The sequence below is a fragment of the Lachnospira multipara LB2003 genome (assembly GCF_000702205.1).
GTDB classification, from domain to species: Bacteria; Bacillota; Clostridia; order Lachnospirales; family Lachnospiraceae; genus Lachnospira; species Lachnospira multipara_A.
Window position 1 is genome coordinate 57,672 of the sequence record NZ_JNKW01000006.1, and the last position, 57,671, is coordinate 115,342.

43 protein-coding genes and 2 tRNA genes (2 of these 45 cut by a window edge) are annotated in these 57,671 nt (G+C 32.4%); 5 read left to right on the plus strand and 40 right to left on the minus strand.

Going from position 1 to position 57,671, the window contains the following annotated elements:
• The 9 genes from T537_RS0104970 to T537_RS0105010 form a co-directional block, all read right to left on the minus strand.
• Positions 1–521 carry the 5' portion of a glycosyltransferase family 2 protein gene (locus tag T537_RS0104970; RefSeq protein ID WP_031556577.1) on the minus strand. Its footprint begins 226 nt before the window's first position, so 521 of the gene's 747 nt are visible here — the first part of the coding sequence; it begins with the start codon at positions 519–521; its stop codon lies off the left edge, out of view.
• 91 nt (positions 522–612) lie between these two features.
• Positions 613–1,680, minus strand: a complete 1,068-nt coding sequence (locus T537_RS0104975; protein ID WP_031556578.1) for a DUF3048 domain-containing protein — start codon at positions 1,678–1,680, stop codon at positions 613–615.
• Positions 1,681–1,899: 219 nt separating this feature from the next.
• A tRNA-Leu gene (locus T537_RS0104980) sits at positions 1,900–1,986 on the minus strand.
• 228 nt (positions 1,987–2,214) lie between these two features.
• A tRNA-Tyr gene (locus T537_RS0104985) sits at positions 2,215–2,296 on the minus strand.
• A 234-nt stretch (positions 2,297–2,530) separates the two neighbouring features.
• Positions 2,531–2,758, minus strand: coding sequence for an acyl carrier protein (locus tag T537_RS0104990; protein WP_027437173.1), 228 nt, complete (start codon positions 2,756–2,758; stop codon positions 2,531–2,533).
• 16 nt (positions 2,759–2,774) lie between these two features.
• Complete coding sequence (locus T537_RS0104995; RefSeq protein WP_031556579.1) at positions 2,775–3,980, minus strand: diaminopimelate decarboxylase family protein; 1,206 nt, start codon at positions 3,978–3,980, stop codon at positions 2,775–2,777.
• An 18-nt stretch (positions 3,981–3,998) separates the two neighbouring features.
• Positions 3,999–5,531: an amino acid adenylation domain-containing protein gene (locus T537_RS0105000; protein ID WP_031556580.1), complete on the minus strand. Its 1,533-nt coding sequence runs from the start codon at positions 5,529–5,531 to the stop codon at positions 3,999–4,001.
• A 114-nt stretch (positions 5,532–5,645) separates the two neighbouring features.
• Positions 5,646–7,022: an SGNH/GDSL hydrolase family protein gene (locus T537_RS0105005; protein ID WP_031556581.1), complete on the minus strand. Its 1,377-nt coding sequence runs from the start codon at positions 7,020–7,022 to the stop codon at positions 5,646–5,648.
• A gap of 27 nt (positions 7,023–7,049) precedes the next feature.
• Complete coding sequence (locus T537_RS0105010) at positions 7,050–8,741, minus strand: MBOAT family O-acyltransferase (RefSeq protein ID WP_031556582.1); 1,692 nt, start codon at positions 8,739–8,741, stop codon at positions 7,050–7,052.
• Positions 8,742–8,976: 235 nt separating this feature from the next.
• On the opposite strand from T537_RS0105010, the gene T537_RS13050 reads away from it, so the two are divergent.
• Positions 8,977–10,422 (plus strand): ubiquitin-like protein, encoded by a 1,446-nt coding sequence (locus T537_RS13050; RefSeq protein WP_242839163.1) that lies wholly within the window; start codon positions 8,977–8,979, stop codon positions 10,420–10,422.
• Positions 10,423–11,118: 696 nt separating this feature from the next.
• On the opposite strand, the gene T537_RS0105020 is transcribed toward T537_RS13050, so the two are convergent.
• The gene (locus T537_RS0105020) at positions 11,119–12,204 is read right to left on the minus strand and encodes a mannose-1-phosphate guanylyltransferase (RefSeq protein WP_027437178.1); all 1,086 of its coding nucleotides are present in this window, start codon (positions 12,202–12,204) and stop codon (positions 11,119–11,121) included.
• Between the two features lie 479 nt (positions 12,205–12,683).
• Here T537_RS0105020 and T537_RS0105025 point away from each other — a divergent pair, with 479 nt between their 5' ends.
• Positions 12,684–13,016, plus strand: coding sequence for a hypothetical protein (locus T537_RS0105025; protein ID WP_031556584.1), 333 nt, complete (start codon positions 12,684–12,686; stop codon positions 13,014–13,016).
• An 85-nt stretch (positions 13,017–13,101) separates the two neighbouring features.
• Here T537_RS0105025 and T537_RS0105030 read toward each other — a convergent pair whose 3' ends face one another.
• Together T537_RS0105030 and glf are read right to left on the minus strand one after the other, a co-directional pair.
• Entirely contained in the window at positions 13,102–14,565 is a 1,464-nt protein-coding gene (locus tag T537_RS0105030) for an RNA-binding domain-containing protein (RefSeq protein ID WP_031556585.1), read from the minus strand.
• Positions 14,566–14,893: 328 nt separating this feature from the next.
• Entirely contained in the window at positions 14,894–16,051 is a 1,158-nt protein-coding gene (gene glf, locus T537_RS0105035) for a UDP-galactopyranose mutase (protein WP_031556586.1), read from the minus strand.
• Between the two features lie 275 nt (positions 16,052–16,326).
• On the opposite strand from glf, the gene T537_RS0105040 reads away from it, so the two are divergent.
• Complete coding sequence (locus tag T537_RS0105040; RefSeq protein WP_031556587.1) at positions 16,327–16,695, plus strand: Fur family transcriptional regulator; 369 nt, start codon at positions 16,327–16,329, stop codon at positions 16,693–16,695.
• A gap of 9 nt (positions 16,696–16,704) precedes the next feature.
• Positions 16,705–17,247 carry a rubrerythrin gene (gene rbr, locus T537_RS0105045; protein ID WP_155895235.1) on the plus strand — a complete coding sequence of 181 codons (543 nt, stop codon included), beginning with the start codon at positions 16,705–16,707 and terminating at the stop codon, positions 17,245–17,247.
• 113 nt (positions 17,248–17,360) lie between these two features.
• Here the strand turns inward: rbr and T537_RS0105050 are convergent, their stop codons facing one another.
• From T537_RS0105050 to T537_RS0105080, 7 genes are all read right to left on the minus strand, one after another.
• Positions 17,361–19,139 carry a sensor domain-containing diguanylate cyclase gene (locus T537_RS0105050; protein ID WP_027437184.1) on the minus strand — a complete coding sequence of 593 codons (1,779 nt, stop codon included), beginning with the start codon at positions 19,137–19,139 and terminating at the stop codon, positions 17,361–17,363.
• A gap of 75 nt (positions 19,140–19,214) precedes the next feature.
• Entirely contained in the window at positions 19,215–19,595 is a 381-nt protein-coding gene (locus T537_RS0105055; protein WP_027437185.1) for a desulfoferrodoxin, read from the minus strand.
• Between the two features lie 155 nt (positions 19,596–19,750).
• Entirely contained in the window at positions 19,751–21,142 is a 1,392-nt protein-coding gene (locus T537_RS0105060) for an ATP-binding protein (protein ID WP_031556589.1), read from the minus strand.
• A gap of 380 nt (positions 21,143–21,522) precedes the next feature.
• A complete protein-coding gene (locus tag T537_RS0105065) occupies positions 21,523–23,619 on the minus strand; it encodes a DUF7657 domain-containing protein (protein ID WP_031556590.1) in 2,097 nt (698 codons plus the stop codon).
• Between the two features lie 2 nt (positions 23,620–23,621).
• Positions 23,622–24,566, minus strand: coding sequence for a glycosyltransferase family 2 protein (locus T537_RS0105070; RefSeq protein WP_031556591.1), 945 nt, complete (start codon positions 24,564–24,566; stop codon positions 23,622–23,624).
• An 83-nt stretch (positions 24,567–24,649) separates the two neighbouring features.
• Positions 24,650–27,010, minus strand: coding sequence for a type I phosphomannose isomerase catalytic subunit (locus tag T537_RS12365; RefSeq protein ID WP_031556592.1), 2,361 nt, complete (start codon positions 27,008–27,010; stop codon positions 24,650–24,652).
• Between the two features lie 89 nt (positions 27,011–27,099).
• The gene (locus tag T537_RS0105080) at positions 27,100–29,253 is read right to left on the minus strand and encodes a DUF7657 domain-containing protein (protein WP_155895236.1); all 2,154 of its coding nucleotides are present in this window, start codon (positions 29,251–29,253) and stop codon (positions 27,100–27,102) included.
• Positions 29,254–29,475: 222 nt separating this feature from the next.
• On the opposite strand from T537_RS0105080, the gene T537_RS12370 reads away from it, so the two are divergent.
• The gene (locus tag T537_RS12370) at positions 29,476–30,345 is read left to right on the plus strand and encodes a glycosyltransferase family 2 protein (protein WP_051637164.1); all 870 of its coding nucleotides are present in this window, start codon (positions 29,476–29,478) and stop codon (positions 30,343–30,345) included.
• A 44-nt stretch (positions 30,346–30,389) separates the two neighbouring features.
• Here T537_RS12370 and T537_RS0105090 read toward each other — a convergent pair whose 3' ends face one another.
• From T537_RS0105090 to T537_RS0105200, 21 genes are all read right to left on the minus strand, one after another.
• On the minus strand, positions 30,390–31,625 hold the full coding sequence (locus T537_RS0105090; RefSeq protein ID WP_031556595.1) for a lipopolysaccharide biosynthesis protein: 1,236 nt from the start codon (positions 31,623–31,625) through the stop codon (positions 30,390–30,392).
• Between the two features lie 3 nt (positions 31,626–31,628).
• Entirely contained in the window at positions 31,629–32,492 is an 864-nt protein-coding gene (locus tag T537_RS0105095) for a LicD family protein (RefSeq protein ID WP_031556596.1), read from the minus strand.
• An 87-nt stretch (positions 32,493–32,579) separates the two neighbouring features.
• Positions 32,580–34,163, minus strand: coding sequence for a BCCT family transporter (locus T537_RS0105100; protein ID WP_420323106.1), 1,584 nt, complete (start codon positions 34,161–34,163; stop codon positions 32,580–32,582).
• Between the two features lie 48 nt (positions 34,164–34,211).
• On the minus strand, positions 34,212–35,084 hold the full coding sequence (locus T537_RS0105105) for an NTP transferase domain-containing protein (RefSeq protein WP_031556598.1): 873 nt from the start codon (positions 35,082–35,084) through the stop codon (positions 34,212–34,214).
• Positions 35,085–35,089: 5 nt separating this feature from the next.
• Complete coding sequence (locus T537_RS0105110) at positions 35,090–36,847, minus strand: NTP transferase domain-containing protein (RefSeq protein ID WP_031556599.1); 1,758 nt, start codon at positions 36,845–36,847, stop codon at positions 35,090–35,092.
• A 62-nt stretch (positions 36,848–36,909) separates the two neighbouring features.
• Entirely contained in the window at positions 36,910–38,397 is a 1,488-nt protein-coding gene (locus T537_RS13125) for a GH25 family lysozyme (RefSeq protein ID WP_051637165.1), read from the minus strand.
• 134 nt (positions 38,398–38,531) lie between these two features.
• The gene (locus T537_RS0105120) at positions 38,532–39,512 is read right to left on the minus strand and encodes a glycosyltransferase family 8 protein (RefSeq protein ID WP_031556601.1); all 981 of its coding nucleotides are present in this window, start codon (positions 39,510–39,512) and stop codon (positions 38,532–38,534) included.
• Between the two features lie 16 nt (positions 39,513–39,528).
• On the minus strand, positions 39,529–40,314 hold the full coding sequence (locus tag T537_RS0105125; protein ID WP_031556602.1) for a DUF4422 domain-containing protein: 786 nt from the start codon (positions 40,312–40,314) through the stop codon (positions 39,529–39,531).
• Positions 40,315–40,317: 3 nt separating this feature from the next.
• Positions 40,318–40,656, minus strand: a complete 339-nt coding sequence (locus T537_RS0105130; RefSeq protein ID WP_081823256.1) for a DUF2304 domain-containing protein — start codon at positions 40,654–40,656, stop codon at positions 40,318–40,320.
• Positions 40,657–40,663: 7 nt separating this feature from the next.
• Positions 40,664–41,359, minus strand: coding sequence for a glycosyltransferase family 2 protein (locus tag T537_RS0105135; RefSeq protein WP_031556604.1), 696 nt, complete (start codon positions 41,357–41,359; stop codon positions 40,664–40,666).
• Positions 41,360–41,408: 49 nt separating this feature from the next.
• Positions 41,409–42,962: a DUF2142 domain-containing protein gene (locus tag T537_RS0105140; RefSeq protein WP_031556605.1), complete on the minus strand. Its 1,554-nt coding sequence runs from the start codon at positions 42,960–42,962 to the stop codon at positions 41,409–41,411.
• An 18-nt stretch (positions 42,963–42,980) separates the two neighbouring features.
• Positions 42,981–45,077 carry a glycosyltransferase family 2 protein gene (locus T537_RS0105145; RefSeq protein WP_051637166.1) on the minus strand — a complete coding sequence of 699 codons (2,097 nt, stop codon included), beginning with the start codon at positions 45,075–45,077 and terminating at the stop codon, positions 42,981–42,983.
• A 9-nt stretch (positions 45,078–45,086) separates the two neighbouring features.
• A complete protein-coding gene (locus tag T537_RS0105150; RefSeq protein ID WP_051637167.1) occupies positions 45,087–46,949 on the minus strand; it encodes a glycosyltransferase family 2 protein in 1,863 nt (620 codons plus the stop codon).
• Positions 46,950–46,969: 20 nt separating this feature from the next.
• Positions 46,970–48,202 carry an ABC transporter ATP-binding protein gene (locus T537_RS0105155; RefSeq protein WP_031556608.1) on the minus strand — a complete coding sequence of 411 codons (1,233 nt, stop codon included), beginning with the start codon at positions 48,200–48,202 and terminating at the stop codon, positions 46,970–46,972.
• Between the two features lie 30 nt (positions 48,203–48,232).
• Positions 48,233–49,033, minus strand: a complete 801-nt coding sequence (locus tag T537_RS0105160; protein ID WP_031556609.1) for an ABC transporter permease — start codon at positions 49,031–49,033, stop codon at positions 48,233–48,235.
• Between the two features lie 81 nt (positions 49,034–49,114).
• Positions 49,115–51,187: a glycosyltransferase family 2 protein gene (locus tag T537_RS12380; RefSeq protein ID WP_051637168.1), complete on the minus strand. Its 2,073-nt coding sequence runs from the start codon at positions 51,185–51,187 to the stop codon at positions 49,115–49,117.
• Positions 51,188–51,196: 9 nt separating this feature from the next.
• Positions 51,197–52,777, minus strand: a complete 1,581-nt coding sequence (locus T537_RS0105175; protein ID WP_031556611.1) for an MBOAT family O-acyltransferase — start codon at positions 52,775–52,777, stop codon at positions 51,197–51,199.
• A 2-nt stretch (positions 52,778–52,779) separates the two neighbouring features.
• On the minus strand, positions 52,780–53,883 hold the full coding sequence (locus T537_RS0105180) for a hypothetical protein (RefSeq protein ID WP_027437212.1): 1,104 nt from the start codon (positions 53,881–53,883) through the stop codon (positions 52,780–52,782).
• 57 nt (positions 53,884–53,940) lie between these two features.
• Positions 53,941–54,993, minus strand: coding sequence for a hypothetical protein (locus T537_RS0105185; protein WP_031556612.1), 1,053 nt, complete (start codon positions 54,991–54,993; stop codon positions 53,941–53,943).
• A gap of 31 nt (positions 54,994–55,024) precedes the next feature.
• Positions 55,025–56,443: a glycosyltransferase family 4 protein gene (locus tag T537_RS11985; RefSeq protein ID WP_034244277.1), complete on the minus strand. Its 1,419-nt coding sequence runs from the start codon at positions 56,441–56,443 to the stop codon at positions 55,025–55,027.
• Between the two features lie 297 nt (positions 56,444–56,740).
• Positions 56,741–57,671: the 3' portion of a glycosyltransferase family 4 protein gene (locus tag T537_RS0105200; protein WP_051554890.1), read on the minus strand. The gene runs 188 nt beyond the window's last position; the window shows 931 of its 1,119 coding nt (coding positions 189–1,119); the start codon falls outside the window, past its right edge; the stop codon is at positions 56,741–56,743.

Here is a 57,671-nt window from a genome sequence, read left to right on the forward strand (position 1 = left end):
TTTATAGCAGATGCTCTAAATACCTTTAAACCCGTCTGTGTATCCTTTACATTTAAATGAAACAAGCATAATAGCATTAAATAATAACCCATGCTAATTACCTTTCGTTTAAATGGATACTTTAATTTAGAATCTTTATGAAATTTACAGCCAATAACCACATCCTTATTGTCTGTTATCATCTTCTCTAAATAGCCTTCTAACTGACTCGGATTAAGTTCCAAATCTGCATCAACAAAAGCTATATATTCTCCATCTGATTGCATTACACCAGCCATAATCGCGTTCCCCTTACCACGATTCTTACCATACGAAACCGGTCTAATACGACCATCCTTTCTTGCTGCCCTTTTGATTTCTTCTAAGGTGTTATCCTTACTTCCATCATTAACCACAACTATTTCAAAGTCCTCTACGAAATTACTTACAATTTCTACTGTCTTAATTAAATTGCCATATATAAGAGTTTCTTCGTTATATGCTGGCATAACTACCGATAATTTTCCGTCTAAATCTAGCATCACCCAATATCCTTCTCCATAAAAAATGAGTACTGTAACAATACAGTACTCATTATAACAATTGCATTTTTAAATATCTACAGATTAACCATTATTCTACATCAAGACCAAATTCTGTAGAATGAAGTTCCACATATGTTCTACCATCTGATAGTTCTATTTCTTCCCCTGTTTGTGCATATGTATAAACTGTTTTTGAGTGTCTGTCTGCCTTGCTCCAATTAATTGGTACTGCATAACCATTAGTAATATAAAGACCTGTACCAGATCCTATTGTATCAATATCAAGGCAGTAATTATCTGGCATGTAACCATATGAAATATTCTGCACAATAACGTTTTTGGCACTAAACTGCTCACCTGTACCATAATCAACTGCATCTGTACCATTGTTAGCTCTTAAATACATCTTAGATTCTGCATCATATGTAAATGTTGTTGTCTGAGCTCCACCAAGAGTTACTGATACTGTATTAGCGCTTGTAACATCTGCCTTACTAGAAAGATCCACATCTGATGGATTATAATTAAAGACTAGTGTATCGCTTGCATTATCACTTTCCATCTCAAAGCCCTTAGAATCCTTAGCATAATCTAAAAGCTTAGCTGTTGATGTATAAGCTGTATGCTCTGTTGCAAGATTTCTAGGATTCTCTCTCCAGAATGGCGAATCATACATACCATTAATATCAGAAATGCCTGTGCTATCAATCTGTGAAATAGCCCAATCACTTCCACCAAAATGAACAAAAATAGCATCTGATTCAAAACAATAATCTAGCATATTATGTCTAGCACTTCTAACAGTACCTACCTGAATATCATCCGTAACATCTTTAAAGAAAGATAATAATCTTGTCTGTCCACCTTCAACTGGAATCTCATAAATAAGATAAGCACTATTTAACCCTCTTTGTACTGTTGTTGCTGGATATACATTGTTAATAGAAATCGCAAATGGTCTTGATTTTGAATCTGTATTTACAATATCAACCTTATCAGTCTTAGGCTGTGTTGTCTCCTCAGATTCTGCTGCCACTTCTCCACTAGTGTACTCAGCTATAGATGTCTTTTTCTTACTACATGCCCCCAAAGTTAAAATTGCACTTGTAGAAAAAAGACATATAAGCATAATCGAAAATAATCTCTTTACTTTCACGATGCCCCCTCCTCTCTATTAATAGTTTAATTTTACTATTAAAGAGGCATTTATTCAAGTATCTGTAATAAACATTCACTTACGATATAATTATATAGACGAATATGAATAATTTGGACATTTAAGAACAATAGACATTACTTATTGTAGAAAAAAGAAAAACACCTAAGAATATAAAATTCTTAGGTGCAATGTTTAAATATCACATTATTTATTAAATGCCGGCAACGGGAATCGAACCCGTATGGGAGTATAAGTCCCGCAGGATTTTAAGTCCTGTGCGTCTGCCAGTTCCGCCACACCGGCATAACTGCTATCTCTAGCAATTACACGTCTGATGAATCAGACCTTGAATATGGTATCACGAGAAAGGAATTAAGTCAATGCTTTTTTTCAAATTCTTGTGATTATTACATGCTAATCTGGCGTAGCCTAAGTTATCCTAACGATGCATCCTTTCCTTATTCTTGGGAATCGATCTTTCGATTAATAAGGTATCAGGATTGCTTTACTACCTGCAGAATATCATGCAAATGGGCGGAGAAGGATTCGAACCTTCGAAGGCAGTGCCAGCAGATTTACAGTCTGTCCCCTTTGGCCACTCGGGAATCCACCCATCTATAAAGGTTTAAAAGTGCCTAAATAAGGCATCTCTCAAACTTTTGCAAGTTTAACATAACATATTAGTATATGCAATAGATTTTTGTACTCATTAATAAACATTTTACTTTTTTCACAAATTTGTCACAAATCAGACAATTATTTTATGAGATATAAACAAATGCGTGCATTCAAAAGTCTACAAAAGACTCCAAATACACGCACTTTTTCACATATTATTGTTTAAATATTAGTCTTCCTGTAATCTGTTTACCATATCAAGTAATCCCTTAGCGCTATTAAAATTAGCTGGAATAATTTCACTTGCAGGAATAGAAATATCATATTCATCTGAAAGTGCTGATATAATCTGTAAGATATCAAATGAATCTAAGATATGATCATCAATAAGTGTTGTGCAATTCTCAAAATCAACGTCTTCTTTAACGTCCTGTAAAATTTCAATTAATTCTTCCATTTATAATTCCTCTTTTCTATTGTATTGAATTTATCTCGTAGCTTTCTACGAAATCTCTAGCCATTGTTATACCATTATCCCATAACACTACTCTTGGCATTGTACGACTTAAGAAGAGATAAATTCCCTCTGTAATAGAGTACGCTCCCATGTTAAAGAATGCAAGTACATCTCCCATTTTTAAATCTATTGGTAATTGGCTAACTATCACATCATTAGTTGTACATAAGCTACCATATAAACAATACTTCTTCTTTGTGTCCTTATCTTGTAGGTCCTGTGAAGAAAAAATGTATTCGTCACTGCTTAAATTATAGAGCTTAGGCACCTTCATTCCCATCATCTGACCATAGTAATTAATGTGGTTTAAACCTCCGTCAATAAAGGCAAAATCCACACCCTTATTAGACTTCATATCTACTATGCTAGTTAAATAATAACCGCAGAATGTTGCAAGAAATCTACCCATTTCAATTGTTACTTCATAACCCATATCTGAAACTTTATTTAATTCATCACTAATTTCCTTTAGTGGAAGAAGTGTGTCTGAGTAGTCATCTTCTGCAAAAATAGGGACTTTAGCCCCAGGACCATATTCAACTCTTTCCATTTTAAAGCCATGTTCTTTCTCTATTAATTCAAGAAAATCTGTAACTTTAGCCAATTCCTTCAACTGCTTAGAGCTATGTTTTTTCTGAGTTCCTGTAAAGAAGTGAATACCTTTTATGTTTAATTTGTCGAATTTATCCCTATTATCAATTACATAAAGGAAATCTTCCTTGCTCATACCAAACTGGTTGCCACCATTAAGTCTTAAGATTACATTAACCTTAGTCTTAGCATACTTCTGAATTAATTCCACATGACGAAGAGATTCAGCTGTAAATGTACCTACTCTACCGCCTTGGCCTACACCATATTCAATAGCTCTCTTAACATCTTTGTCTGATTTATGCACACCTGAATATATGATTTTATCAGGATTTATCTTATATTTAGCACAAATTTCTAATTCTCCTGGTGAGCATACTTCTAAACCATCTAGATCATCAACAATAGCAGATGTTAAAAATGGATTAGCCTTAATTGAAAAAACTAGACCTATCTTATCACCAATTATTTGTCTTATTTGTCCAATTCTTTCTTTAACTTCAGCTACATCAAATACATATGTTGGAGTGCCACATTCCTTGGCAACCTTTTTTAATTCTTCTATATTCATATTAGTCCCTTACCTTAATTATTCTAGTCCTACTACTTTCTTAAGAGCATTTCTATCAATTTTACCATTTTTAGTCATTGGCATTTCATCAAGTATGAATACCTTATTAGGAATCATAAATGGTGGCAAATCCTCTCTTAAGCCCTCAAGAAGTTCCTTCTTATCTACATCACCTGTGGCAACAAGTAATAACTTCTTCTTATTGTTATCATATAAACAACAACTTCTTTCTACATGTTCCTTAGAACTTGCAGCAACTTCGATTTCTCCAAGTTCAATACGCTGTCCCATATGTTTAACCTGGAAATCCTTACGAGAAACATAATATAGAAGACCATTCTCATCAAATCGACCTAAATCTCCTGTTCTATACATCATTTCAAGGAAGTTCTTATTAGCTGGGTTTGGCATAAATGCTCTACTTGTCTTATCTGGATCTTTATAGTATCCAAGGGCTAAACATGCTCCTGATACACAGATTTCGCCAACTTCACCTGGCTTTGTAATCTCTTCATCATCTTCATTTAATAAGAATACATGCTCATTCTCAAATGCCTTACCTGCAGGAATTACTTCCTTTAAGTCATATTCCCTATCTACAATATGATATGTACAATTACATGTTATTTCTGTTGGACCATATACATTGATATATGTGGCATTTGGAAGATATTTTTTCCAAACATTAAGCTGCTTTATTGGCATTACTTCACCTGAGAAGATTACCTTCTTAACTGTTTCTGGAACCTTATATCCAAAGCCATTCATTATTGAAACAAAACACATTGCACTAACTGCCCATACAAGCACTGTTGGCTTTCTATCTACCAAATAATCCATAAGCTGTGTTGGATTAGAAAAATATGCTCTTGGTATAATATTAACTGTACCACCAACTGAAATTGATGCGAAGATATCCTTTACTGATACATCAAAATCAAATGGTGCCTGATTTGCCCAAACGTCTGATTCTGTCAAATCAAATGTCTTATTAAATACTGTAATAAAATCTATAATAGAGCCATGTCCTACCACAACGCCCTTTGGTGTTCCTGTACTTCCACTTGTAAAGTTTACATATACAGGATCATTAGACATTGCACTACGTCTTACTTTTTCTAAAAGCTCTTTATCTATTTCTGTGTTGTCCTTTAGATGTTCCTCTAAATTAACGATTCTTGTACCTTCATATCCACCAAATAAAATCTCTGCATTAGAGAAATTCTCATTATCTGTAAAAATTACTCTTGGTGTAAGAGTTTCAATTACCTTTAACTGTCTAACTTCAGGACTTCTTAAATCTATAAATGAATAAAACGCTCTTGCCTTTAATGTTGCAAACATACCTGCTGTAGCATCTACGCATTTTTCAAGGTAGAAAGCTACTGCTTCTCTTGGCTTAATGCCAATTTCCTTTAAAAGAAAAGTTGCTAGTCTATCGCTCTTCTCTTCTAAATCTCCATAAGTTATTGTCTTTACTGTGTCAGCAAAAGCTACCTTTCCTGGTAATCTCTTAGCTGAATTTTCTAACCAATCTAATACATTATTCATTTCATTCCTTCTTCCCGCGAACTTACATTATCATACGTATTATTTTTATTCGCCATCTCTTATTGTACCCTTGTTTTTGTTTCTAATAAAGTGAAAAATTTTATTGTATAAAAACTAATATTTTATTGTCTGGATACATCTTTTTTCATATGCCACATCTGTTCCTACTTGTCTTGCATTAACTATTATCTTAATGCATCCATTGTCGTTACCATCGGAATTAAGTGGAATCACTGCGCTTGTATCAGTAGAGTAATCTTTTATTACATCCACCTGACATGTTGTTTCATTATATACGGTGTACTGATATTCCACCTCCACATTAGTTCCTTTATAACTAATAGGTGTTACACATATACTATCGCCCTCACACTTGGTTTTAAACCAAACCGTAGATATATAATCTATGGAATTTAGGTATTCTTCTGGTGTGTAGAATAAAGAATCCACGTCAGTTCCCGCGTCTTTTTTTAATAAAAAATTAGCTATTGATGTTGAGAAAGCCTCTGAGCCCTCTTTATTCATATGTTCATGGTCAAAATAGTACTTATCGCTATTAGTAAAAAGCTCATCCTTAGCTAAACTAAAATCATAATATGAAGCACCATATTCACTAAATAAACTCTGTAGTAGTAACATTTTTTCAAAATATTCATCACCATTAGTGCCATAGCTTAATATATCAAAAGCCGGTCTTGGTGTGGCAACTACCACAAGTTCCACTCCTGCATCCTTACACATACTTGCTATATCTCTTAATTCCTGTAGCGAATCCTCACTAAAGGTTTCAGAGTAATATCTATAAGTTGTGTCATTTCCTGTATCATCAAAATTAAGATATCCTGATAAATATCCATATCCCTTGCCTACATAATGTCTGTAAACGTTATCAATCATTTCCTGCTCTGTGGCAACTTTTCCTTCTAACTTGGCAGTTACATTGGATGGCACCTTTTGTAGAGATACTGAATTATACACCCAAGGGAATAAATAATTGATGGATTCAGGATTTCCTATTACATCATCATCAAAAGCATATTTTATATATGTCTGAAACTTCGTTAAAAAGGATGCGCTATTTACCTTAGCTCTAAGGAAAGCTACCTCAGCCTTAGTACTTCTCTCTCCTGTAAGAGAAAAATAGCCAAGGGCCATAACCACTCTCTTAATCTCATGGTCATTAATTGCTGTCTTTATTGCTAACTTGGTCTGTGCCAACTGCTGTGCCGAAGTTCCCATATTAAATGAATTAGTTCCCATAATATCATCTACAATATATGGATTAATACCCACATAACAAATTGAGCTTCCAACAAAAATCTGATCTAGATTTTCTTCCTTATGATAATCATTCCACATTATCTGACTAGCTGTTCCGTAAGGTTCAAAGCAAAATTTCAATAGCTCATTAAACACAATAATAACTGCAACAACTAGTAAAATTTTTACACACTTCTTAGCTTTGGAATTCTTTGTTATTTCATCTTTCACAATTTACTCCTTTATCTTATCTCATTGTTAATAATTAGCGTACATAAACGCTCCACTTGTTGCGCTGCTTAAACCAAAAGAAACAAGCATCAATAGTATTATTGTTGTATAAATCAAAGTCCTTACGATTACTGGACTTTTTATAAGTCTATCCATTACATCAATGTCTTTTTCTTTCATAAGACTTACTATAAAAATTACAACACAGCCAATGAATGCAATAAGTAAGCATGTATTCTGCTTATAAACTGCGCACTCAGCTATTTTTTTAAATAGCTTAGCTGGCTTAAAATAAATAAAGGTATTTTTTAAGCACAATAAGCTGTTTTTAGCATCTACTAACACATCAAAATACCAGCCAATATTAACCACAATAAATGTTCTTATTATAGTAAATATTTTATAGTATTTATTTTCCCTATTAATATGCAATAACTCTGTGATTTTTGTAAAAATCGGACTTAATAAATCGCTTAGAGCTATTACCATGCCATTATAAATTCCCCATAAAATAAAATGCATCTGCGCACCGTGCCACAAACCTACAATAAAGAATACAAGAAGGTTTGCAAGACAAGCCGGAAGTGTTCTTGAAAGGTGTGTTGCCAATTTCTTGTTCTTTATTTTTTTGCATTTTTTAGACAGTGACTGCATAGGCTTTGTTAGGGCTACTGGATAGAATATATAATCTCGCATCCAGGCACCAAGGGAAATATGCCATCTTCTCCAAAATTCCCCAAGGGATTTACTAAAGTATGGCTGACGAAAGTTCTCCATCATGTCTATTCCAAGCATCTTACTTACGCCCATTACCATATCGATTCCACCGGAAAAATCGCAGTATTGCTCAACGGAATAAAGTAAAACTCCAAATACAATTATGCATCCTGGTGTCTTTGAATCTATATTTCTAAAGGCCGCCATTATAATTGGCGATACCATATCAGCAACGGCGAATTTTTTAAAAAATCCATAAAAAAGTCTAATCAAACCTCTCTGGATATTATTTGCTTCTAATTTATGTCTTCCATTTAATTGATTTCCTAATTGATCGTATCTATTGATTGGTCCCTGAATTAATTGCGGGAAAAAAGATACAAAGTTTAGGTACTTAAAGAAGTTTGTTTCTGCGCTATATTTATCATTGTACATATCAATCAAATAACTTATAGACTGAAATGTATAAAATGATATTCCCAAAGGAATTGCTATAGAGCTTGCACTAAATATTGTGTTACCGCTTCCTGTAACATTTTCTTCAATTGATTCTGCCAAATCTCTTACGGCAAAATCATTGAAATAATCATAAATTACAGTCCAATATTTAAGATAAGCTAAGATTCCAACATTAATAAGCAAAGTAATCACTAATATTAATCGCTTATCAAACATATACTTTTTCTTTAAGCTTGCCTTTGCTTGTTGTCTAGCTTCTTTAGATTGTGTTTCATTGTTCTTTAGTGATTTTTTGTCTAAATTATACTTTGTCGTTCTACGACTCATGCCAAGTCCTGCGGCAAATGTTGTTACGGATGTAGTAAATATATAGACTAGGTTAGTAATTCCACATAAACTATAAAAACATATATTAGCTATAAGAAGAATTATCCATTGATATCCTTGTCCATATTTATCTTCTTTAAAAAAAGTTTCAACTCCATAATATGTAATAAGTAATACTCCTATGAATATCACAAACTCTAACGAATATAGTTCCATCTTGTACTCCCAAAGTATATTTTATCCTTTATCCTCTTAGTGCAAAACACCTAGAAAATAATATCACTCATTTTTATATCTTTCAATAAATACACAGAATGTTTGCCATTATTTCACATAATTTTCGCAATTTAACTAAATTTCACTAAAAAGCCACTAGAAAACAAATCAATAGTCTATATATCTTATTTATGATATTATTATTTATATAATATATAAGGAGGGGATAAATTTTATGAAAGGATTCAAAAAAAATAAAGCTTTAAAACACTCATTTGTTTTAATTCTATCTATTTTTTTATTTACACAATTTACTTTAACAAATGTTTTTGCTATGCAGATTTTTGTTAAAACCTCAAATGGCAAAACAATAACTCTTGATGTGGAACCGTCTGATACAGTAGAAAATGTTAAAGCTAAGATTCAAGATAAAGAAGGGTTTCCTCCTGATATACAGAAATTAATATTTGCAGGTAAACTCCTAGAAGATAATAGAACTTTAGCAGATTATAATATTCAAAAAGAATCAACTTTACATTTAATAATCGAGCATAAGCATAAGCATAATTATAAATTTGAAAGTAATGGAGCCACTATAACAGCGACTTGTACCGCCAATGGATGCAGTGATCCTGTAGATACAGCAACTATAACTATTGTTGCACCTACAAATCGCGTTTATGGCAGCGACATAACTGGTGCAAGTCTAGTGCAAACAGGCATTGATGAAGATTTTCTAGCTTTCCTAAAAGCATCAGCTTCAATAGATGATTTTATGGCAGAATTGAATAGCTCGATTAAATACTACAAAGGTGGTGTTCTTTTAGATAGCTTTCCTACTGAACCTGGCAAATACACAGCTGTTTTTAATGGTTATGGTTTAGCTGAAAACGCAATCGCTAGTGTTAGTTATAAAATAGTAGAAGCTAGTAGTTCCTCAGATAACAGTTCAACAGATAGCAGTTCAACAAAAAACACGGCATATAAGGAAGTGCCTCGAGTTGCTGGAGAAATAAAGGACATTACTAATTCAACAACAATAGATACTAAGCTTAACCCTTACAATTCAAGTATTGTTAACAATAATGGCCTTAAAAAGATTCTATCAATAACTGATTCAGAGGCACTTAAGGGCGTTAATATCTGGCTTGAGGTTAATGAAATAAACGAAGACAATGAAGATGAAACAATTATTGCTGATAAAAAGGAAATTCAAAATTCATTTCCTGAATATAATGTAGCCAATTTCTTTGATATCAACCTATTCAAAAAGGTTGGAGATTCTGAAGAAGACAAGATTAGCGAAACTGATGGGGATGTGGAAATCAGTTTTAAATTAGATGCTAACGATAAATGGGATATGAATTCTTTAGCTATTTTAAGAGTGCATGATGGCGTATCTACTCTTCTAGATTGTAAGTATGATAAAGACACTTCTACACTCACTTTTAAAACTGATAAGTTCTCAACATACGCCCTTGTCTATAAGAACTTGGACACAACTACAGTAAATAATGAACCAACAACCATTAAAGCTAGTGAAAATACAGAAACAACTTCTCCTAATAACACCAGTCCAGCAACAGGCGATAATTCTTTACTTGGACTAAACATTGCTATAATACTAGCTGCTTTAGTATTTGTAGGGTTTAAAACTAGATTTTCTAGATTTTCTAGATAGCACAAACGCCACCAAACTTAATATATGTTTGGTGGCTTATTTATTCATCTTATGAGGCAGCAGGGCTCTGGCCGCGGGGAATGGTTCTTGACGGTTTCTTTAGACTCACATGGGGGTGCTAAAGAATTCTTGCGGGCTGGCCGGAGGGGAATTGCCCAAATTATCAAAAAATATCCAATAAAGATTACTTTTTCCAAAATTAAATATTTCAATAAATTTAAAGCTAATCCGTACAAAAGAAAAATTGTCGATAAAGGCAATTATTTCTTCTTATTTTGCCTTAATTATTATCGCAAGTTATCTAAATTTCACTAAAAGTCCGCAAAAAGATGAAAACAAGCTTCTTATTTTCTGAATTTGTTGCCTTTATCACACAAAAATTTCTGATACAGATTAAAATTCCTTTGTAAGCCTAATTCCAGAATAAAAAAGCAAGCATTAATAACCAACATTCACTGTAAAACCCGAATCTAGAAATGAAACCTCCAGGCAGCACAGAAGAATTAAAAAAGCACCTATACTTACCTTCTAAGCTGTAGCTAAATCCTAAAGTTAGTTATGTGACTAACTTTGGGGCTACAACAAAGAATAATAAGTCTAGGTGCTAAATATCTGAGTAATCCAGTTTTTATCTAATTGTTATATAACAAGTAATCCATTGTTATCTAATTACTTATATGTTGTTTTATGACAATCTTATAAATACTGTGTCTTGCCAGATTCGCGAAGAGATGCGAGAACCTGCTTGATTTCGCCTGTATTTTCCTTAGTTGAGATAAGGATAGCATCATCTGTGTCTACCACTACCATATCTCTAAGACCTACAGTTGCGATAAGCTTGTCTTTACCTTCAATTACTGTGTTCTCAGTATTTACTGTTACAACGTTTCCTGTAACTACGTTACCCTTCTCGTCATTCTCTTTAATACGTCCAACTGCAAGCCATGATCCAACGTCATCCCAGCCAAAGTTACCTGGAAGTGTGAAGATTGAGCTTGCTTTTTCCATAATACCATAGTCAACTGACTGTGATTCAAGGTTAGGGAATTCTGCATTTAATACTTCATCTTCCCTTTCTGTTCCAATAGCTTCCTTAATCTTTAAAAGGCCTTCGTATGTGCTATTCATAAAGCTCTTGAAGCAATCCATGATTGTTGAAACTTTCCAAACGAACATTCCTGAATTCCAAAGGTAGTTACCTTCTGCTAAATACTTCTTAGCTGTTTCAAGGTCTGGTTTTTCAACAAATCTAGCTACGCTACGACCATTGCCGTCAGTCTTGCTTTCATCATACTGAATATATCCATATCCTGTTTCTGGATAGTTAGGTGTAATACCTACTGTTACTAAGTTCTCGCCCTTAGTTGCAATTTCTACTGCTTCTTTAAATGTGTCAGCAAAAACTTCGTTATTCTTAATTAGGTGATCTGAAGGAAGTACGATCATTACTGCATCATCTTCACCTTCTTTTTCTGCCTTATCAAGTACGTGAACTGCGCCAAGACCGATACATGGAGCTGTGTTACGTCCGATTGGTTCACAAAGGATGTTCTCCTCTGGAAGACCTGGTAACTGTTCCTTAACAAGTTCCTTATAATTCTTATTAGTTGCAATATATACATCTTCAAGCTTAACTAATGGGCTAATTCTTTCAACTGTAAGCTGAATCATTGTCTTTCCATCACCAGTTAGTGATAAAAACTGCTTAGGTAAATTAACTCGGCTTCTTGGCCAGAATCTTTCACCTTTACCACCTGCCATAATTAACGCTGTAGTCTTCATGTTTAATTCCTCCATTGATATGTGGGTTTGCCACAATTACATTCCTTGAGACCTAACATTTACTAAAGGCACCAATTCAGCTGAATTGATGCCCTCAGTTTATAAATAATTATAATCTCCGCAATAAGTAAACTTGAGAATCTGGCGCAGCCCAAGTCCCTGCTTCACTGCCTGCAAATAATCAAATTTATGGCTTGATTGTAACATCTGTGTCAAGAAAATGTCAACATGTTTCCTAAAAATCATAAGTTTATACCCAAAATATTTATTATATTAATACTCCTATTCTTGATTTTATTAATATTTTTAGGTCTAAGGGACTATGGGGTTGGATTTTTAAACCTAGGGAGGAAACTTCATTATGAACTGTGATATTAAAGTTTTCCACAATAATCAAGGAAAATAACTTTAATAAATTTGACAACTGCAATTTATTTACTTATATTAGTCATATAAATCAAGAAGGAGTTCCATTTAAAATGATAAAAAATGAATTTATAAACCTAACAGATTTCACATCACAATATACAGGAGAATGGAATCCATCTGAGGGGCATTGGTTTGGATTGGATTTTACTTATAAAAATATAACCTATAGACTTAATACAGGAAATATGTATACAAACGAAGAAGATTTTCTTTTTGGCCTATATATCAAAACTGAAGATAATGATATTGAAACAAATCAAGGTTATAAACTTTTATTTTCTTGTAATTCCATGGAAGATCTTTTAAATTCTACAGCAATTGATAATACTTGTTTTAGAGATATTATTATTAATAAAGACGTTGAACTATTAGGACAGGATTAATATAAAATACAAAGGAGAGTCGGATTTCTCCGACTCTCCAAAGTATACATCCGCAAATGTATCCCCCAATCATTTAAAAATTATCTTAAATCTTTAGTTTAACCTTTTCCTTATTAGCCATATACTGCTTATTATTTCCATCTCCTAGTTCTATCAGCATTCCTTTCTTTACTAGTCTTGCTATAACTTTACTTCTAAAGTATGTTGAGGCTGTTAGCCCTATTTCAGAAGCTATCTCTTTTACAGTGCGTTTATTGTTATAACAATATGATAGAATTTGCAAATCATTCTTTCCTTCTAAAACCTCTAATACATATACTTCTGGGGAATCAGCGTCACTATCTACAACTCCTCTTTCATATGTTAAGTCAGGTAATGTTAAGGTAAACGAACTCGAGTCTGTTGTAATAAATGGTGCAAACTCATCAGAAGCTTTTGAATAATCCTCTTCTATAAAATCAAATCCTGAGCCTTTTTTCTCCATATATTTACACATTTCAAGAAGATTACAAATAACTTCATTTCTTCTTCGCGGAATAATTGAAGCAATATTCTTCTCCTTATATAACTCCCTAACACCTAAAAGCGCTCCTGGCGAAGTAATCTCTAAGCGATCTGGGAAAATGTTAATCTCAACTTGAGTTCCTGACATATAGTAATTTCTATGGCCTATTGCGTTTACTACGCCTTCTGTTACTGCACGAACTGGATATGATACATAAGGAACAGTTTGTGTTGAAATTTTTCTAAATCCATTAGCTGAATGAACTCGTATAAAATCTATTGTTCGTTCTAGAACTGATAACAGATTTCCTGTATATTCTTCCGTTGCTGTAACTATTGACCCACCTTTAGTCAAACCTGGCCAAACTGTTGCAACAACCTTTGTTCTTAAACCTGAGTAATCATCTGCAAATAACTCCATTCCTTTTGTTACATACCTATCCTCAGTTATACAATTCTTAGAAATCAATTCCTTTTCGCTTATTTTAGTCTTTCTTTCCTGTGCAACTAAATGAAGTTTTTTAAATTCATTTTCATCATAAACAATTCCTGTTTTTGCAGTGTCAAAAGGAATATTATCACTTAAAAGAATTAAGTCCTTAATTTGCTCAGGTGTTGCAATATCAGTACGTCCATAATTTCTTACATATATTCCAAGCAAACCCTCTTCGTGTAATGTTACTGGTAAATTCTTACTTTTATTAACAGTAACTTCAATTATGTATCGCGTTTCATTAGAAGTATTCACCTCAATCGCATTAATTTCATAGGAGATATTAGGTTCTATCTTTTCCTTAACCTGTCTATGAATCATTAAGATTGTTTTGTCTGCTTCTTTTTTATCTAAAGCAACTATTGTATGATTATTATCTTCCACACCGATTATTAGTTTACCACCATCTGTATTAGCAAAAGCAACAATTGTTTTAAGCCAACCTATCTCTAGCTTTTTACCTTTGTCGCTCTTGCCTTCTTTTATAGTACCTTTATATTCAATATTCTTGCTCTCTAAACCAAAGTTTGGAAATAATTCTTCGATCTTCATATATTACCTCCTAGCCTTATATCATAATTAAATTATAAGAAATAAAAGTGAAGTTGTAAACAAAAACTTCACTTTAGTTCACTAAAAACTACACTTTACTTCACTAAAAACTTCACTGCACTTCACAAATCACTTCACTCACTTCACAAATAATAAAAAAGCCCCACATTACTACTTATTACAGTAATATGGGGTGTGAAGCGGACATTCTAGGCATTCTAAGTCCGCTTTATGACTTCTATGCTAGTTCTTTCTACGCTAGTTCTTTCTACACTAGTTCTCTCTATACTAGTTCCTTCTATGCTAATTCTTTCTTTGCTAGTTCTTTCTACGCTAGTTCTTTTTCTACTCTTTCAAGGGCTGATGCTACTACTGCATCCATGTCGTAATACTTGTATTCTCCAAGGCGTCCGCCAAAGATTACATTGGATTCCTTGTCTGCTAATTCTTTGTAGCTTTCGTAAAGTTTGCTATTCTTAGCGTCATTAACTGGGTAATATGGTTCGTCTCCTGGCTTCCATTCTGAACTGTATTCCTTAGAGATAATTGTCCTAGGAATGTCATCACCGTTCTCATCTTTACCAAATTCAAACCACTTGTGTTCAATAATTCTTGTCCAAGGTGTTTCACTATCTGTATAGTTAACAGCTGCATTTCCCTGGAAATTTGGAATATCAAGGGTTTCATTTTCGAAGCGAACTGATCTATATTCAAGTGTTCCAAGCTTATAATCAAAGTAGGCATCAATAGGGCCTGTATAGACAATCTTGCCATTTGGAGCTAATTCTTTTTCAAGTTTTTCTCTTGTTTCTGGATTTAAAAAATCAGTATTTAAGCACACTTCAATGCCCTCAAGCATATTAGCTACCATCTTGGTATAACCACCCATTGGAATTCCCTGATAAAGGGCGTTAAAGTAGTTATTATCAAATGTTAATCTAACAGGTAATCTCTTAATGATAAATGCAGGTAAATCCTTACATTCACGTCCCCACTGCTTTTTAGTGTATCCCTTAATTAACTTCTCATAGATATCCTTACCTACAAGGCTTATTGCCTGCTCTTCTAGGTTTGATGGTGGATTAATTGAACCATCTGGATTTGTTCTTGCCTTTTCGCCCTCGGCTCTTTGCTCTTCGATCTTTGCCTTAGCTTCTGCTGGTGTAACTACACCCCACATCTTATTAAATGTGCACATGTTAAATGGCAATGAGTACAACTCTCCCTTATAATTTGCCACTGGTGAATTAGTGAATCTGTTAAAAGTTGTAAACTTATTGAGATAATCCCACACAGCCTTGTTATTAGTATGGAAAATGTGTGCTCCATAAACATGCACATTAATGCCCTCTTCCTTTCTAGTGTAGACATTACCTGCGATGTTACCCCTCTTATCAATAACAAGAACTTTCTTTCCTGCATCTGTTAATTCTCTTGCAAAAGTAGCGCCATAAAGGCCTGCGCCAACTATAACATAATCATACATATTTCTTTACCTTCCATCTTTATAAATTTACTTAATTATAAGGCTATTTTTTTTATAAAACAAGTTTATATATATAACTAACAATATAAAGTCAAATATATATCCTATTACTTGTTGATTTTAAACTAATAGTATATACTTAAACTAGTATTGTTAGTTGAGTTTTAATTGTATATGTATATTTGCAAAATTTCATGCGATTTTTTCTTGACAAAATTGTATTTTAGAATTATTCTAATTCTAAGTTAAGAAAAATTAATGGAAGGAGTAATCATATGACAAAATATGCTAAGGAAATTTTGGATATTATTAATGCTAGTAGCGATCACCTAACTGCTGAAGAGATTTTCTTAAAGCTTAAGAAGAAAAATAGTAAGGTGGTTCTTGCTACAATTTATAACAATCTCAACACCTTAGTTAAAAATGGGTCGGTACGTCAAATCGCCATTAGCGGCGGTTCAGATAGATATGATAAGACTGTACGACATGATCATATGATTTGTGCTAAGTGTGGCAAAATTTCCGATTTTACATTTAATGACTTAACTAGAAAAATTACAGAACAATCTGGGCATAAGATTCTATCCTATGATTTGAAGATATCTTATATATGCGACGATTGTAATAACATTGAAACAGATTAAGGAGGATTTATCATGGGTAACAAGTACGAAGGAACACAGACAGAGAAAAATTTACAGGCAGCTTTCGCTGGTGAGTCACAGGCACGTAATAAATATACATATTTTGCTTCAGTAGCCAAAAAAGAAGGCTATGAGCAGATTGCAGCTCTTTTCTTAAAGACTGCTGATAATGAAAAGGAACACGCTAAGTTGTGGTTTAAGGAATTAGACGGCATTGGTGATACTGCTGCTAACCTTGCTGCTGCAGCTGATGGTGAGAACTACGAATGGACAGATATGTACGAAGATTTTGCTAAGACAGCTGAAGCTGAAGGCTTTAAGGCTCTTGCTGCTAAATTTAGAATGGTTGGCGAAATCGAAAAGCACCACGAAGAAAGATATAGAGCTCTTCTTAAGAATGTAGAAACTGCTAAGGTTTTCGAGAAGAGTGAAGTTAAGGTATGGGAATGTAGAAACTGTGGCCATATCGTTGTTGGTACTAAGGCTCCTGAAACATGTCCAGTATGTGCTCATCCAAAGAGCTACTTTGAAGTACACGAAGAGAACTACTAATTAGTGTTACAGTAAAAAAATATAAAGTAAAGTGCTCAATACCATAATAAAGCTATAGTATTGAATTGCAAAAAGGGCGAAGCAATTGCTTCGCCCTTTTATTATCAGTACTTTTATAAATCATTAACCACTTTATTTCTACCGGTTTCTTTAGCTTTATAAAGCACAGTATCTACTTTTTTAAAGGCTTCTACGTTAGTTGTTTCCTTATCAACCATTGTTGCGCCTATACTTATGGTCAGACTTCTTACTGGGAAAAATGAAGAACGCTCTACCTTAATTCTAATTCGCTCTGCCAACTCTAATAAATATTCCTTGTTACAATGTGGTATCAGCATGATAAATTCTTCGCCTCCCCACCTTGTAACTATATCATTATCTCCAGCACACTCCTGAATTATATTTACCACTCGTTTTAATACGGCATCCCCTACATCATGTCCATATTCATCATTAACTTTTTTAAAAAAGTCTATATCAAACATTAAAATACCGATTTTTTCATCATTTCTCATATCGTTCTGGAACTTAGTATAGAAATGATCTAGGGCAGTTCTATTGTATACTCCAGTTAAACTATCATGGCTTGATATATTATGTAATTTCGAAAGTACTTGTCTTAGATCCTCTGTGGTATGTTCAAGGAAGCTTATAAGTCTATCTACCATAGGAAGCACACCAGATGCATCGGTAAGGTAAGTTTCTACAAGTGGCTCCTTAGGAGTAAGATTTTTCTTATCCCCTTCTCTTAATCCCACTGATACAAGTGCTGAGTTAAGAACTCCAACAGATTCCTTATTATAGAGCACCTCGCCATAACCACTACTCCATGTAGATGTTGGAAGTACGTATTCATAGTAACCTAATTCCCTATCAGCAAAAAAATCTCCAAGCAAGGCTCTTCTATTATTACATGCATATACAAGCAAGGCTTCCGGTTGGAATTCTAGCATTTTGTTAGCTTTTTCAAGAGCATCATATAAGAGATACTCTGGTCTTGCATAAGATAAGAAAAACTTATCCCCCTCCTTTAACTCCGAGCAAAAATACATGTAACCATCATCATTAGAACCTAGGGCTACTCTTGTATACTTCTTTCCATCCTTATCAAAAAATAGAGGGAATGGAGAAGTATTTTCAAAAAACTTGGTATTATCCTTAACACCTAAATTATTTCTATATACATCAAAGGCAAGCATATCATCAACTAACTTTAATGCTCCCTTATCATCGCTTTCTGCAACTGTAAACTCTCTACCAAAAGGTTTCCAACCTAAGGCATAAGTTGTTTCAACGTGAAGATTTTTACCATAAAGCACAATTGCTACTATGGCATAATCTGATACTTCATTATTTAAATACACTAAGGATTTATCAGTTAATAAGTCACTTGATCCTGCTAAGCCACCAAAAATAGGATAATCATCATATTGCTTAGCTACTTCGTCAATAAATTTTTGTGGATTTAAAAACAAACCTGATGACATCAAAATTATTCCCTTTACATCCTCTATATCTCTTATTTCATCACAAAAAAGGACTCCTGCTTCCTCTGGAGTCATCTTCTTACAATCATACATAAAAGGCTTAAATGAGCTTTCCTCAAATACCATTAAGGAACATACCGTATTCTTGGCAACATGTGTTCCTTCTCTTAATGAACTATGACTTGTCATGCCAAAAAGAGTTACATTAGTTGATTCATTCGTTACAAAATCCATCGAATTATTTAACCATTGTCTAATGTAATCCGTATCACCTGTTGGCTCAACTATCTGTATTAGAATCTGAGAATCCTTATAATTCTGAACAATTTTTTTAGCCCCTTCTATTCTCTCATCAAATTTTTCTTTACTCTCATTGTCATTTAAATCTAATCTGTACTGCTTCATATACTTCTACCCTTATTATAAAATGTGCGTCAAAATGTATAACATCTGACGCACTTAATTCTTAAAGTCTTTATACTACAAATCTTTCTTCCATAAGCCATGTAAATTGCAATATTCGTATGCTGCAACAATTTTCTTACCTGCCACATTAAATTTAGCTTCTGGCTTAGCACCTGGCTTTAAGTGTTCTACAAGCACGCCGTCTTCTAATAAAAGACAGACAAACTGAATATAATGCTCAGGAAGCATTGGATGATCAACTTCACCAACTTTAACAGTTACATCATCCCCATTAACCTCTACAACAGGCACATGTTTCTCCGTTGCAGCATCTGTTGTATTAGCTTTTAGAAGAACCATATCTTCTCCACAACAAATAGGCTTTCCACCACCATCGTTAACTACTAGAAAAATATTACCGCACACCTTACAGCGATAAATTTTTAATTCAGCCATAAAAACCTCCTTATTTAATTGTCGAATCTTAGTTACTTTTATTATAACTTATATTCTAGAGGTAAACAACCGATAATTTATTTATTTGATATTTTAACGGATATTTCTGCTTGTAAAATGAAATTACTATAACATATCTTGATTATAACTACATTTTATAAAGACAATTGCTTTAAAATAACATTATTATTCTTTGATGCAAAATCTATTAATTCATCAGTAAAACCTGATTTAGAATAAATGCAGTAATGCTCATTTCTTGATTGTGTCTTCCATTTAACACTTTTAGATTTCTCTTTTAGAGACATCAATACTTCCATTCCCTTTTTATTCTTAGAGTATTTACACTCCCCAAACACGATATCTTCGCCATTAGAATCATATGCTAGAATATCAATTTCAACATCTTTAGCTCCCCACCATCTTCCTAATCTATTAAAAGATATTCCATTTGCCAATAAATTCCATGCATCTTCTCTACATATGTCTTCATATACATATGAGACATGATTATCTATAAAATTCTTCTTTATCTTATCCTCTACATATTGTCCTTTTCCAGATTCCAATAATGCCCTATTAGGATATATAAACTTAAACCAGAAAGCTATAAAATTATCCTTAATCTTATACAATCCCATCTTGCTCTTACTTGGATTCTCCTCAGTTATAGGAACCTCTCTCTCGATTATATCTAGATCCACTAAGACCTTTAAATATGAGGTTAACTTTGACTGAGCAACTTCAAGATTAGTAGCTATTTTAGATAATTTATAATTACCTGCAGCAATAGTTTTTAATATTGAAAAATAACTTCCTACTTCAGATACTTCCTTTTGTAATAAAAACTCAGGTTCAGCGTATAAAAATGAATTAAGAGAAAGTACATTCTTTTTTATCGCTTTATAAATATCCTTGTCTTTACTAAATAACTCTATGTATTTTGGAACACCACCCGTTACCGCATATTGCATAATCTGCTGATCTAGACTTAAAGTTTCATCAAATAAATGATAGTATGAAAAATCAATCTGCTTTAATTTAATCTGTGCAGTTCTTCTTCCATAAAGTGGAGAATCATAATTTAGCACCTGTGAGGTCATCATATTAATCAAAGAACCGCATAATATAAGCATTACATTAGCCTTAGATAATATCTCATCCCAAGCCTTTTGCATAATAGAAGGAAATGCCTTATTTGACTTACCTAGATATTGAAATTCGTCAATTACTAATACTATTCTCTCTTTCTTTGATTCCTCTGCTATTCTTTTAAAAATAGGCATCCATGTATCAAGATTAGCACTAGCTAAAAGTTCATCTTCAAGTACAAATGAAACTAAATCTTTAAAGGCATTTCTATTCTCAAATTCATTTTCTTCTGTTGCCAAATAATATATAGATTTCTTATTCTCGCAAAAATGATTAATCAAAGTTGTTTTACCAACTCGTCTTCTTCCATAAACAACTACAAAAGCTGGTGAGCTGCTATTATACTCGTTTTCTAATGTTTCTAATTCTTCTTCTCTTCCAACAAATAATTCCATAGCAAACCTCCGTCACAATTTATATAATTTAGATTATTATAATCCAGATTATATAAATTGTAAATTATTCTATTCTATTACACATTATCTTATAATGCAAACCTTATAAAGCGGACATTCGGAATCCGCTTCGCTACTTCCTCATGAACGCAGTGGCACTTTGTGCCACCTGTCAGAAGGGGCTTTAACCCCTTCTGACACTAGTAAGCTTTATACCCCCGCCTAAAGCTTACGCTTTTGAAGCGGGGGATTGCTTACACTGCGTTCAATTAACAAACAACCCCACCAGCCCGCATCAATTAACAGCGCATAATCACTGTTATTAACACGACCCAGTAGGGTTGTTTATTAGTAGCATATTCTTTTGAAAATGTATAATTTTATTTAATCATATAAATTTTATAATTGTTAACACTATTAACTAACTCTAATTCATCCTGACTGTATTCTTTACTTGTAAATATATATTTGACGTCTAGTTTTTTCAAATCATCAATGCTTACATTAAGTTTAAATACATCGGCTTGCACGAGTTCAAATCTCTCAGTTTCATTACTATCTTCTATTATGTTAATTGTAATATGAGCATATCTATTATAAACATCTTCATACTTTCCTTCTTCATCAAACATCTTCCATCTATCTATACATGGATATACGTTAGTCGAATTAATAGTTCTAGCTCCAACCATAATAGGTGAATTAATTAATGGAAAGCCGCCTTCAACTGCCCATAAAGCATCCGAGTCATTTTCAACAACATTAGAAACAGCCTTTAATTCATCTATATCAGTCATAGGATTACTACCGACTCTCACAGGATTAACTAATCCTCCAGTTACAAACATAAACAATATTATATATATAATACAGATGTTACTATATTTCTTTTTTAGTGATAACAATGTCATCATTAATACAAAGAAAACTAAAGATATTATCAGCCAAACTTCTTTCTTAGGATAAGAATCAATGTATACAATATATGTCATACCAACTACAATAGCTGTAATTAATGCCGACATTAACACTATATATTTCTCTTTAATATCATATTCTTCTAATAAATGTATGCTTCTAATAAGTTGTATTAAGCTAATAAATTCAAATATAACAATAGTTCTAGATGCCTGAGATAAACTCATCATTGTAATCTTAGCAAGTATCTGTGGGAAACCTAGAGAGCACCACAAGAATAAGAATACAGAAAGAATAATCAATACAATAGATAATACATCCTTCTTCTTACTCTTTATTGTATATATGATATACATAATTATTCCCATTGGGAAAAAACTTATAAATCCAGCACATTCGCAAACGTTTGCCTCTGGTGAAAGCCCATAAATAGGATATAGAATATTAGTAACATATAGACCTAGACGCTTGAAATTAGCTCCACCTAGTTCTGTTCTTGCACCTGGATAAACTGTACCCATTATTGCCTTAATAGTATCAAATGAATTAACAAAAACATATCCCATACCTGCAACAAATATTACAAAAGCTATAGCAATAACAGGAATATCTTTCACTGTCATCTTGCATTCTTTATAATTATCAATTATTACCCATATTGCTAATAACACTATGGCATATGCTAGTGGAACCATCCACGATGGATACATGGTTAATACATATCCACCTGCACATACTGAAATAAATAATGCACATATAGTTCTTATAACATAATTATTAGCTGTCATATATTTCTTTAATAATACAATTGATAGCTGTGAGAAAATAAGCATTTCTATAAAGCCATTAATTGCAAACCACCACTGAATAGCAGGTGCTAGTACAACCATTACTGCATATGCTAGAGATAATCTTCTATTATCTTTAGTAATTAAACGACCAAACTCAAAGGATGTCATTAATAACGCAATAAATCTTCCACACCAAAAAAAGGCTAGACCGTTGGCAAATGGTAAGAATAAATATCCGATTTGGAATGGTCTAAATATCATAATTAGATTTCTAATAGGTGTACCATATTCTATAAATACATCTGTGCTTGTTCCTCTTACAATTTCACTATAGTACGAAAAACCATGTCCATAATACTGAGACATTGTAAGTGGTGTTAATACGGCCCATTCATCAGATCTTATAGGTCTTGAAACCCCTGCAACAACATTAGTATCAACGCTAGAACCAAAACACGCATACATGCACTCTATGGATGAACCATTAATACCTAGTATTACACATACAATAAAAGCAACGACAGCTATTACGAACCTATATTTAAAGACTAAGTCTCCATGATATGTACATACATATACAACTACTGCCATTACTACTATACTTAACATTCCAAGCAAGCCTAGGTCTAGTGTATTGTGTAATGCTATTCTATAATCTCCACTTGTCTTAACCATTACATTATAAGCCGATAATATAAAATATATTATTGCTCCTAGGACCAATGACAATAATATTTCTTTTGACAGCTTCCTCTTATCTATACTCATTCTTATCTATCCTTCTCTAATAATTTTTTTAAAGTATCTACCTTGATTAAATTCATCTCAAAATCCTGTCTATTCTTCCAATTAATTGTCTCTAAGATTAATCCAGAGAAGAAAGCAATTATTGATGTTAATACCACAAAACAACATACTATAAGCGTTGGGAATCTCTCTACTAAACCAGTCTTTACATATGTATTAATTACAGGTATTAAAAATCCAACACCAATAATCATTAATACTGCAGATATATAGCTAAAGAATCTCAATGGCTTATATGTTCTAAAGAGTTTAAGAATAGTAGCAATAACCTTAAAGCCATCTGAGAATGTATTAAGCTTTGACTCACTGCCCTCTGGTCTATCCTTATATTCAATAACATGGTTTCTTACAAGTAAATTCTTCTGAGCTGCATGAATACTCATCTCGGTTTCAATTTCAAAACCCTTTGAAATAACAGGGAAAGTCTTAACAAATTCGTAACTCATTGCTCTATAGCCAGTCATAATATCATTATTCTTAGTTTTAAATATATGATTGATTGAAAATCTAACTAAACTATTTCCAAAATTATGGAACGGTCTCTTATTCTCTGTAAAATAAGTAGAAGAAAGTCTATCACCAACCACCATATCGGCCTGTTCTTCTAATACAAGTTTAGCCATTTCCTTAGCTTCACTTGCTGGATATGTATCATCACCATCAGCCATAATATAGCAAAGAGCATCTATATCTCTAAACATTCTTCTAATTACGTTACCTTTACCCTGATGTCTTTCGTATCTAACTACAGCGCCTGCTGCTCTTGCAATTTCATCTGTTCCATCACTTGAATTGTTATCATAAACATAAATAACTGCTTCAGGTATTTCTCTTTTGAAATCTGTTACAACCTTCTCAATTGTTGCACTTTCGTTATAACATGGTATTAATACAGCTATTTTATCCATTTTTAATCTCCCTCTTCAAAACTGCTTTTTATTATTACATGACAATAGCGCTACTATAATTTTAAGTAGCGCTATTATTATATTTACACATGAGTAATTAGGCAAGTGCCTTTTCCTCTAATAATGATCTCTTTTTTACCTGCACTTACAAAGAAGCTATCTGCTGGCTTGAAATCCATAGTTGTTTCACCATTCTCGTCACTTACAGCAATACTTCCATTTCCTTCTATGAATAAAGCAGACATAAATGATGCTTCATCCACTGGAATTCTTACTTCGTCGTTTACCTCATATTTAGTAACTTCAAAGTACTTACACTGTACAAGTCTTTCCTCTAAGTAGTGTTCATTACGTGTGATAACAATTTCATTCTTATTATCCTTAACGTACTTTTCCGGAACGACAACGTCAAGGGATTTATCTATATGCAACTCTCTTAAATTGCCAAACTTATCTCTTCTGTCATAATCATACATTCTATAAGTACAATTAGAATTCTGCTGAATTTCTGCAATTAAGATACCTGCACCTATAGCATGAATTGTTCCTGCCTTTACCATAACCACATCGCCTGGCTTAACATCAATACGATTAAGAATTTCTGTAATTGTATTATTCTTGATGCGTTCCTTAATTTCTTCCTTAGTAGCATCCCTTTTAAGTCCACAATAAAGGAATGCACCTGGTTCTGCATCTATGACATACCACATTTCATTCTTACCATACTCATTCTCTTTCTCAAGAGCATATTCATCGTCTGGATGAATCTGAATTGATAAATCCTTCTTGGCATCAATAAACTTAATTAAGATTGGGAATCTGTCCTGTGCCTGACACTTCCAACCAAGAGCTTCCTTACCGATTATACTTAAATAATCATTGAATAATCTTCCCTTATATTTACCAGTAGCAATTCTACTTAAACCATCTGGGTGAGCAGATAATTCCCAGCTTTCAGCAATAATATCATAGTCACACTTCTTACCATATACATCACGAAGCTTAGTTCCACCCCATAAATTATCCTTAAAAGCAGGATCAAGCTTAACTATTGGCTCTACAGCTGCTACAACATTGTTGTTCTCTTCACAACTTTGGTATATCTTAACAAAATCATCATCTATTAAATTCTCGCCAATACCGATTTCAATAATAACAACATTCTTATCAGTTCTATTAGCCGCCTTATGCATTACACCTATTGGTACATCTACGCTTTCAAATCTATTATAATCTCTTGTGTCTTCACCAACAGTTATAGTTGCAACGCCTTCAACAACAGACCAATGCTCTGTTCTAAGTTCATGCTTATGAAGGTTCATCTGATATCCAGGATAAATAGTAACTTTACGCACTTTATAACCATCATTATAGCTTATAAGTTCATGAGTACCCCATTCCTTATAAGATATTCTGTTGTGATCAAAATACATCTCATATGTATCATTATTATCTTTAATAATATCCTTAATGCTATCAGCAGAACGCTTCGATGATATTAAAAGTGCATCATCTGTATTAACAACTACAACATCCTTAAGATCATTAGCTACAACTAGCTTTCTTTCTGCTGCATTAATTACAGTTACATTATTACAGTCTTTCTTAATAACAAATTCCTGATTATGTGTCTGAGCAATATTCTCAAGATCATTAGCAGAACCTACATCCTTCCATCGGAATGCAGCCTCTACAACCTTAATATTATCAGCTTGCTCAAATACAAGTGTTTCAATACTTCCTGTAGGAATATCTTTCATTACAGACTCATTGAACTTAATAGTTCTTCTAATAGCAGGAACTTTTCTCTTAGCCTGCTTACATTTCTTATATAATTCTGGACAAACCTTACTTACAAGGTTAACCATTGCACCAGCACTAAACACTAATATTCCAGTATTCCAAAGATAGCCTTCTTCATATGTAAAGTCTTTGCTTTGCATATTATCAAAATTAACCTTTGATATATACTGAGTAACCACATCCCCTTTTCTCTTAATATATCCAAGTGTTGATGTTCTATAAAGTGGCTTAGAACCCACTGTTACAATATTAGATGTCTTAGATAACTCCTTAGCCTTAATAATAGTGTCCTTATAATTATCACCATCAATAAGATTATCTGAATTAACTACAAGCACTGTCTCTGTCTGGTTGCAAAATAAAGTACCAAGCATAATCGCTGCTGCTGTACCATGTGCTTCGCCTTCAAGAAGAACGCGATATTTAAGGCTCTGGAAAGCCTTTAACTGACCATTAACTATATGTTTATAGTTCTCGTTGGTTATAATTAAAAATTCATCACAGAAAGGCATATTGCGAACAACTGTCTCCTGTAATATTGATCTACCTTCCTTAACATTCATAAACTGTTTAGGGAATTTTCTGCGAGATAGTGGCCATAACGCATCTCCACTACCACCCGCTAATATAATACATTTCATAAATAACTAATCCTCCAAAAAACGGATAAACAAATTTAAGCCTGTAATGGGTAGATTATAGCATATTGTGAGATAGATTTCATCCCAATTTACTTATAACAGATTTCATAAATATAGAAGGAATCTTCATCATATATCTTTTCAAATTTTACATAATCATTATCAAGCTCTTCTATATCATGCATTGATATTAGATATTTCACATCTAGTTTGGAAATATCTTTATATGATAAATCTAGTGTAAAGCAATCCGGTATAGCTTCTTCATAAGAGAAGGATGTATCCTCATCTGTAAAGGATACTGTTATATGTGCGAATCTATTATATGCATCTACATATTGTCCATCTTCATCAACTTTACTCCATAATTCTAAGTTAGGACTTGTATTAACCATATTAATTACATTAGCACCACAAAGTGTTGCATATGATGAAGCGTAATCTCCATCTAGAGCTATCCACTTTCCATCGTCCATTTTAGTAATATCTTTAATTGCATCTGCTGTAGGTCTTGAATAAACACACTGCAATCCCACTGTCATTGGTCTAATATAAATTCCAGTTAATAAACATATAAAGGCAATTAAGGCCGTAACAATGTTATATCTATACTTTACATGCTTAAAGCAAAGCAAGAAAAAGGTTAATCCAAATAAACATGCAAGTAACAAACATTCTGCTTTTGATAAATATCCTGACTGAATTCCTATGCACTTTCTAATAACCAATACAACAACTAATATAGCTATTATTAAATCCACTAACTTAGTCTTTAAACTAACCTTTTCATCTTCCTTCTCATAAGCAAAATAAATAGCAAGCATTAATATCTGTATATATGCAATATAATCCACAGCTCTAGCTACAGTTGAAAACTGGAGTAAAGTAACCACAGCAAGGATTTTAGGTAATCCTATAAAGCAATAAACAAATAACAAGGCTGAAACTAGTGTTAATAAAATTGCCAATAAATCCTTTTTCTTCTCTCTTATTAATTTGAGCCACATTATTATTGTAGGAACCGGGAAGAAGCTTATAAGTGTAGCCATTTCGCAGTTATTCAACACATTATAGTCTTTATAGGCAAAAAACGTATTAACAAAATATGCATACAATTTATCCATTGACTCTGGATCATTACCACCGCAATCTATTCTATGACCAGGATATGCCGAATTCATATTTGTATGTATATAATCTAATGAAATATAAACATATAAAGCTACTGCCACTATAGCTACTATAAACGCTCCAATCAATAAAGCGTATTCAAATTTTCCAAACTTTCTAATATAACTCCAATCAGTATATATTAGCCAAGCTAATAGGCATAATCCAACATATGCACATGGGACCTGCCATGCAGGATATAAATTTGCTGCAAAGTTAAATGCAAATATTCCAGTTAAATATAACCACAATACTCGTTTAGGCTTTGTATCACTTTTTATAAATCTATCTGCTGCAACAATTGCTGCCTGCATATTTAAAATCTGCGTTGGATAATTCCACCATAGATACATAGATGATAAAAATATCATCATAGTACATACAATAGAAATTTTCCTTTTTCCTTTAGTTAGTAACATAAAGAAATCTATTGAGAATAACACGCCAAAAACCGTTAAATAATTCCAGATAAATGAATAAGTATATTCCATTCCAAATATATTAACAATTCTTGCCACAATCATACAAGGATCTTTTAAATAGCCAATTATTCCCAATGATGAAAAATAACTTCCATTAACCATCTTATATAGTATTAGTGGATCAGATACTAAATATTCATCAGTACGAATGGGTCTAGTTACTCCAAATATAGGGTTTACAAATTGGGCAACATTACTATCGCTATCGTATCCTGCTGTACCAATTATAGCTAGGGAATCACCATTTATTTTATTTAAAACCAGAAATAAAAGAAAAGCCATTCCCACAATCCATCTATACTTAAACAGAATCTCTGAATATTTCTTAGGTCCTATAACAAAGGCATAACCAATAAATATAAATAATACTGTAGTCATCTCTACTTTAACAAAACGTACAGCATTAAAAGTATGTAATTCATACATCCAATCATGTCTAATCAACCATATCTGCTCTCTATTAAATGCTATCAACGCTTTTAAATCCTCTAAATAATTTCGACCAATTAATGGAGAGAATATATAAGCCAAGCCTATACTAATAAGGACTAAGATTAGACTTCTTACCATGATTTTTTTATTGTCTTGCAAGCTAATTTACCTCCGCCTCATTTAATTTTAAGTAAAACAACATTTCTATAATAATTGTTTTCAATCATAAAATCCATAACAATTATAAAAAATAGTTGTTTACAGTTAAAAACTATATATTTGAATTTATATTTTCTTTCTGTTATTATTAATCCGTTATGCTTCTTTTAAGCATTTACAATTATTTATAATTAATGGAGGAGGGTAAAACCCGATATAATTATGGAAAAGCCTTTAGTATCAATATGTATTCCAGCATATAACAATGCTGATTACATCACAGAAACAATGGATTCAATTATGGAACAGACATATCCTAATATTGAATTAATAATAGTTGATGACGGTTCTAAGGATGAGACTTGGAATGTTATTAATGAATATAAAATGAACTACGAAAAAAATCATATTGATTCAGATAAGAAAAGAACAATTCGACTTTATAAAAACGAAAAAAATCTTGGTATGAGTGGTAACTGGAACCATTCTCTTGAATTATGTACAGGTAAGTATTTAAAGCTTGTATGCGCCGATGATTTAATGGATCCTGATTTAACAGAAACAGAAGTTTCAATTATGGAACAAGATGAAGAAGTCTTATGTGTTTCTTCAGATACTCGTTTTGTTGACTTAAATGGAGATTTAAAAGGCTATTACAGAAGATATCATAAAAGCAAAAAAATAGATGGTAAAAAGGCTGTTAAATACTCAGCATTTACAAGAAATTATCTTGGAGCACCAGCTGCTAATCTATTTAGAAAAGAAATCTATGATAAAATTGGTGGCTTTGATCCAAGCTTTGTATTTATTGTAGACTATGACTTTTATATGAGAATTTACTGTTCTGGTAAGGTATATATTCTACATGACAAGCCACTTAACTACTTTAGAATAAGAAATGATTCTAATACAGGACAAGTTCTTGGTGGCGGTAAAACTAAAACATATGTTGCTGAACATAGACACTTAATGGAAAAAGCAGCCCCAGTTATTGGACTATCTAAATTCCAGATTACTATTAGCGTATTTATACGTAGAATCATGTGTGTTCTCGGAGCACTCTATTTAAAACTAAACGTTCCTAAAGAATAAAAAAATAAGAAGTAGAAATCATTCGATTTCTACTTCTTATTTTTCTATCTATTAGATTTCTTGTTTAATATAATAAACATATCAGCTACTAAAATAATAATTTCAATAATTGTCGCCAAAGCAAGTGTTAATGATGCACCCTGCATTCCCATACTTTTCTCAAGTATTGGTGATAAAGCAAGTGATGTTAACACTGCTGCCAAATTAGATAAAACAAGTCCCTTAAAGCCTCTAACAACTGTTAATACTCCGCAGAATAACCATGAAACAGCTGTAATTATTGTACAAATAATTAGCGGCATTAATAAATCCACATGCGAAGCAACTGTGCTTCCGTATAATAAATTCAAGCCCCATTTGCCTACTAAAGCTCCACCAATAAGACCTATAACTGATATTATACAGACTGCAACTATACACTTAGCTAATATCTTCAAAAATCCCTTAATATCGTTATTGTTATATTTTTCTGCAAATAGAGTAACGAAAGGATTAAATATATAAGTTGCACCAACCTGAATTATTAAAACAGGCGTTGCCACAGCTCCATATATTGCTAATAATTCATTACCTAGGATTCTCTCCATGTATAAACGTGGAATTGATGCTATAGAAGTAGATAATGAACTATATATAACAAGTGGAAGACATTCAATTAACAAATCAATAACAATCTTAGATTTAAAATCAAATTTAAGTATCTCTAACTTTCTTACTCTTGGTATATCATAAATAGCAATTGCAACTGCTGTTAATAGAGCGACTAGCAATAATGTTATGATTAAATTCTTAGTTAGATAAAGCACAGCTGAAAAGGATACAATTGTAATAATTCCTCTTATTATCATGGATTTACCAGCAATATCCAATCTCCAGTTTTTCTGAAACATACCAGAAAAACAGTCAAACACAGCCTCCACTGCTTTTATACAAAAATAAATAATAATACAAGCTCGCTGTTCAAGTGAATAAGGTATTACAAGGGCATAAATAATACACCCTAATAAAGATATCCCTATGGTTATAATCCTACTATAAAGATATGTTCCTGCTGAATACTTATTCTTAACATCAGAAACTTGATAGTTTCTCATACCATAAACTGATATAGCATACCAAATATTAGTTACAGAAATAGCTAATGTTAGAATTCCTCCAGCGTGTAATCCTGCTAATCTTACAACCAATACAGTAATTAGCCATTGGCATCCAAGGTAAAATGTAGATCCACATGTATTCCACATTACACTTGATGCTATCGATAATTTTTTATTTTCCATCTTTTACTCTTCTCCAAAATCTATAAAACTAGCCAAATGATTATGCCTTTGTTCCTCAGGAGGTAACTCCATATAATTCCCATATTCTTTCCTTAAGAAAGAATCGTAATCCTTTACTAGCTTAACAGTTGTATCTTCAAATGGCACGTCAATAAGTGGCCATGACTCACTTTTACTTACCATTAGGTTCTCGCCTGTTATATAAGAATAATCTATATAAAGATCAGAATTCTCATCCTTACAGCTTGTTGCATACTTTAGATATTTCTTATAAGTCTTATCTGGTGTAACGTGACAAATCTTTAATAGGCCATGAACTACATGTGTGATCATTGTAACAACTTTCTTAACTACAGGATTCATACCTTCTGGAAGATTCGGATTAGGAATTAGTGTAAGTACATGCCATCTTCCTATATTCCATGTCTTCTTAATAAGTTTCTTACGTCTAGCACTATCACTTGCTGTCTTATCATAAGGAAAAATATCAATAAAAATTCCTAATGGATAACCTGCCTGCTCATAAGCAGATTCAACAAATCGTGTACCACGCTTAACCATCTTAGCAAACATCAATGGATATTTATCCTGTGTATTAGCATCCATAAAGATATATTTATCGCCCATTTCTTTAGGTGCAACTTCCATAAATCGATCATAATCCTCACGAAGCATACATACATCAATGTCATCATCCCAAGGAATAAATCCTTTATGTCTCAATGCTCCAATAGCTGTTCCACCAGTAGCAAAATAATCCAAATCATATTTATCACAAATCTTAACAAAATCCTTAAATATTTCCAGTATAACGTCTTTTAAATGTTGTAGCGTCTCTTCATCATATTCTTTAGTTGATTCTTTCATACTTTATTCCTTTCAATTTCATATGCGCAACACATCACATTATATTCTATATAATCTTAACAAGCAAATTAAAAGGAAATAAACTTTTTATTTACTCTTTTTATTACTCTCAACTATAAATTGCTTTGCATCTTTAAAAAAGCTGCAAACTATTAGAACCATTACAAAACCTAACGGAAATGCCGCAATTATACTTACTGTTTGAATATTACCCATTGAACTTTCTGAAAATAACAAACCAATAGGCAATATAATTAAAAGAATACACCACATTAACTGGATTGATTTATGCGGTTTTTGATTCTCATCAAGTTTCTTATAACTATAACATGATGCAATATAAGCTATTGAATCAAAAGAAGTCGCATAGAACATAATCATAGTAACTATTACCAACACTAGAACTAGTCCAGATAAAGGCATTGAATGTAATATATCCATAACTAATGAATACATATCATTACTTTTTGCGAAATTCTCCACAAAATGCGCTCCACCATGTAAGCTTTTACCCAATCCATAGTTTCCAAGAATTATAAAACTAAGTAAAGTAGAACCAACGCCAAATACATAACCACCGACTATAGTCTGTCTTATTGTTCTACCCTTAGATATTGTTCCTATAAAAAATGGCGCACAAACACACCACACCATCCAATATGCCCAATAATATATCGTCCAGTCCTGAGGAAAGTTAGTTGTTCGTAGTGGATCCGTATAGGTAGCTAACTCAAAGAAATGACCTGTCATTAGTCCTAATGACTGCAAGCCATTCTCAATGATAAACTTCATCTCTCCACCAAATAAAAAAACAAAGGCCAATAAGCTAAAAAATAGGTAAATACACGCTTTGGCTAAAATACTTATTCCTTTCAATCCATGAAGCAATGAATATGTATAAACAATGCATGTGATAATTAATATTATTATTGTAATAATTCGTCTATCAATTGTTATACCAAATAAATCACTAATAATTGTTGCCATTAAAGGTGTAGCTACACTAAAAGTTGTTGCTGTTCCTGCAAGCAAGGCAAAAACAGATAGTAAATCTATTATTCTACCAATAATTCCATCTGTCTTCTTACCAAGTATTGGTCTACAGCTTTCTGAGAACTTCTGTCTATTTCTTTTTCTAACATGCAACATAAAACCAAAGGCAACAGCTAATACAAGATAAAAAGCCCAAGGTATTAAGCTCCAATGAAATAATGGGAATACACTTGCCCAATCCATTACATTTCCCAATTCCTTCATGTGTGGATTAGTTGCATAAACTGCCCATTCATTAAATGAATAAAAAAGTATATCTGCTGCCAAGCCACATGTAAACATCATGCTTCCCCATGCAAAAAATGAATATTTTGGTTTTTCAAGCTGTGATCCACCTAGTACAATATTTCCATATTTAGAAAATGCCAGCACTATAGATGCAATAAAAAAACCTAATCCTATTATTAAATAGTAAGATCCGAGAGTATCACCAAAAAAGAATCTTACCTTGCCTAATATATGATTTGATTGTAAAGGATAAATAACAAAGAGTACTGCAAGTGTTACTATTAACCCTAATGGGACCAATGTTATCATCCAATCTATCTGTTTTCTATCTAGTTTATCCTTTGTCTTAGTCTTACTTTTATCTTTGGTTAAACTCTTGTCAGATTCCATCTCACCATTAGTTTTAATATAATCCTCCATCAAATCCTCCATCAAATCTTAATTTTTCACTTCTAATTTTTTCTTATTATAATCATAAGTGTATTCTATTGAATTACACATAAACTCAAAGCCAATGGCCTCATTGCCATCTGACTTTAAGCATTTAAAATTAGTTAGGTCAGACTCTAATACCTTAAGTTCTTTAGAAATCTGCCCAATAATATACGATCTTGTGTTATTTACATAAGAGACATCAAATTCTCTTAATTCATCTAAAGTATCAAATTCAAAAATCTGATTTTTGTCATACTTATGAATCTTCATCTTTAATTCATTAATATGCTCAATATAAATATCTTCCCATAACTTATCTTTAGTTTCTTCCATAGGAAACTCTCTATCTAAAATGTCCAAAAATTTCCTACTAAATTCTTCATCCCAAAAAACATGTCCTAACATATACCAAGCATTACTACCACCGATTTTTACGTCTGTAATATATCCATTAGTATCTGTTTCTAAACACCATTCTTTAGTATCACCGTTGGCATACAATGCAGAATAATAGGCTTCTTCTACTTCATTAGTAAATGGATTAGTTTCAAAATAATTATCTGCTGAGCAAATATATGTGTTTCTTATTATGTCCCTAACTTTATATATTGAAGAATGATTATTTCTAACATTATATAAATCATTATGTCGAATTTTTACATTGCATTTTTCCTTCAAGTATTCAAAATCATTGTTACGATATCCTGTAACAATATATATTTCATTTATTCCCGCTTCCTGTAATTGACGAATCTGTCTTTCAATTAAGACTTCACCTTTAACACTTATTAATGCCTTTGGTCGTTCATAGGAAAGTGGAGCAAATCTACTTGATGTTCCTGCTGCCATTATTACAGCATTATCTACCTTATACATGTTAATTACAACTCTCCCACTTCATTTACTATTATTTTATAATAATCCTTAGCATATCTATATTGACGAAGAGAATACTCACCAAATTCTACACCAAGCATTCTTTTGTACTCACACCAATTGCTCCATAACAAACCTGCAATTGCAATATAGGCGTAAATACGATGTCTAATATCATCACTACAGCCCTCTGTGTAATAATAGTCTATTAATTTATCTACCATTACGCGGTCATACATGGCATAAATTGCAAACATAGCAATATCAAGATTAGGATCTTGCATTCCTGCATATTCCCAATCAATTAATCTAACCTGTTCCTTACCTTGTGCATCCTTATATAACATAAAATTATCAGGCACAGAATCTATATGACATAAGCAATAATCTTTATCCTGCTTATTAACGTAATCTAGCAATTTAAATACCTTAGCCTTAGTTGTTTCATAGTCAACATAAGCTGAACTTTCTCCACCCCAAAGTTCCTCGTAATAATTAATCTTCTTCTTTAAATCAAAACTGTGTTCTACTTTAAGCTGCATAGAATGGAACTTTCTTAAGGCAGACATACATTTTCTTAAATCCTCTGGATTATAGGCATCGCAATTTCTTGCCCCTTCAATAAATTCTGTAATTTTATATCCATTATCAGGATTCATATAAATTAAATCATCACATAAGTTCAAATTCTTAATAGTCTGATATACAGAGTATTCCTCTTTTCTGTTTACTAAGCCATTAGTTCCCTTTCCTGGAATTCGCATAATATACTTCTTCTTTTCTGTTTCAAAACTAAAGGACTTGTTAGTCATACCCTTTTTTAGAATTTCTATGTTTTTTATATCTGATGGCTTAACATCTAAACTATTAGCCGCTATATTAATTTCCTTAGAATTTAAATTAAGGGATTTCTCATCAAAATCTCTTAGCTGTTCATAAGTATTAATTTCAGTAACTTCAGATGAATTAATAATTCTTGTATTAAAAATCATCTCATTATCCCTAATAAAAGCATCTTCCCAGAAAGCCTTATAAAATGATGGATCTGCATCCCTAAAACCAATGATTTCCACCATATCTTTGCTATCTTTAGTCGAAATATACGCAAGGCCTAACATATGATTGCCATTATGCTTTATATAACGATAAGATAACTTTCTTGTTACTTCTACATAGCTATCATAATCTTTAGTCTCATCTACTGCATACCAAGAATATAACTCAGATTTTCTAAATGGATTTTCTTCAAAATACATATCACATGGAATTATATATGTTCCATTAATAAGCCTAGATGCAAGAGCTAGTGAATGTAAATTATTTCTTTCATGGTACATAGGATTAACTAGAATATCTACATCATATTCATCCATTAAGAATTCATATAATTCCTTCATAAAGCCAGCCACTAAAGTAATCTTAGTGATTCCGGCTTCATGAAGTTGTTTTATTAATCTTTCAACTAAAGTTTCCCCTCGAACCTGTATTAAGCCCTTAGGCAACTCTGTATTAATAGGTACCATGCGCATTCCATAGCCTGCTGCTAAGATAATTGCATTATTGACCTTATTATTATCTAATATCTTCTTAGCTTCACTAGTAATATCTAGTGTGTCTTCTTTAATTAATTTCTTAGTTCTTAAACTCTTTATCGTAGTGTTTATCTTACCTAAAGAAAAATCTAACTTGTTAGACAATTCTCTCTGGTTATTTATCTTATTAGCTTTAATTGTTGTTAAAACTTCTTTCTCATAAATGTTCATAAATCAGTCTCCTTATTTATTCGTGAACATTATATGAAAAATCATTAGTAAAAGCAAGCTTTTTATACCCATCTTCCTGAGCCATCTACATAATATCCATCTATATATGTATTTGTTGCCATAGCACCACTCGCTGTTAAATAATACCATGAACCATTATCTAGCAACCATCCTGTCTGCATTGCTCCGCTCCCATTTAGATAGTACCATGTCTCTCCTAGCTTTATCCAACCAGTTGCCATAGCTCCATTATCATTTAGATAATACCATGTTCCATTATCTAACACCCATCCTGTCTGCATTGCTCCGCTTCCATTTAGATAGTACCATGTTCCTCTATCTAACACCCATCCTGTCTGCATTGCTCCGCTTCCATTTAGATAGTACCATGTACCTCTATCTAATATCCATCCTGTCTGCATTACTCCGCTTCCATTTAGGTAGTACCATGTTCCTCTGTCTAATATCCATCCTGTCTGTCTATATCCATCATGATTGAAATAATACCAGTTTCCACCTATCTTCTCCCATTGGTCATGTGGATATGATCCATCAAATCTTTGATACCAGTATCCATATCCATGATTTACCCAAGTTCCTGTTGTTGGTGTATAACTTGCAATAGGTGCTTTTCTAGCTGTTACAATCTTTGAGTAATCCTTTGTTGCAAAATCAATATCTACAAATGTTGAACTAATACCATTTAATCTAAATTGACTTCCTGCCTGCCACATTCCACGTGTAATAGATGTGTCATAATAATATCCATATCTTGCAATCCATTTTTCAACTCCATCTAGTTTGCTGAAGTCTACATAACTTCTTGCCCAGTTTTCATTACAATATACCATTGGAGTATAGCCTGCAGCTCTAATTTCATCACAGAAAGCTTTCGCAATTCTTGTAACTTCATCTCTACCTAATTCAGCCTGATCCCAACTTTCTAAATCTATTGCCACAGGATAATCAACTTTATATCCTCTTAACTGCTTAATTACCCACTGAGCATCTCCTATAGACTGTTCAACCGACATAGCTGTACTATAGAAATAAACCCCTGTATGAATACCTGCTAAATTAGAACCACTAATGTTATCTTCATAGTTATAATCTAGATTTCTATTAGAGTAACCTACTCTAATCATTACATAATTAATTCCTTCATTTCTAACTTCTGTCCAGTTAATGCTGCCCTGATATCTTGATACATCTATACCTTTAATTGTACCAGCTTCAAAGTCCATGCCATTATGTGTTCTATCTTCAACCCAGGCACACTCATAATCACCACTTAACTGAAAATACTGCCATTTTCCATTTATCTTCTGCCATCCCTTAACAGCCTGACAATCACTTGTATCAAAGTAATACCAATGACCGTTTATTTCACTCCATCCTGTAATTCTATTGCCATTGTCATTATAATAATACCATTCATCACCTTCTTGTTCCCAATGCTGTGCTGCCTCTGTCTTAGTAACTATAAACATACATGATAATAGTACTATTAATGTTGCTAAAAATATCTTTCCTGTCTTTATAAAACGCATAATGTATAAATCCTTTCTTAAATGCCAGTTTATTTGTGTCCTTATATATAAAAGGGAGATAGATTATCTACACCATCTCCCTTTTTAATATACATTTTATACTATTAATTACATTAAATACAGTCTGTTTAATCTTATTTTTTGTTTTTCTTTGCTCTATGAGCCAAGAATTTAGGTATTAACGCATCAATAATTTTATATCTTAATGCTGAAAAAGGTTTCATAACAAAATTAAACGTATCCCATATTACGAAATACAATCTCCATCCACTCTCATAATTTTTTCCTGACCATGGTGTCATACTTAAATACTTATCATAGTCTTTTCTAAATCTATGATGATTTCCAATTCTCCAAGGTCTTTCTTCTCCCAAATAATGAATTATAATAGGGTTTGCTTTTAGTTCATTATACTCTTCTTTAGTCATAAAATCATAATCTACTAATTTTGATAAGAATTTATATGAATAAAAATCAAATGAATTACAATAATTATACTTAGATGATAATCTTACAATATGACCTTTCAAGCTGCCATTAATTGCATCCTGGTCATTAGCAAAAAGCTTCCCTTCATGTGCTGTATAGTAGTCAATTATCTGCTTTCCAACTTGATTCTTTCTCCAGTTATTCATATCAACCAAAAGAACGCCTGCATTATGATATGGCATATTCTTTAATCCTAATGAAGCTTTTCTAGATATAGTACATGTCGGTTCTATACAAGCACCAACGGCTTCATCACCCATATTGGTATTCCACATCTCAACAAGACTTCCTCTAACAATTGTATCTCCATCAAGATAAATCAATCTCTCAACATCTTCAGGAATTAATTCATCTAATAATAGTCTTGCTAATACAATTGGATTCCATCCTGATGTATCAATCTTAAACTTAAAGAAATTCTGCATATCATTAAGCTCTATAAACTTAATCTTACGCCCATAGCTAGATACATATTCTTCAAGCTTATCTTCATTTTCTTTTTTAATGTTTAATGACATTAAATAAAAAGTAATATCATCTACATCTTTATTATTCTCACATATAGATGTAATACCAGCAGCTACCTGAGGTACAAAAGCATCATTTAATGTATATAATATATTCATATTCTATTACACTTTCTTACTTATATAATCTTTTATTTCTAATAAAGAATACTTTTTTTACAATTGCTCTAATTTCTTCTTTCTTGAAATCAGCCTCAACATTATATACAGGTAATTCATGTATCTTATATTGATTGTTTTTATAAGCCCATACATTAAATAGTCTTTCTGATAAAAAACCATAGACTCTTCTATTGTATGCATCTCTATCTTCAAGTTTTATCGTCTCGCGTTCTTCTACTTTAAATAAGACATTAAAAAGCCACTCACAATACTCATCATATATTTCTTTTCTAGTAATAATCATATTATACTGAACACATTCTGAACCATTCATAACCTTATTATATGCTTCCATGTATTCCGGATAGATTTCCTTAATTACATCTCTTGCTAAATCTAAATCGCTAATAGTATGAGCATAATTATATTGATCATACACACTACCTCTTTTATAGGTAAAGCCCCTTAAAGGCACAATAATATCATACTTTTCCATAAGTTCTTCAATATCTCTTCTTGATAAGATATTATCAACACTCTTATTAAAAAACTTTTTGAAAAAATATCTTCTGTAATGAACTAAGCCTATAATATCAGCCTTAGCATGTTTCCACATCCAATACATGCCTGTTAATTCACAATAAGATGAATTTTTTTCAGAAATATTATCTCCTTCCGCATCTGATTGGTATCCTAAGCTTTCTTTACCACTAGCCCCCACATGAAGTGGCACATATACATCATCCTTAGGTACTACAAATTTTTTGTGTGCGGCAATATATATTTTAATGTCTTTCATTTTCTATTTTCCCTCTTTATCTTTTAATGCCTCTTTTTGAACAAGCTTTCTTACTCTATCGTCTAGCTTTGAAACCGCAACTGTTAGATTGAAAATTACAGCTATAACAAATATAAAGCCTAAAAAGAATACCATATTCATTACATTATAAATTCCAAGCAAATTAGCTAAACCTTGTAGTGCACCTGGTATAACCACTATGAAAAAAATAACAATAGGTAGTAACAACCATGTTATGCAATAACGTAATTCTAATTTACCCTTCTTAATCTTCTGAACAACATATAATAGCCCAATAAGAAGAATTGCTGCAATTATTATTCTTAGTCTTAATGACATCATATACTAATTACCTCCTTCCCCTTAATCGCTCTATTATAATAGCTAATGTAACCTTTACCATATAATAAACAGATTTCTTTAATGTAATAGATGAAACACCACCTTGACGTTCCTTCATAATTACTGGAATTTCTTCTATCTTCATACCATTATTAATAGCTGTTACAGCTGTTTCTGGCTCTGGGTAATCAACAGGATAGTTGTCCGCAAATAGATTAATTACCTTCTTCCCTGCCATTCTAAGACCTGATGTAGGATCTGTAATCTTTTTGCCAGTTAATAATCGTATTAAACCTGTAAAATAATTAATTCCAACCCTTCTCATAAATGAAGACTGAAAGCCTTCTTTATCAATAAATCGTGAACCAATTACCATATCTAATTCATGTTCCTGTAAATAATCAGCCATATAGTTTAAAAATACTGGATCATGCTGACCATCACCATCAACCTGTACTGCAACATCATAATCAAATTCCTTAGCATACTTGTATCCAGTCTGTACTGCACCGCCGATTCCTAAATTAATTGGTAAACTTACGTAATTATAATTGTGTGACTTTAAGATATCCAATGTATTATCTGTTGAACAGTCATTAATCACAACATAGTCAAAATTTGGAGCATTTGCTTTAATATTTTCGACTGTTTTTTCAATATTCTCGCTTTCATTATAAGCGGGAATGATGATAAGCTTCTTCATTTTTATTCCTCTCTAATATCATACTTTCCTGATATTTACTTGTCCAATTCTAATATATCATTATTAAGTTAACTAGATAAAATGCATATATTACTGGAATAAATCTATATATTTTTTCCTTTAAAGAATTTGTTACTATAATTCCCTTAGAAGAATATATAAGAAACAAAAACATGGTCATTATTGGTAATAAATATCTACCCTGTACACCATCAATTACCAAAAAGCTTGTAGCAGTCCAAGAAAAAAACATTCCAGTACATATGAACAATATACTTACTACGCATATTATTGAAAATAATACTCTATCTTTTTTCTTTATCAAACTAGCTTCATTACCTTCATTGCATGATAGCAATAAAACCATAACTATAATAGGTAATATAGCAAAATACGATACAGTTAAATTAAGCCATCCCATATGCCCGCCAAATAGAGATATCATATAAAATGTTGATTGTTCAAACAAGGTTCTAAAATACAGTATAGCTGTATCAATAGGATAATTTATAGCATATGATAACGTATAACCATCTTCTCCGCAATACGATAATACGTGTGTGACCGGTTCTTTCTTTATTAGCATTATCTTGTTAATTACAAAGTAAACAATAACAACACATACTGCAAGTAATATTGCCCCTATAATTAATGCTATTATTCTATTATTCTTCAACTTTTCCTTTAATTTAATAAAGGAATTTTTTACTTCCTTGTCAAAGGCTACAAATAATAACAAAATAAACGCCATATAAGCATGACTCTTAACTACAACCATAACCATAATTGATATAAGTAATGCAATTATGTATTTTATTTTTTTCTTTTCCTCTGCCTTTAATTTTAAAGCTAGCGCCACTGATAATATTGCAAATGCATTTATTATACAATCGTAATTATATGAAAATGCCTGCTGAAACATGGTTGGTATAATAGCTACTGCTAATATAATATTCTTTCCATATGGTATGGTTTTAATACTTAAAGCAACAATTATAACAAACATTATGTAATTGAAAATTCTTCCCAGCTCTAATGTCCAAACAGCATTTAGCCCCAACAACCTTCCCACAGTAATTCCACACGCTGGAATTACATATTGAAACAATGGTAATGTCAACTGTGTATAAGCTGTTTTTACCATTTCTTTATTCCCAGTAGGCTCATGAAAATATGAAAGATATTCATCCAAATATGTCTCATTCACTCCTAGCGGTTCTAATTGTAATTCAGCATCACATTTTCGCATATATATTCCATCATAAGCAACTTCTTTTCCAAGTATCTTATTCGAAATATTATAAGCTGTTGCTAAATGAACAGGTTCATCTGGAACTGAAAAAACAGGTATTAACATATTAATGATAATCCCTAATATAATTCCGTTAATCAAATACAATTTAACAATGCTTATTTTTTTTACTTCAGTTGCAAAGAAATTCACTAAACATAACACAATAAGCGCCACAGAAATAATTAAGTATAATTTTCTAAAGCCATAAAATCCATCATTTAAAGTCGTTTTACCGTATATTAGAAACAATAACGTTATTACTATAATAACAGCTAATTCCGCAACTTTATTCTTTTCTATCTTTACCATTTTATCCTCTTCATTCTCCTAAAATAGCTCAACAACCTCTGAAGTACTCTCATAGTACTTCTTTCCAGTTGGTAATTCAGAATAAAGAGCAATTTTATATTTACTGCCATCTAATTCAACTTCATTTCTAGGAACACATATTTCAAAGCCTGTCTTAGCATATGTGATTCCCTGTTTGCCCTTTACATCATTACGCTTACATCTGTTAAGTTTAACACGTACTATTTTTCCATTATAATCTTCAAAGATTATATATCTTTTTATAAGACCCTCTAAGCGATTATTAGTACACATCCATCCTCTAACATAGATGTCTTTTCCTACAAGAACATTATCTATCATATATGCAATTCCACTACTGTTCTTGCTATAGATATTTTCATCAAATGACTCGATATTTTTTAATACAACAACTCTATCAGCCAATGAATAGTTATATGAATAATCAACTCTATCCTGTGTAAGGTTACTGTTATAGAAAGGATCATAATTATTAAACATAGGATGCTTCTTATAAAGATTATCTCGCTCACTATTTAATCTTCTCATCTTTTCCTTATCAATAAGATCATTTCCTCTACTTATTGATTCATAATGAATAAGAACAGCATCATTTCGACAAATATTATAATATCCTTTTTCAACTAATTTAAAGCAAAAATCCACATCATTATAAGCAACTGCGAGAGACTCATCTAATCCGCCAACCTCATTATACTTGTCCTTATTAACTAAAAGACAAGCTGCTGTAACTGCTGATGAATTATAATCAATTTTATTTCTACCAAAATAATAAATCTGATTATCTTTAAATTTAGCAAATATATGCGATGGGCCTACTTTATAATTAACAACGCCAATATGCTGTATTCTTTCTCCGCCTTCGTATAATAACTTAGCTCCAACAGCTCCTATATGCTTTAATTGTGCCTGTCCTAACATTCTTTCAAGCCATTCCTCATCAATGATTTCTATATCATCATTTAATAATAGGATGTACTCACCCGTTGATTTAGCAACACCCATGTTACACATCTTAGAAAAATTAAAATCCATTTTTTCATAAATATATGTAATATTATACTTCTTTGCTAATTCACTATACTTTTCTTTATTTTCATCAGAACTTCCATTATCTACAAGAATAAATTCATAATTCTTATATCTTGTCTTTTCAACAAAAGAGCTAATACACTTTTCTAAAATCTTATAGTTATCTTTTGATGGAATAACTACACTTACCTTAGGATTTCCATCAACTAAATAATTAACTCTATACTGATAAATACCGTCAACCAATTCAAGATTAGCTTTTAATCCTCTTCTTCTTAGAGCATCTTCTTTAGTCTTTTTAGCCGCTTCAAGAATATAAGGCTTTGCTCCTGCATCTGCTGCTGTTGATTCAACTCTTTCTCTCCAATGATAAAGAATTTTATCAATATGTGCTATCTTATCTGTCTTCTCTGTAAATCTAAGAGTAAAATCGTAATCCTGAGCTCCCTCATATCCCTTTCTATCTCCACCAATTTCTCTTGCTATTGATGTTCTATACACACCAAAATGACATGTGTACATATGAGACATTAAAGTATCCGGTGACCAGTCAGGTTTAAAATGTGGCATGTGTCTATTATGACCTTCATCGTCAATCTTATCTTCATCACTATAGATAAAATCTAGATTTCTATTCTTATTAAGAAGTTCAACAACTTCATTAAGCGCAAATTTTGCTAAAGTATCATCACAATCTAAAAAAGCAATGTATTCGCCTGTTGCCATATCAAGTGCTGTATTTGTACACTGTGATATATGTCCATTAGTTTCCCTAAACTTAACCTTTATTCTTTTGTCCTTGTTCTTATACTTATTTAATGTCTTCTTAACATTTTCCATTGTTGAGCAGTCATCTACTAAACATAATTCCCAGTTCTTATATGTCTGCTTTCTAACTGATTCGATACATGGTATTAAATGTCTGTCTAACACATTGTAAACTGGAACAAGTATTGATATCTTAGGTTGATACTGTAACTTATTAGCATCTAGATGTTCATAGTGTTTCTCAATATTCTCAATCCACTTTTCATACTCTGACCTATGCTCTATTACTTTCATAATTTCTCCTTATTCTCTTTCTACCTTAAATGCACCCTCTGTAAATGGAAAATTTATATTATATAAAGGATCTCCATCCCTTAATATGTCTGGCCATTTACTTCTAAATTTTTCTTTTTCTTGTTCAAATCTTAGCTTTTTAGCTCCTTCTTCATCAGAGCCCCTTGACTTAGATTCATAGTGATACCACTTTGAAAAAGCATTATATACTACATTAAGGCCGTTTGCCCTAGTCTTTAAACAATAATCTACATCATTGCATGCTACAACAAACTGTTCATCTAAACCACCAACTAAATCATATACATCTCTTCTTGTCATAAGACAAGCAGCTGTAACTGCACTATAATTACAATTTATCTGTAATCTTGCCATATATCCTAGATTGTCGTCGCCCATTCCATTAAAGACATGGCCTGCATATCCACCAAAGCCAACAACTACGCCTGCATGCTGTACTGTGTTATCTGCATATAATAGTTTTGCTCCAACACATCCAACATCCTTTCTTAATGCAATCCCTAACATTTCTTCTAATGCTGTTGGTGTTATTAATTCAGTATCATTATTTAACAATAAAAGCACTTCGCCATCACAATTCTTAACACCAAAATTGTTAATTGCAGAATAATTAAATTCTCCATTCCACTTAACAAGCTTTATATTGTCAAATTCATTACTAATATTCTCATAATACTTAAATGTATTCTCATCTTCACTGTTATTTTCTACTATAACAAATTCAAAATTTCTATATGTAGATTTATTCTCAATAGATCTTATACATCTATCAAGATCTTCTATATGATCCTTATTAGGAATAATTATTGAAATCTTAGGACTACCCTGTATCTTATATGTTGTATGATACATTCCCCATAAATCCATTATTTCAACATTACCCTCTATTCCAACTCGTAATAAATGATCATCAATTGCCTTTTTACCAGCTTCATAACAATACATCTTACTTCTTGGATTAGCTGCTGTTGAGCCTTCTGTCATTCTCCAATGATATAATATCTTAGCTACATGCTCTATTTTTCTAGCAACTTCAGTACATCTAAAAATCAAATCATAATCCTGTGAACCGTTACATTCACTTCTAAAATTACCCACTCTATCAATTATTGACTTTCTCACTGTAAAGAAATGAGTAATATAATTATGTGATCTCAACAAATCAATACTAAAATCCGGTTTAAAATTAGGATCTACATGTTTCCACTTTGGTGCTAACACCTTATCTTCATCTGTATAAACAACATCAACTTCTTCGTCCTGAAATCTCTTAACTACTTCATATAATAAATTAGGTTCAACAAAATCATCATGGTCTAATAAACCAATTAACTCACCAGTTGCTAGTTCTAATGCCTTATTGGTATTACCTGAAATACCATAATTATCATCTAGATATGTCACAACTATTCTAGAGTCACTATTTACATATTCTTGTAAAACCTTACGTACTTCACTTTTTTCATTACTTCCATCTGCAATACACAATTCCCAGTTACTATATGACTGATTTCTTACTGATTCTATCATCTGTCTTAGGAAGTTTATTGGTGTATTATATGTAGGAACTAAAATACTTACCTTAGGACTGTAATCAAAGCTTGTATTTTTTTGTTCTTCTAATTCTTGCTGTGTAACTTTGTGTCGTTCAAACCAGTCAGGATATCTAACAGTAAGAGAATCACTTTCTTCATACATAATCAGATATATTTCTTCCTTAATATCGTTGAACTTATTCTTTTTTATGTACTCTATCAATCTTGAGATACTAGAAGGCTTAAATAATCTAAACATTCTAATTAAATGTCGTCCATTATGTATAAACCAGTTCTCTTCCGACTTAGACTTCATGTTATCCTCCATCTTACAAATTACTTCCAGCTATTATTCATTGAAGCCACTCCGCCTTCACCTTTAGCGCTTTCTACTATAAACTTTACTGCTTCTTTATATACATCTACTTCATCTCCGTCCTTAGTTTCAAGAGCGATATTTACGTAGTATTCACTTGTAACAAAAGGAACGTTGTCAAAAGTAATGCTTAACTTGTTATCTTTATCAAAATTAAGTCTTCCAACTCCGCTTAACACAGAGGATGTTCTATAAACTAATAAGCTATCAATTCTATAAAAATCAAGTTTTACTTCTATATCATTAATTGGAGTATTAACAACATAAGGAATCTCTAATGTCATGCTTTCGCCTGTATAAATTTTAGAGCTTTCCACTCCATTCTTATCAACTAACTTAACATCACCAATTTTAACTTCCCAGCTACCATGTCTTTTCTCCCATGCAAGGCGCTTTGCCTGTTCTTCTTCAGCTTCTAACAACTGTTTTCTCTCATTAGCAGCTTGTTCTCTACGTTCTTCCTCCATAGCTGTAAGATAAGCTTTATGTATTTCTTTTGGCTCACCAATCTGCTGAATATGGCCATCTCTTACCCAAATAGAACGCTCACAGATTTCTTCAATTTGCTCAAGAGCATGAGAAACAATAACAATAGTAGTTCCCTGTGCCTTAATTTCGCGTAACTTATTAAAGCACTTAGCCTGGAAGTTGGCATCACCAACAGCTAAGATCTCATCAATAAGTAAGATATCTGCATCTACATTAATTGCAACTGAGAATGCAAGTCTCATATACATACCTGATGAATATGTACGAACTGGATTATCAATAAATGTACCAAGTTCTGAGAATTCAATAATATCATTTAATCTTGCATCAATTTCCTTCTTAGTAAGACCAAAGATAGATGCATTAGTATAGATATTCTCTCTACCACTCATATCAGGATGGAAACCGGCACCAAGCTCTAGTAAGCTTGATACTCTACCTGACATCTCAATTGTTCCCTTATCTGGATAAATAATCTTAGTAAGAAGCTTAAGAGTTGTACTCTTACCGCAACCATTCTTACCAACTAAACCTACAGCTTCACCCTTCTTTACAGAAAAACTAATATCATCAAGTACTACACGTTTTTCATATTTATTACGCTTCCAAAAAAGCATTTTTTCCTTAAGCTCATTGCCTTTATCGTAATATACCTTAAAGCTCTTAGATATATTCCTTACTTCAATAGCATTATCCTTATCCATAATATCTCCGTTTCTTTCTCATCAATTAGATTAGAACTGTTCTGCAAATCCCTTTTGAAGCTTCTTAAATAAAAGCTCTCCAATAACAATGAATACAATACCAATTACAAGTGCTTCAATTAATGTATTAATATGAGGTACTGTCTGATAATAAAGTATATTTCTATATATTGTAATAATTGGTGTCATTGGATTAAGATTATATAAAGTTACCATCTGAGGCCAACCCATCTTCTCTGCAGCATCCTGAACACGTGACATATCATACATAACAGGTGTCATATACTGTAATGCCATAACTAAGATACCTAAGATGTACTGTAAATCTCTAAAGTAAACTGTAACTGAAGCTACAATTAGTGCGATACCAAGGCATAGAATGTACTGAACAATCATAACTATTGGAAGATATACAATAGTACTAAGCTTTATGCCTCTACCACTAAATATCAATGTTACAAAAATTACTAAAAAGACTAATAACATATTCACAAAACCACTTGTTACAGTAGCAATTGGAAGAACTTCTCTTGGGAAGAAAATCTTCTTAACCATATTAGTCTCTCTTAAGATAGATGTTGAACCATCCTGTACAGATGATGCAAAGAACATCCATGGTACCAATGCTACAAAAAGGAATAGATAATACTGATCTATATCCTGTGGCATAATAATTGAGAATACAAGTGTAAATACCATTAACTGTAAAAATGGATTTAAGAAAGTCCAAAAGAATCCAAGAACTGAACCCTTATATCTACCTCTTAAATCTTTTCTAACCAAGCTGAATATCATCTCACGATATTCATACAACTCTTTTATAATCTTCATAATTAACCTCTATATTTTCTATACTACTAGTCAAAACATCCTTTATAATAATACAAACGCCCTTATTCATCAAGTTTTATTTTAGATAATGGAAACTCCCTTGCTAACAGCAACAATAATATCATCACAAATCATCTTGATTTTATAATTACCAGCTTTAAGCTTTGCAGGGTTTAAATTGCAGTAATTCTCAGCAAAATTGCAATTTTTCTCAAGGCCTAATCTTTGGTGGGCTACTCTATCACACTTATTCTTAGCTTCAGCTATGTAGCTATCATTAACGCCTTCTATTAAATAACTAATCTTTAAAGCTTTCTTGTTAGAGCCATCCCTTCTATAAGCATAACCTCTTATTTCAAGTTTATCCCTTAAAGCCACTGCCGTAATTCTTGCCTTAATCTTGCCATTTTCGTCTCTTAAATAAATCTTAGATTTATTGTCAACTTTAATTAATTCAGACATATCCTCATCATATATTCTTGAATAGTTAACCCTTTCATTAAATTCCATCTGAGTTAAATACTCACTATAGAAAGGATCACGTTTCTTAAGATATGCATGAAGCTTAAATGTAAGCTCACGCTCCTTCATATTTCTTCTACTTTTCTCTTCGCTTTCTCCATCTAAGCCCCTAGTTAAGGATTCATGGTGAATTAAAGAGATGGCATTTGCTAGAACATTTCTATAACCAGCCTCATAAAGCTTTAATCCTAATTCTACATCATTATGTGTGACCACTAAATCTTCATTAAAGCCGCCAACTTGCCAGAACTTATTAGCAGAAACAAGTACTGCTGCCGCTGTAACACATAAAACATTCATATTAGCCCTATTCCTATACTGTCCAAGAAGCTGTAAATCATCTTCCCTTGCATGGATATGAGCAAAGCCCGCCTCTTCGTAATTCACTATACCCACATGCTGGATACTCTTCTTATCAGGATATAGAAGCTTAACTCCCACAGTACCAACAAAACTACGGCTAGCAAAGCCAAGCATTACTGATAACCAATCAAATCCATTAGGAATATCATTATCTATAATTTCCACATCATCATTAAGGAATAGATAGTATTCTCCACTGGCATGTCTTGCTCCTAAATTACACATATAAGAAAAATTAAAATCTCTCTTATCGTAAACATACTTTATATCCCTAGCAGAATGTCCATTTTCTTCACAGCTTTTTCTTACAAATTCCTCAATTACGGACTTATTCTCATCATTACTACCATTGTCCACAAGAACAATTTCGTAATTAGTCACCGTTGTATATTTATCAATTGCCTTAATGCATTTCTTAACTAATTCCGGATTATCCTTTGAGGGAATGATTATAGAAACCTTCTCATTACCCGTCTTATAATAAAGATAATTTAGGGCTGTAAATATCTGATTCTTACGTGTTATTTCACCCTTTATATCTTTAGTAACAACTGTTAATTCTTCTCCTAATTTCTTATGTTCTTGTATAATAAAATCTGCCATAGCCTTCATATAATCATGTCCTTTTTCTTCATAAAAAACATTATGAACAAGACAACAATTTACATGAAATGCCTTAACATCATTCATACTAAGCATAATAAGAAGCTTATATCTAAGAAGGCTTATATCTTTAATTACATCCACTTCTTCCCTAGCTAGCTCTTCTAGTAGTAGCAATATCTTCTCCTTATTAGCAAAAAATCCTTCACCAATATAGTTATAAGAATATAGCGTATCCACAGAATAATCTGCTTTAAAAATTGGATCGCATCGATTATTCTTCTCATCTATAAAGTCCTCATCAGAATAAAACAGATCATATTCTAAGCCTGCTCGTCTTAAATTAGAAGATACTGAAGTTAAGACTTTTAATGCATCTTCCTCCAAATAAAAACTATCACTTTTAAATCCAATGTACTCAAAGTCTGTCTTCTTAACTTCAGCAATTACATTAGAAATGCTAGAAATATTTGTTAGATCAACCATACCAAAGATGCTTTCTGTAACATTTTTATAGCACTCTTTTATTCCTTTCTCAGTTGTATTTATTATTCTATTGTATCTTCTATTGTCATCTTCCCTTTCGGCCATCTTCTCCTTTAGAACATGACCAAAGGTACTCATACCCTCATTTTTAATAATCTTGAAAGCATTTATAAGACTCATACTCTTCTCCTAAAACATTGCATACATAAAGCCACAACAATTACCGATGTATCCAAGCACAAGAATAATTGCAAATACCACATAATATACTGCCCAACGTATTACGAGTGGTTTAGCTGATATGCTTTCCCTAATTGATACTCCAAGCTCTTTTCTAATACTTACATAAAGCACAATTAAGCAGCCAAAGAAAAGTATAGCATAGTCATACATAGCAAGTCCAAGGCTTGTAAGATTTAGACTAGTTAGCTGACTTATAGAATAACCTCTAAATAATCCCTTAAAGAAGAGGACACAATCACCCATGCCACCTGCACATATATCAAAAATCCATCCAATATTTACTAAGATAAAAGTTCTAAGCATAGAAAAACCTGCCCAGAATTTACCATTTGAATTAATATGACATAATTCTAGTGCCTTCTTAAAATATGGCTTAAGAGCTGCAGAAACTGCAATAATTACGCCATTGTAAACACCATATGCTATATATCTCCATTCTGCGCCGTGCCATACACCAACAATAAAGAAAATAAGTAAATTAGCAAGGCAAATAGGAAGAACTGTTCCAAAATGCTTACCAAAGTGCTTTCTGCCCCACTTACCTAAGTTATTCATTGCCTTAGTTAGAGAGAATGGGTAGAAAATATAGTCCTTCATCCAAGCACCAAGAGAAATATGCCATCTTCTCCAGAATTCTCCAATAGACTTACTAAAGTATGGCTGACGGAAGTTCTCATCCATTGTTACACCAAACATCTGAGCTGCACCAATTACAATATCAATTCCACCTGAGAAGTCCATATATAACTGAATTGAGTACATAAGAAGAGTAAATATATTAGTAAAGCCTGAATAATTAGCCACATTAGCTGTTACTGTACTTACCACTACTCCTGCTCTATCTGCCATTACAAGTTTCTTAAACAAGCCCCAGGCAATACGTTGTGCTCCAAACTGAGCTCTTCTTAAATCCCACTTGTGCTGACTAAATAAACCACCCTCAACAAAGTGATTATATCTTCCAATAGGACCTTGCATAATCTGTGGGAAGAATGACACAAATAAAAGCATCTTAAAGAAATTATGCTCTGCACTGCATTTTCCCTGATATACATCAATTACGTAGCTAACACCTTGGAATGTAAAGAAAGACAATCCAATAGGAAGTATAAATTTAGGACTAATAAAATCTGTCCCAAAAATTCTATTAAAATTTGTAATACCAAAATCAGAATACTTAATTACAGCAAGTAATCCAAAGGCAAAAACACAAGCAAGTGCCACAACACCCTTTTTCTTTCTTGTGTATTTTTCCTTGATTAACTTCTTCTCTTCCTTAGTTAACTTAGGTCCTTCTGGCTTTATTTCTTTCTTACGTCTGCATTCAAGACTTTCTATAACACGTCCTGCAAAGTAAATTATTGTTGTTATATAAACTAATGCCAAACTACACTTAACACTAAAACTAAAGTAATAAATAAAGCTTAATACAAGAAGCCAAAACCATTGTAGCTTCTTAGGAAATATATAATAAACAATCAATCCTACTAACATAAATAGGAAAAAAGAAATCTTTAAAAATGACATAACTAATTCACCTTTCCATATATCTCATCAGTTAATTCTTCACAAGTTTCTACTTGTAAACTCTTAATACTATTCGATAAAACTAGCGAATACTTATCTGCAAATTCTCCACACATATGCCCTTCTGCGTCTAAATATCCATCCTTTGAACAATCAAGTATACTTGAATCAAGCATATTAAAGTCTATAAAATTGGCATTATATTCTTTGAAAAAATTCGACATCGTCTCGTGTACCTTATTTATATCTATTCTAGCTCTTGATTCATTAGGAATTGGCGCATAGGCGCAAATAAGTTCTATTCCATTGTCATCACAAAACTTTTTGATTTTTTCAAAGTTCTTTCTTGGAACCTTATGAACTTTTTTATCAAAATCATAAGTATGACAATCCCCGAAATTTTCATTAAAAGGAAAATGAGGTATATAATAAAAGCCCTTTCCCATGTATGGTCCCTGACCATTCGCTTCTCTTAACTTATGAATATTACGGTTATTATTAACTGTTAATTTGTATTTAACATTATCCCTTATATAATCAGGTGAAAACTTATAATTATTTCTCATTGAAATTGCATTTCGAACATCCAATGTATTCGAATCTTCTATCATATATTTCCATTTTACATATGAATTCCATGGCAGCTGATAGTAGATAAAGGCTCTATCAAAGCCTGCACCTGTCTGATCACCTAAATAATATTGATAATCCACATCTAAAATAACTCTTTTAATATCATTAGTTTTGGCTGCCTCTAATAGCAAATAATACGAATCCTTCACCGTTTCACCAGGAATGCATAAATTCACAGAATTAGTATCTAGAACCTCGTCTACAACTTTTGGATCAATCGCACTTCTTCCATGACTTCCACCAAGAATAACAGTATCGAACCCAACTTCATCTCCCATCTTAGTCCCATCTTCATTAAGGTCATAACCTCTATGAACAACGGCAAGCATGTCTTTTACATAACTTTCCCCTATCAATGAAAAATTACAAATCCATATAAACAATCCCAAACCTAATAAAAAAATTACAGATCTTATATATAGTCTTATACCTGTTTCTTTTTTACTATCTTTTTCTAACTCTTCCTCATTCATTGTTTCACCTTCTTAATTAGTAACTCTAATGCTCTATATTCTAAAGTCATAAATAAATTAGCTATATAATTCTGCTAATTTTTCACTTAACAATTTAGAATAGACCTCTGCTAACTCTCCACACATATGGCCCTCTGCATCTACATAATTAGAGTAATCTGTATTAAGTTTATCTTCCTCAATGTCATTAAAATTCAAGTACACTACATCTTCCTTGTTGAAAAAATCTGACATTGTCTGATTTATCTTATCCATATGGACTTCAACACATGACTTCTTAGGAATAGGCGATGTAACTGCACATATTGTAATTCCCTTTTTATCACAAATTTCTTTAATCTTATCAAAATACTTAGCTGGCATATCATCTACTTGGTCATCATAGCAAAACGCATGTCCATCCATGTATCCACTATAAAAACTGCTCGTTTTTTCTCTATAGAAAAATCCATTGCCCTTATATGGTCCGCCGCTATCCTGTACCTGTAGCTTATAAATATTGCAATCATCAGATACTTTTTTAATTATATTATCCTTAATCTCACTTGGAGAATGTGTGTAAACATCTCTTTTAGAAATTGCATTTCTAAAATCAAGCTTATTCACATTTTCAAAAAGATACTTCCACTTTGTAGAAGATGTCCATGATAACTGATTATAAATAAAAGCTTCTTCAAATTGGCCTTCTGCCTGATCTCCCAAATAATATTGATAATCTGCGTCAATTATTACTCTCTTAACATCATTAGTCTTTAGAGCCTCTAATAGCAAATAGTATGAATCCTTAACAGTCTCTCCTGGAATGCATAAATTAAGGCATTTGCAATTAAGAGCCTCGTCTATATATTTAGGATTTATGGCACTTCTACCGTGACTTGCTCCAAGGATTAAAGTATCATAACCTGTTGGATTAGTGTTATCCAATTCTTCTTGTCCATTTTGTTCAACTAAAGATTCCTTCTCATAACCATTATGAACAACTTCTAAGATGTCATGAACATAACCCTGTCTAGCAAGGCAAAAATCGCAAAGCCCCACTAATACAACTAATCCCATAACAAAAATCACAGATAAAACTAGCGCCCTAATCTTTGCTTTCTTCTCTTCCATCTTCTTCCACCTTTTATTTTTACTTTATCTTTTACTGCTTATTAGCTGAAATCTCATCAATTCTTTTCCTAACCAATTTACTAACATTGCCATAAGAAATGTGCTCTCTTGCATAAGCATAGGCATTATCCTTAATTCGATTGTAATAAGCCTTGTCATAAACTAATTTTTTCATATAAGCTGCTGCCTGATTCACATTAGCATCGGCCCACTTATATCCCTTCTTAAATGGATCTAGGTCTCTATCAAGTTCAATAAGCTTAGCATCAACCATACAAGCAACATCTGGATTCATAAATTCCACATTACCAGACCAGTTAGTAGCAATTGTTGGTGTGCCAAGATACATAGCTTCAGCCATAACAAGGCCAAAACCTTCAGCTCTATGAAGAGAAACATATGCATCTACACACTCAATTAATGAATTCATCTCTTCCTTACCAGATGTGCCCTTAATAATATACACGTTCTCCTGTTCTTCTTTAGTAAGCACTGATGCAAGTATATCTGCGTCTTTTTCAGATAATTCAGGTTCACTAATCTTAATTACAAGCCCAACTCCATTATAAGAATTTGACTTGCCACCAAGTACAGTACCTTCCTTAATCGCCTCTCTAATCTGTGCATCAATAATATTCCCATAATGCCCATTAGCAGTATCTTCTGTTTCATTAGTTAAAAAAGCCTCTTTAAATGCCTTAATTGCAGCAAGAGGATTCTTTCGCTCCATTACACTGCCGCTAGAAAAACTTACCATAAATAAGAACTTATCTTCAGGTAGGCCAAAGTACTTTCTATCACAGTTACTATCTGTCTTTAGCTCAATACAATGAGGCACTGTCATAACTGGTTTATCAGTATATTTTCTAAGGACATTTGATACGAATTCTGATGGTGTCCAAACTTCATCAACTAAGTTAAAGGCTGGCAACCATTCCTCTGGAAAATCTTCCACTTCCCAAGCCCAAAAACCTATATTATAGTGTCTGTCCCACATTTCTTTACCCATATTCATATAAGCTAAGGTAAATTCTGATGCGTTAACATCTATTAAATTAATTCCGTAAGGCATCTTATCTAGACTTACCTTACCGCCATTTTTTCCATCTTCATTAATTACTTCGCTTGCATACTCTGTATTAGTTCTTGATCCTCCTGGTGGAACAAAAAAATCCCTAATGACATAAGGAATCTCCCCAGTCTTTAATAGCTTTGCTGCTATTCTTGCGCTCTGACCAAGGCCATTATCTCCTTTAATATTACCTACTAAATTAACTCCATAAGGAAAGCTTTCTGGTTCATATGGTAAAAAGCCTTCTGCTGCCACGTTGGCACTGGCTTTATTAACAACCGATGCTTTCATTCTACTTAAAACCTTCATTGGAACAACCTTTGTAACAACTGGTCTAAGGCCTTCTCCAAGCTTTAAAATCATACTTTCTAAGCTCATATTTCTCTCCTACTATTTATGATCAACTCATTATGTCAAGACTCGCTCGCGAGTCTTGCGCGCCGGATTCGGGTCTGATTCAGCAGACAAATTCCTGTCCGAATCCGTGCGCATCCTCGCGGAGCGTTTAACTCAGTCGGAGCTTGTACTCCGACTGAGTTAATGTTTACCATCAAAACATCTGATATCATATCATATTATGGATTTTTTAACCACATAATTAATTATAGAAAAAGCTATAGACTAATAAGATTAAATCTTATTTAGCCTATAGCTTTAAACTATTTATTCCACTCTTTATTTCCTAGTATCTGTAATCTTTACCATACCTGTACAAATCTCGATAAACTCAGATACAACCAATCCTAATTTATCTGGCGAATATCTTGCTAATACTTTTTTGTATTCTCTAGAATCCACCATAGAATTGTAATCTAACATAGCATCTGATAAATTCTCAATTTGACCTTTCTCTGTAGTGTTTAATTCAAATCTATTAACGCAGTCACCAACTATTTCATCAAAAATAGGTAAATTACTCACTATAATAGGCTTGTTAAACTTCATTAATTCAAGTACCGGCATACCAAAGCCCTCGGCTTTAGATGGGAAAAGGTAACAGCTACATTTACTATACAATTCCTCTTTCTTAGCTGGCTTAACATAATTAAGATATGTTATTCCATCAACCTTTCTTTTTGTCTCTTTAAGAAGGTCTGCAATATCGTCTTCCTGCATCTTACCTGCTAAAATAAGTGGCTTTTTACCGCCCTTCTCCTTATATCGCACATAACTTTTAAGTAGAAGGTCAACGCCCTTTCTCTTCTCCATATTTCCAACATAAAGAAAATAACCTTCATCCTTAATTACTGGTTTCTTTTTTAATGGATTAGAAATAATATATCCATTACAGCATGCAATTTTTCTAGCTTCAGGGAAAATTCTCTCTGTAGTTTTTCTAGTTTGCTCTGAGTTATAGAGAATCATGTCCGTAAATTTCAATGTCTTCTTTAAATAATGTTTAAAATAAATACTATAGATTTTTCCAAAATATTCCACGTAATCAATCGGGAACATATCATGAATTGTAATCATAACTTTAAAATTTCCCTTTGGTCTAATTGGAATATTAGTATTAACTTCCCAGAAAATATCTGGCTTTATTTCATCTAACACAAGCTTTATCCAAGTAAAATAGTTGTAAACTCCAGCACTTCTATAAACCTGC

Coding starts and splice junctions, on each gene's coding strand:
- T537_RS0105020 (WP_027437178.1), bottom strand. CDS start 12,204: ATGAAGACTACAGCGTTAATTATGGCAGGTGGTAAAGGTGAAAGATTC.
- T537_RS0105100 (WP_420323106.1), bottom strand. CDS start 34,163: ATGGAATCTGACAAGAGTTTAACCAAAGATAAAAGTAAGACTAAGACA.
- T537_RS13125 (WP_051637165.1), bottom strand. CDS start 38,397: ATGCGTTTTATAAAGACAGGAAAGATATTTTTAGCAACATTAATAGTA.
- T537_RS0105105 (WP_031556598.1), bottom strand. CDS start 35,084: ATGTATAAGGTAGATAATGCTGTAATAATGGCAGCAGGAACATCAAGT.
- T537_RS0105095 (WP_031556596.1), bottom strand. CDS start 32,492: ATGAAAGAATCAACTAAAGAATATGATGAAGAGACGCTACAACATTTA.
- T537_RS0104990 (WP_027437173.1), bottom strand. CDS start 2,758: ATGGAAGAATTAATTGAAATTTTACAGGACGTTAAAGAAGACGTTGAT.
- T537_RS0105130 (WP_081823256.1), bottom strand. CDS start 40,656: ATGATGTCATTAAGACTAAGAATAATAATTGCAGCAATTCTTCTTATT.
- T537_RS0105185 (WP_031556612.1), bottom strand. CDS start 54,993: ATGGAAGAGAAGAAAGCAAAGATTAGGGCGCTAGTTTTATCTGTGATT.
- T537_RS0105140 (WP_031556605.1), bottom strand. CDS start 42,962: ATGGTAAAGATAGAAAAGAATAAAGTTGCGGAATTAGCTGTTATTATA.
- T537_RS11985 (WP_034244277.1), bottom strand. CDS start 56,443: ATGAGCTTAGAAAGTATGATTTTAAAGCTTGGAGAAGGCCTTAGACCA.
- T537_RS0105030 (WP_031556585.1), bottom strand. CDS start 14,565: ATGAAGATCGAAGAATTATTTCCAAACTTTGGTTTAGAGAGCAAGAAT.
- T537_RS13050 (WP_242839163.1), top strand. CDS start 8,977: ATGAAAGGATTCAAAAAAAATAAAGCTTTAAAACACTCATTTGTTTTA.
- T537_RS0104995 (WP_031556579.1), bottom strand. CDS start 3,980: ATGAATATAGAAGAATTAAAAAAGGTTGCCAAGGAATGTGGCACTCCA.
- T537_RS0105060 (WP_031556589.1), bottom strand. CDS start 21,142: ATGGAATTATTTGTTGGAAGAGAAGAAGAATTAGAAACATTAGAAAAC.
- T537_RS0105150 (WP_051637167.1), bottom strand. CDS start 46,949: ATGAAGTCTAAGTCGGAAGAGAACTGGTTTATACATAATGGACGACAT.
- T537_RS12365 (WP_031556592.1), bottom strand. CDS start 27,010: ATGAAATGTATTATATTAGCGGGTGGTAGTGGAGATGCGTTATGGCCA.
- T537_RS0105010 (WP_031556582.1), bottom strand. CDS start 8,741: ATGGAACTATATTCGTTAGAGTTTGTGATATTCATAGGAGTATTACTT.
- T537_RS0105135 (WP_031556604.1), bottom strand. CDS start 41,359: ATGAAGAAGCTTATCATCATTCCCGCTTATAATGAAAGCGAGAATATT.
- T537_RS0105065 (WP_031556590.1), bottom strand. CDS start 23,619: ATGAGTATAGATAAGAGGAAGCTGTCAAAAGAAATATTATTGTCATTG.
- T537_RS0105155 (WP_031556608.1), bottom strand. CDS start 48,202: ATGGATAAGGATAATGCTATTGAAGTAAGGAATATATCTAAGAGCTTT.
- T537_RS0105040 (WP_031556587.1), top strand. CDS start 16,327: ATGACAAAATATGCTAAGGAAATTTTGGATATTATTAATGCTAGTAGC.
- T537_RS0105175 (WP_031556611.1), bottom strand. CDS start 52,777: ATGTCATTTTTAAAGATTTCTTTTTTCCTATTTATGTTAGTAGGATTG.
- T537_RS12380 (WP_051637168.1), bottom strand. CDS start 51,187: ATGAGTCTTATAAATGCTTTCAAGATTATTAAAAATGAGGGTATGAGT.
- glf (WP_031556586.1), bottom strand. CDS start 16,051: ATGTATGATTATGTTATAGTTGGCGCAGGCCTTTATGGCGCTACTTTT.
- T537_RS0105055 (WP_027437185.1), bottom strand. CDS start 19,595: ATGGCTGAATTAAAAATTTATCGCTGTAAGGTGTGCGGTAATATTTTT.
- T537_RS0105180 (WP_027437212.1), bottom strand. CDS start 53,883: ATGAATGAGGAAGAGTTAGAAAAAGATAGTAAAAAAGAAACAGGTATA.
- T537_RS0105160 (WP_031556609.1), bottom strand. CDS start 49,033: ATGAAGATTATAAAAGAGTTGTATGAATATCGTGAGATGATATTCAGC.
- T537_RS0105050 (WP_027437184.1), bottom strand. CDS start 19,139: ATGAAGCAGTACAGATTAGATTTAAATGACAATGAGAGTAAAGAAAAA.
- T537_RS12370 (WP_051637164.1), top strand. CDS start 29,476: ATGGAAAAGCCTTTAGTATCAATATGTATTCCAGCATATAACAATGCT.
- T537_RS0105000 (WP_031556580.1), bottom strand. CDS start 5,531: ATGAATAATGTATTAGATTGGTTAGAAAATTCAGCTAAGAGATTACCA.
- T537_RS0105145 (WP_051637166.1), bottom strand. CDS start 45,077: ATGAAAGTAATAGAGCATAGGTCAGAGTATGAAAAGTGGATTGAGAAT.
- T537_RS0105070 (WP_031556591.1), bottom strand. CDS start 24,566: ATGGATAAAATAGCTGTATTAATACCATGTTATAACGAAAGTGCAACA.
- T537_RS0105120 (WP_031556601.1), bottom strand. CDS start 39,512: ATGAATATATTATATACATTAAATGATGCTTTTGTACCTCAGGTAGCT.
- T537_RS0105125 (WP_031556602.1), bottom strand. CDS start 40,314: ATGAAAGACATTAAAATATATATTGCCGCACACAAAAAATTTGTAGTA.
- T537_RS0105110 (WP_031556599.1), bottom strand. CDS start 36,847: ATGAACATTTATGAGAAAGAAGTTTTAACAACAATTAAAGCTAATAAG.
- T537_RS0105090 (WP_031556595.1), bottom strand. CDS start 31,625: ATGGAAAATAAAAAATTATCGATAGCATCAAGTGTAATGTGGAATACA.
- T537_RS0105025 (WP_031556584.1), top strand. CDS start 12,684: ATGATAAAAAATGAATTTATAAACCTAACAGATTTCACATCACAATAT.